We start from the raw sequence: 56,506 nt of genomic DNA on the forward strand, positions 1-56,506 counted from the left end.
CTGCGGCCGCATGCCGGGACGGGCTTCCCACAGGCCGGGCGAGGTCCCGAACGGTGGCCGATCATCCCACCATGCGGAGTGACCGCGGGGACAAAAGGCGCGAAAGGCACCTATTCGGCGCAGAATCGTGGGGACAAATCGGAAGTAGTTGATTTCGGGTTCGCCCGTGACGCGAACTCTCCAACCTCGACCGGGCTGGCGCAACGGCGGTGGCGGCCGGGTGACGGTGGCGGTGTCGGCGGGATGGCAACAACGGTGGTGGGATGACGGCGGCGGCGCTCGCGACGGCGTTGACCGCGCTGGGGGATTTGTGCGTTCTGTCAGGCTGTGTCTGCCGTGGAAGGTCGCGGGCGGGGGTTTGGGCTGGCAGTGGCGGGTATGGGATCGGGGTGGGGCAAACCGGGACGAGAGAATCCATTGACACCCGTCCATATCCGGCGTAGTTTCCGCTGAGGAAAGCGCATTCCTGGGGTTCGGTAAGTGGTCCCCGGCCGGTCGGCGCCGGTCGGGGACTTGCCGTATCTGGACTTGCTGAACCTGGGGCGATCTCTGGCACCAGCCCGTGCCGGAGGCGACTGCGCTTGTTCCCGATGGCCTCTCGTGTGCGGCCCGTCTGCAGAACGGGGCCCGGGGTCCACAAGTGATGGGAAAAGGTATTGATGAAGGCAGTTGGTGGAGTCGTGCTCGCCGCGGTCCTGGTGGGCGGGGCAATGGTCGGCATGGCGGCGGGGGCCTCGGCAGACGTGGCAGACGAAGCGGCGAACCTGGCCGCGGCCGGCTACTACGTGGCGCCGAACGGCAACGACAGCAACGCGGGCAGCCAGGCGGCGCCGTTCGCGACCATTCAGAAGGCGATCAGCGTCGTCGCGGCCGGTGACTCGATCACCGTGCGGGGTGGCACGTACGCGCTGACCTCGAACATCCAGATCACCAAGAGCGGCACCTCGTCGGCGCCGATCACGCTGGCCGCCGCCGCGGGGGAGCGGGTGGTCATCGACGGTGAGGCGCTCGGTTACACGCCGGGGGCCGTGGGGTCGACGATCCCGGCGGCGCAGCGCGGGGCGATCCACATGGAGGCCTCCTACTGGAGGATCAGCGGCCTGGAGATCGTGCACGGGCCGTACGGCGTCTACTGCGCGAACTGCAACAACAACACGTTCGAGCGGCTGGTCACGCACGACAACTACGAGACCGGCTTCCAGCTGCAGAACAGCTCGGCGAACAACCAGATCATCAACCTGGACAGCTACCACAACCGCGACCCGCGCAAGAACGGCGAGAGCGCCGACGGCCTCGGGATCAAGGAGGGTTCGGGCAGCGGCAACGTGGTGCGCGGGGCCCGGCTGTGGAACAACATCGACGACGGGTTCGACGCGTACGCGTTCACCTCGCCGATCACGATCGAGGGCAGCATCGCCTACGGCAACGGCTACAACCGGTGGAGCATCCCGAACTTCTCCGGCGACGGCCAGGGCTTCAAGATGGGCGGCAGCGGCGGCGACGGGCCGGCGGCCAACCACACCGTCACCAACAGCATGGCGTTCGCGAACGCCGCGCACGGGTTCACCGACAACGGCAACACCGGCACGATCACGTTCAGCCGCAACACCGCGTACCAGAATGTCAAGACTGGTTTTGACGTCGACGGCGGCTCCACGTCGCGCCTGACCGCCAACCTCGCGATCAGCAACGCCACCGCGGTCGCGCTCGGCTCGTCGACGGCGAGCGGCAACTCGTGGAACATCGGCGGCACCTGGACGCCGGCCAGCACCGACCAGGGCACGATCACCGGGGCGCGCAACGCGGACGGCTCGATCCGCACGTCCAACTTCCTGGTGCCCAGCAACGGCCAGGCCGTCGGCGCCAAGATCTAAGTGACGCGGAGTTCGTCCAACCCCAGGAGCCGGTTCAAAAGCCGGAGGCGGTACGCGAGGCTCAGCGTCGCGAACCACAGGACCAGGGCGAACAGCACCACCGCGAACACCGGCCGGGACGGTCCGGCCAGTCCGAAGTAGGTGTAGAGCGCCGGTACGAACAGGACCGCGCCGAACGCGGCGACCAGCCCGCCCACCAGCAGCGTGGGCCGGCGGTCGTCGGTCGGCGCGGTCCACGCCGCGAAGAACCGGTTCGGCGGCGCCAGGAACAGGATCAGCACGAACGAGGCCAGGCAGAAGAACGTCGACAGCCCGGTCTGCGCGCCGATCGTCGCGGCCGCCGTGGTGAAGTCGGTGCCGCTGGCGTACCGCAGCCCGGTGTAGGCCTCGAACTCGCGGATCACGTCGGCCGGCGTCCGCCCCGAACTGAAGCCGAAGACTACGGCCTCGTACAGCACGGTGTAGACAGCCGTGCCGAACGACGCGGTCAGCACCGCCGCCGGAACCACAAAACCGGCGAGGTTGGCGAGCAGGTTCGGGTCCGGTTCCGCGGGCCGGGCCCACAAGGTCAAAAAGAAGGTGGGTACGCCTACCGTCAGTAGCGTGAGCCCGACCTGGGTGGGCGCGTACGGGAAACCCAGCCCCAGCATGGTGACCGTGAGAATCACCAGCCCCTGCGACGCGACCCGGGCCAGGAACACGTAGAGCGACAGCCCGATCCCGTTGATGATCCGCCGCCCCTCCTGCCGGGCCGGCCGCAGCGCCGCGAACGAGTCCTCCACCAGCACGATGTCGGCCACGTCCCGGGTGACCGCGCTGCCGCTGCGCATCGCCACCCCGACCTGGGCGCCCTTGAGCGCGCGGGCGTCGTTCACCCCGTCACCGATCATCGCGACGTAGTGCCGTTGCCGCCGCAGCGACCGCACGATCCGCTCCTTGTGCTCCGGCGCCACCCGCCCGAACACCGTGGTCCGCCGCACGACCCGGTCCAACTCCTCGTCGTCGAGGCCGTCGAGGACCGCACCGCTCACCGGCTCCCCGGTGTCCAGCCCGGCGCGTGCGGCGATCGCGGCCACCGTGCGCGGGTCGTCGCCGGAGAGCACCTTCATCGCCACGCCGTCGGCCCGCAGCTGCCGGATCGTGTCGCCGACCGCCGGCCGCAGTTCGTCGGCGAGCGCGACCAGGGCCACGGCTTCCAGCGCCGGCAGGGTGGGTTGTCCGGCTTCGTCGCGCAGTCGCGCGCCGTCGTGCACGGGCTTCGCCAGCAGCAGTACGCGCAGACCGCGCTCGGCCTGCTTGGCGACGACATCCTCGTGGGCGTCGGCTCGGAGTGCGTCTGGCGCGCCGAGTATCCACGTACCCCCCTCGGTTCTGACCCCCGACCAGCGCAAGCTCGACGCGAACGGCACCTCCTCGCGGACCTGGAGCGGATCGGCCGGAAAGGCCGCCGCGAGCGCCTGCGTGGTCAGGTTGGGCGTGCTGACACTCCGGGCGAAGGCGCCGAGGATGCGCTCCACCCCGGGGTGGCCCAGCGGCACGACCTCCTCGACGGTGAGCCGGCCGGTGGTGAGCGTGCCGGTCTTGTCGGTGCAGACCACGTCGACGTTGCTCACCGATTCGACGGCGTTGACCTGCTGCACCAGGGCGCCCGAGCGGGCGATGGTGGCCGCGCCGGCCGTGTAGGCGACGGCAATCAAAAAGAAGAGGCCGTACGGGACCAGCCCGCTCAGCACGGCGGTCGTCTGCACCACCCGCAGCACGCTGAACCCCTCGAGGGCGGCCTGCGCGAGAATCGCCCCGCTCATCAGCACCGTGAGCGCCATGACGAGGCGTACCAGAAAATCGATCCGGCGCTGCAGCGGCGTCTTGTCGGTGCTGGCCCGCCGGGCCTCCGCGGTGAGCCGCCCCGCGTAGCTGTGCGCCCCCACGTCCCGCGCCAGTTGATGCCCCGCGCCTGCCACGCACAGCGACCCCGACCGCAGCTCGTCACCGGCGTCCTTGGCGACCGGATCGGACTCCCCGGTGAGCAGCGACTCGTCGGCTTCCAGATGCCCGTCCAGCAGCGGCCCGTCCACCACGATCTGATCACCGGCCCGCACGTGGATGACGTCCCCGCGAACCACCCGCTCCGGCGTCTCGTCCACTTCCCGCCCGTCCCGGACGACCAGCACCGAGGCCCGCTCGAGCAGCTGAAGCCCGTCCAGCTTCCGCTTGGCCCGGATCTCCTGAGCCGCGCTGAGCACCGCGTTGAACAGCCCCAGCCCGACACTGATCAGGGCGTCGCTGTACCGCCCCATGGCCAGCAGAGCCGCACCGATGACAAACAGAATAATGTTGAAGAACGAGAAGACGTTGGTCCGCAAAATCTCCGCATACCCACGGCTATGACCACCAACGGCCGCGTTCGTCTCCCCACGCAGCCGCCGCCGCTCCACCGCGGCCGCCGAAAGCCCCACCCCGGTCAGGCTCATCCGGTCCCCACCCCTCCAATCCAACGCTACATGCGCATAAGTCGGATTTGGCGGGGTTGCCCGCCTGCGGCCGCGGCGGCGCTGCCCCGGCAGCTGCCCCTGGTTGCTGCCTCTGGTTGCTGCCTCTGGTTGCTGCCTCTGGTTGCCGCCCCTGGTCGCCGCCTGTCGTGGCCCGGCGTGCCCTCGTTGCGCGGTCTTCTCTCGTTGCCTGATTCGCCCCGGTCACCATCCCTCAATGCCCGGACGGGCCAGCGACTGGTTGCCGTTGCCGGCCACCGGCCCCGCCGCCGTACCCGGTCCGGCTCGTCTCCCAACCTCATCTCCATGAGCGCCCGCGTGGGTTGAAACCTTTCATGCGGCGGCGTTCCGCGGCAATCTGGCGAGCGGCGGTGCGGCGGTGCGGCGGTGCGGCGTGGCATGGCGGTGCGGCGGTGCGGCGGTGCGGCGGTGCGGCGGTGCGGCGGTGCGGCGGTGCGGCGGTGCGGCGTGGCATGGCGGTGTGGCGGGGCGGGCGGTGTGGCGGTGCGGTGCGGTGTGGCGGTGCGGTGTGGCGGTGCGGTGCGGTGCGGTGTGGCGGGGCGGGGCGGTGCGGCGGGCGGCGCGATCTAGTGGAGTTGCTGTTCGCTCGAACAGGAACTCGACGAGTTCGAGGGCTGCGGGCGGCGTACCGCTTGATCTTTCCGTTTTGGTGCGCTGGGTGAGCTCTAAATCGACAACGCTGCGAGTCGATGCCTCGCCTCGGGGCCGGCGGTGCGTGCTGCGATGGCCCCGGCTGGACGGGTTGACGCAACCGAGTGGTTGCTATAGTGTTTGTTGCAACTGAGTGGTTGCTATATAGGAGGCGGACATGGCATTTCCCGATCGGATCGAGCGGACTCTGGAGTTGGGGCACTCGCCGGAGAAGGTGTGGGCGGCGTTGACCACGGCGGAAGGGCTGGGGACGTGGTTCGGGCACAAGGCCGAGGTTGACCTGCGGGTCGGTGGGACGGCGAAGCTCACCTGGGACAGCGGGGACACCGCGACGCTGACCATCGAGCGGGTCGAGCCGCCCCGGGTGTTCGGGTACACGTGGTCGATCTACGGGCTGCCGGCGGACGACCCGCGCCGGACCTATGTGGAGTTCACGCTGGAGCCGTCGGGTGGCGGCACTACGCTGACCATGGTCGAGACCGGGTTCGCGCAACTGCCGGACACCGGGGAGCACAAGAAGGCCTTCGCGGGCAACACCGAGGGCTGGACGAACGAGTTGGGTGAACTGGTCGCGTACCTCGATGGACAAGCAGCCTGATCTGGAAGCCGTGGCCCAGGAGGTCTTCGCGGCCCTGGCCGACCCGAGCCGGCGGAGCATCCTGGCCGCCCTCGTGGCCGGGGGGCCGGCCACCGCCACCGACCTGGCCACCCAGCTGCCGATCACGAGGCAGGCCATCGCCAAGCACCTCGGCCTGCTGGTCGATGCGGGCCTGGTGGTAGCCGAACCGGGCGAACGGCGCCGCATCCGCTACCGCCTCGACTCGGCCCCGATGAAGGTCGCCCAACAGTTCCTGGCGGCCATGGCCCGCGACTGGGACGGCCCACTCGCCGCCCTCCAAGATCGCCTGAAGTAACCGCCGAGCCCTACCTTGAGGGCCCCGCCCCGATCTCGTCTGCGCACTCCTCCGCCCGAAAAAGAGTGATATTTCGGGTGAGGGGAGGCTCGGGCCCCGGGGCTGAGGTCGCTAAGCGAGGGCTCGGTGGGTGAGGGGTCGCTGGTGAGGGGTCGCTGGGTAGGGCTTCGCTGGGCCCGGTTGGCGAGGGCCATTGGGCGGAGGGCCGGCGGGTGCGGGCGCGGCGGGTAGCAGGTGTGGCGGGCGCGGCGGGTAACAGGTGCGGCGGGTGCGGGCGCGGCGGGTGGCAGGTGGTGGCGGGTGCGGGCCGGCGGGCAGAGGTGGGCCGGGCGGCGTAAATCGATAGATTGGCGATGGAGATGGAGATGGCTGGATTGCCGGAAATTGTCGGTCGGGAGGAATGGCTTCGGGCTCGTAAGGAGCTGTTGCTTCAGGAGAAAGAAGTCACCCGGGCGCGGGACCGGGTCAATGCCGCGCGGCGGCGGTTGCCCATGGTGCGGATTGATAAGCCGTACGTTTTTGACGGGGTGGACGGTGGCCGGAGTCTGCTCGACCTCTTTGACGGGCGGGAGCAGCTCGTCGTGCACCATTTTATGTTCGGGCCGGACTGGGACAACGCCTGCCCCAGCTGTTCCTCGGCGGCGGACGGGATCGGGAACCTGCGGCAGCTGCGGGCTCGGAACACCTCGCTGGTGGCGGTCTCGCGCGCGCCCTATCCGAAGATCGCGGCCTACCGGGAGCGGATGGGGTGGCAGTTTCCCTGGTATTCGTCGTACCGGAGCGATTTCAACTATGACTTCCACGCGACGCTTGATGACCGGGTGGCTCCAATACTTCTGCAATTCCGGACTGCTGAGGAGCTGACCGCCAACGGGACGCCCTGGACCGGCGGGCCGTGGACGCCGGACATGAACGGGTCGGAGCTGCCGGGGATCAGCGCGTTCCTCCGGGTCGGCGACGAGGTTTTTCACACCTATTCCACGTACGGCCGCGGAATTGAGGAGTTCCACAACGCCTACCCGTACCTGGATCTCACCGCTCTGGGCCGGCAGGAGGTCTGGGAGGAGCCCAAAGGGCGGGCCGAGCCGCTCGGGCTCCAGGTGGGCGGGCCGGGAATGCGGCTACCGGACGAGTACGACGCCTGAGCGTTCGCCGGCGATTCAGCGGTGCGCGGCGGGGATTTATCCTGGTCGTTGCGGTGATGTGCCGGATGGGCGGTAAGTCACCCAGAGTTGGCTGCGGCGTCGACCGGGCGCGGGCCGGGCGTTTCCCGGGCCACCGAGCGTATCGGTCATGTTCAATCAGCTGGTCGTGGCCGTCCTGCTCGTCAGCTCGCTGGCGCCGGCCGACAACCCGGACCTGCCACTCGGCGACGCCGGGCTGGCGGAGTCGCGGAGCACCGAGACCCTGGCGCGCGGCGTCACCCTCACCCGGATCGTGCGGGGGACCGCGCCCTCGCCCGCCGATCAGATCAACACGACGACCCGGGGACCGTGGCGGATCGCGGTGCTCACCATCGACCCCCGCGCCGCCCGGGGGCGGCTGCGGGCCACGTACGGGCCGGACCTGGGCGGCACCGAGACGGTGAGCGCGCTGGTCCGCGACGCCGGCGCGCTGGCCGGAGTGAACGCCTCGTTCTTCACCTTCTCCGCCCGCGCGGTGCACCAGGGCACCCCGGTCGGGCTGGGCCTGTTCGGCGGGCAGCTGCTCAGCGAGCCCACCGACGAGACCGGCGAGGTCCACCTGCTGATCGACGCGGCCACCAACCGGGTGACGGTCGGACGGCTCGGCTGGAGCGGCGACGTGCGGCAGCCGGCCACCGGCACCACGCTGCCGGTCACCACGATCAACGAGCCGCCGCTGGTGCCGGGCGGCTGCACCGGGGTCGCCGACCAGGCCACCTGCCCCGACCCGGGTCAGGTCGCCCGGATCACGCCCGAGTTCGCGGACCGGACCCCGGCCGGCCACGGTGCCGAGGTGGTGCTGGACCGGCGCGGCTGTGTCGTGCGTACCGCCAAAACCAGAGGGACCACCCTCGCGGCCGGACAGATCTCCCTGCAGGCCACCGGGGCCGGGACGGCCACCCTGGTGGCGATGGCCACCGGCTGCCTCACGCTCACCTCGGCGCTGACCGACCGCAACGGCGAGCGGTTCCCGCTCCGGGCCGGCCTGTACGGGGTGAACGGCCGCTACACGCTGATGGCCGGCGGCGCGATCGTGGTGCCGCCGGGCGACGACGCCTTCTTCGGCCGCAACCCGCGCACCATCGCCGGCACCACCGGGGACGGGCGGATCGTGCTGGCCACCATCGACGGCCGGCGCACCACCAGCGTCGGCACCACCCTGGACGAGACCGCGGCGGTGGCCCGCGCGCTCGGCCTGCACGAGGCGGTCAACCTGGACGGCGGCGGCTCCACCGCGATGGCGGTCCGCGGCACCCTGGTCAACCAGCCGGCCGGCAGCACCGAGCGCCCGGTCGGCGACGCGATCATCTGGGGCGACTGACCCGGGCAGAATGGGGGCATGAGACTGTTCGTCGCCGCCTACCCACCGGCCGAGGCGTGCGACGACCTCGCCGCGCGACTCGCCGGCCTGCACGTGATGCGGGCCGGCGAGCGCGGCGTGAACACCCGGCCGGCGCGGCGCGAGACCTGGCACGTGACGCTCGCGTTCCTCGGCGACGTGCCCGACGAGAAGGCGCCCCGGGCCGTCACCGCCCTCGAGCGGGCCGCCGCAGGCCCGCCTCCCACGCTGCGGCTGGCCGGCGGCGGGCGCTTCGGGCGGGGCCGGTTCACCATCCTGTGGGTGGGGGTGGACGGCGACCGGGACGGACTGGTCCGGCTGTCCCGCTCGGTGCGGCGCGAGCTCAAGCGGGAGCGGCTGCCGTTCGACGACCGGCCGTTCAAGCCGCACCTGACGATCGCGCGGCCGGGTGACCGGATCGACCGGGCCGAGGTCGAGGCGGACCGCGCCGACCTGGCCGCGTACGCCGGTCCGGAATGGCCGGTGAGCACCGTCGAGCTGATCCGCAGCCACCTTGGTCCCAATCCGTGGTACGAGCGCGTGGCCGGATATTCGCTGGTCAATTGAGGTCCACACTGGATCGTAACAGATGTCAACGCCTATTAAGCCGGTAGGCGTTATAGCTTTAGTCCATGACATCAGTGCCCGTCAATCGCCGCACCCTGCTCTCCGGGTTACTCGGCGTCACCGCACTCGGCCTGACCGCCGCGTGTGGCAACGATGCCGCCGGCGCCGGGCTCGCCGCCGCGGCACCGCTGCCCACCACGGTCTCGCCCGACACCGAACTCGTGATCTCCATCCACCTCACCCACGTCTCCCTGAAAACGTCCGGTGAGCTGGGCAAACTGCCGTTCAAGGTGCGCGACTGGCCGAACATCTCGGCCGGCCCCGACGTCATCCAGGCGTTCCGCGCCCGCTCGGTCGACCTCGCGTCCAACGCCGGCATTCCGCCGATCCAGGCCCAGGCCATCGACGTCCCGGCCAAGATCGTCGCAGTCCAGACCAAGCAGAAACCCATTTACACGTACGCGACGGCGCCCGGGACGCCCGTGCGGGCCATCACGGATCTGCGGGGCAAGAAGATCGGCTTCTCCCAGGGGCAGGCGCAGGGGCTGGTCGTGCTGCGGACCCTCAAGGAACAGGGCCTCAAGCCGAGCGACGTGCAACTGGTCGCGCTGCCCAGCACCAAGTTCCTGGTGGCGCTGCAGAGCAAGCAGATCGACATCGCACCGCTCGGCGAGCCGAGCCTGACCAAATACCTGACCGAGTACGCCAAGGACGGCGCGATCGGGATCCCGATGACCGCGGTCGACTACCTCACGATCCTGTGGGCGCCCGGCGAGGTGCTGGCCGACGCCGCCAAGGTCGCGGCCATCCGCTCGTTCATCCCGTTCTGGGCGAAGTCCAAGGTCTGGCAGCACGAGAACCAGGAGAAGTGGATCGACGCGTACTACGTGCAGGACCAGAACGTGAGTGCCGCCGACGGCAAGCGGATCGTCGACGCCGAGGACCAGCCGATCTTCCCGGCGAGCTGGGACAAGGCGGTGGCCTGGCAGCAGGAATCCGCCGACCTGCTGGTCGAGGGCGGCTTCATCAAGCCGATCAAGGCCGAGGACCTGTTCGACCGCCGCTTCGAGAACATCGCGTCCGAGTCCGTGCCGGCCGCGTACCGGGAGTGACCGATGGCCATCAACACGCTTCCCGCGGCGCTGCGGCCGCGCACCCTCGCCCCGCCGGCGCCGCGGTCCCGCCGCCGGCTCGGCCCGGGAAAGCACATCCCGTACGGGCGGGCCATCGGTCCCGTCCTGATCATCGCCCTCTGGTCGGCCGCCTCGGCCACCGGCCTGCTGGACCCCCGGATGCTGTCCGCGCCGTGGACCGTGGTGAGCACGGCCGGCGACCTGATCGCCACCGGTGACCTGCAGCGCAACGTGCTGGCCTCGCTGGAGCGGGCGCTGATCGGCTTCGTGATCGGCGGCGTCATCGGCACCGCACTGGCCATCGCGGCCGGGGTGAGCCGGCTCGGCGAGGCGTTCATCGACGGCCCGGTGCAGATCAAGCGGGCCATCCCGACCATCGGCCTGATCCCGCTGCTGATCCTCTGGCTCGGCATCAACGAGACCTTCAAGATCGTGCTGATCGCCATCGCGGTCGCGGTCAACATGTACATCCAGGTGTTCGCCGGGCTGACCGGCATCGAACACCGCTACGTCGAACTCGCCGAGGTACAGGGCTACCGCCGCTGGGAGTTCCTGCGGCACGTGGTGTTCCCCGGTGCGCTGCCCGGCTTCTTCGTCGGCCTGCGCCTGTCGGTCACCGCGTCCTGGCTGATCCTGATCACGGTCGAACAGATCAACGCGCTGAGCGGCGTCGGCTACATGATGTCCCAGGCCCAGCTGTACGCGCAGACCGACGTGATCGTGGTCGGCCTGGTGGTCTACGGCATCTTCGGCTACTCCTCCGACCTGTTCATCCGCCGAGTCGAACGGAGGGTGCTGTCATGGCGCCGCACGCTGACCAGCTGACCGGCGAGGGCGTCCGGATCCGGAGCCTCACCCGCCGGTTCGGTACCCACCTCGTGCTCGACGGCGTCGACCTGGAGATCGCGTCCGGCGAGTTCGTGGCGCTGCTCGGGCGCAGCGGTTCGGGCAAGAGCACCCTGCTGCGGGCGCTGGCCGGGCTCGACCACGACGTGGCCGGCGACGGCGACCTGGTGATCCCGGAACGCGTCTCGGTCGTCTTCCAGGACTCCCGGCTGCTGCCCTGGCGTCGCGTACTCCCGAATGTGATCTTGGGTCTTCGGGCCGCCGACGCCCGGAACCGTGGCCTGCGCGCGCTCGCCGAGGTGGGCCTCGAGGGCCGGGACCGGGCGTGGCCCAACCAGCTGTCCGGCGGCGAGCAGCAACGCGTCGCGCTGGCCCGCTCCCTGGTCGGTGACCCGCAGCTGCTGCTGGCCGACGAGCCGTTCGGCGCGCTCGACGCGCTCACCCGGATCCGCATGCACGACCTGCTGCGCGACCTGTGCAAACGGCACCGGCCCGCGGTGCTGCTGGTGACCCACGACGTGGACGAGGCGGTCCAGCTCGCCGACCGGATCGTGGTGCTCGACAACGGGCGGATCGCGGTGGACGTACGCCCGCACCTGCCGGAACCACGCACCCACCGCGACCCGGCCTTTCAAGAAACCCGTGAACTGCTGCTCAAGGCGCTGGGAGTCGCATCATGACCAGGCAACTGCACCTCAACGCGTTCCTGATGACCGTCGGTCACCACGAGGCGGCGTGGCGGCTGCCGGAGAGCGACCCGTTCGCGCACATCGACGTGCGGCACTACCAGGAGCTGGCCCGGACGGCCGAACGCGGACGGCTCGACTCGCTGTTCCTGGCCGACAGCCCGGTGCTCTGGAACAGCATCGGGCGCCGTCCGGCGGGCGGCCTCGAACCGACCGTGCTGCTCACCGCGCTGGCCGGCGTCACCCGGCACATCGGGCTGATCGCGACCGCGTCGACCACGTACAACGAACCCTTCAACCTGGCCCGCCGGTTCGCCTCGCTCGACCACATCAGCGGCGGCCGGGCCGGCTGGAACGTGGTGACGACGGCCGGCCTGGACGCGGCCCGCAACTTCAACCTGGACGAGCTGCCCAGCCATCGGGACCGCTACGAGCGGGCCGCCGAGTTCATCGACGTGGCCCGCAAGCTCTGGGACAGCTGGGCGGACGACGCCCCGCTCGGCGACAAGGCGAACGGCCGCTGGGGCGACGATTCCAAGATCCACCCGGCCGGGCACGTGGGCCGCTTCTTCAAGGTGGCCGGCGCGCTGAACGTGCCGCGCTCGCCGCAGGGCCATCCGCTGCTGGTGCAGGCGGGTTCGTCGGCCGACGGCAAGGAACTGGCTGCGAAGTACGCCGACGCGGTGTTCACCGCCCAGCAGACCCTGGAGGAGGCGCAGGCGTTTTACGGCGACCTGAAGCGGCAGGCCCTGGCGGCCGGCCGCGACCCCGACCACATCAAGATCCTGCCCGGCATCGTGCCCGCGATCGGCGCCACCGAGCGGGAGGCGCTGGCCCTGGAGGAGGAGCTGGACCGCCTGATCAAACCGGAGTACGCGCTCAGGCAGCTCGCCGACACGTTGCGGGTGTCGCCGGCCGACCTCCAGCTGGACCGCCAGCTGCCCGCGGACCTGCCGGCCGAGGACGAGATCGAGGGCGCGAAGAGCCGCTACACGCTGATCGTCGAGCTGGCCCGGCGCGAGCAGCTCACCGTGCGCCAGCTGATCGGCCGGCTGGGCGGCGGCCGGGGGCACCGGACCTTCGCGGGTACGCCGGAACAGGTGGCCGACGCCTTGCAGCACTGGTTCGAGAACGGCGCCGCCGACGGCTTCAACATCATGGCGCCGGTGCTCCCGTCCGGGCTGACCGCCTTCGTCGACCACGTGGTGCCGATCCTGCAGAGCCGCGGCCTGTTCCGCACCGAGTACTCCGGAAACACCCTGCGCGAGCACTATGGACTCGCCCGCCCCGCCGTGATCCTCGAAGGAGCCTGACCTGTGGTCGACTACCGCCCGTTCGGACGCACCGGCGTCCAGATCAGCACCCTGACCCTGGGCGCGATGAACTTCGGCGCCCGCGCCAACGCCGACCACGAGGACGGGATCCGGATCATCCACCGGGCCCTGGACGAGGGCGTCAACGCCATCGACACGGCCGACGTCTATTCGCAGGGCGAGAGCGAGGAGATCGTCGGCAAGGCGCTGAAGGGCCGGCGCGACGACGTCTTCCTGGCCACGAAGGTGCACGGCCAGATCGGCGAGGGCCGCAACACGAGGGGGAACTCGCGCCGCTGGATCATCACCGAGGTCGAGAACAGCCTGCGCCGGCTGGGCACCGACTGGATCGACCTCTACCAGATCCACCGCCCCTCGCCGGACACCGACTTCGACGAGACCCTGGGCGCGCTCAGCGACCTGGTGCACAGCGGAAAGGTCCGCTACCTGGGCACCTCGACGTTCGAGCCGTCCGCCATCGTCGAGGGCCAGTGGATCGCCGAACGCCGCAACCGGGAGCGAGTGGTCAGCGAGCAGCCGCCGTACTCCATCCTGGCCCGGGGCATCGAACGGGAGGTGCTGCCGGTCGCCCAGCGGTACCACCTGGCGGTGCTGCCGTGGAGCCCGCTGGCCGGCGGTTACCTGTCGGGCCGGTATCGCCCGGGCCACACCGCGCCGTTGTCCGCCCGAGCCGAACGTTTCCCCGCGCGTTACGACCACACCCGTCCCGAGAACGCCCCGAAGCTGGCCGCCGTGGACCAGCTCACCCAGCTGGCCGCCGAGGCCGGGGTGTCGCTGATCCACTTGGCGTTGGCCTTCGTGCTCAACCATCCCGCGATCACGTCGGCCATCATCGGCCCGCGCACCCTGGAACACCTGGAATCCCAGCTGGGCGCCACCAAGGTCACCCTGACCCGGGACGTCCTCGACCGCATCGACGAGATCGTCCCGCCCGGCGTGAACCTGAACGGCGCCGACGGCGGCTACCAGCCACCTTCGATCACCGACAGCGCAACGCGGCGGCGCTGACTCCCGGCTTCTCCTCCCCTGGTGTCCACCAGGCGGGTGCCGTCTTCGGTACGGGCCCGGGGGTCGAGGGTCCGCCGGGCGTCGCGGCATGGTGGCCGGGTGGGGGCGTTGCCCATGCGTTCGCGGGCCTCGGCCGGGGCGGCGGCGGGATGGGCGCGGCCTGCCTGGGTGCGTGGTTGCGTGGTGGAATGGCAGGCGGACAGGGACAGAGTGACCGCCGCGACGGTCAGCGCGGCGGTCAGGTGTGGAACGCGCATGGTTCGTACCCCTTCTCCCCGGAATCGACACCGGTGATTCGATGCGAACCATGCGCGGGATTGGTGGGTGCTCAGATCAACGGCACCTCGGCGGACAGCGGGGACGTGGGCTGGGGGGAGCCACCGGGCGGCTCTACGGTCACGCCTACACCGGTGGACTGGGGGAGGCCGCGGACCAGCTTCATGGCGGCGGTCTGGCCGGGGGGCAGGGCGCCCTGGGAGGTCGCGCCGGCCGGGGTGATCGTCCAGAGTTGGTAGACCTTGTCGCCGGCGGGGGTGGACGCGGCGGCCAGCATGATGACGCCGGCGTTCTGGAGTTCGGAGGAGGCTACGGTGACGCGGCCGCCGCCGGTGACGTCGTCCTCGCGGAGCACCAGGTCGGGCGAGCCCAGCACGGCGCGGGTGAGGGCCTCGTCGGCGCGCGCGGCTGCCACGTTCGCCTGCTCCGTGCGTACCCGCTGATCTTGAATGACATAGACGGCCGTGGCGGCCCCCGAAGCAGCGAGCACGACGGCGGCCGCGGCGGAAACGAGGCGCAGACGGGACCGGCCGGGAGCGGGAACGGGCGAAGGGGCGGCCGGCGAAATGGGGGCTGTCTGGCGAGTTGTGGTGATCGCCGAGAGAACGTTGTCGCGCAGCCGGGGCGGCGGGACCGACCAGGCGCCGTCGGCCAGCCGGGCGGTGGTCTCCCGCAACTCGTCGACCTCGGTGCGGCAGGCCTCGCAGTCGCGCAGGTGGCGGTCGACGGCGGCGCGTTCGAGATCGGTCACGGCGTCGAGCACGTACGCCCCCACCATGGTGTGCACGTCGGCGGTCATGCCCGCACCTCCGCTCCCAGGCAGTCCCGCAACCGGATCAGACCATCCCGCATCCGCGTCTTGACGGTGGGCAGGGGCGCGCCGAGCAACTCGGCGACCTGCGGGTAGGTGTGACCCTGGTAGTAGGCGAGCGTGACGGCCTGGCGCTGCAACTCGGTGAGGTCGTGCAGGCAGCGGCGCACCTGCTGACGCTCGAGCCGGCCGGACACCTCGTCGGCGACCGAGTCGTACGGCGTATCCACGGAAGCGGTGCCCACGAAGACCATCCGGTCGTTGGCCGCCTGCTCGGACCGGACCCGGTCGACCGCCCGGCGGTGCGCGATCGTGCAGATCCACGAGAGCGCCGACCCACGCGCCTGATCGAACCGCGCGGCCGTCCGCCACACCTCGACCAGAACCTCCTGGGCGACCTCCTCGGCCTGCGCCGGATCGCGCAGCACCCGGCGGATCAGCCCGTAGACCCGCGGCACCACCTGGTCGTAGAGCTTCCCGAACGCCTGCTCGTCCCCGCGCGCCACCGCTCGCAGCAGCTCGCCCGGGTCATCCGGCGCCGCGGGAGCCGGCTCGGGCACCGCCGAGAGGTGCTCCGCCCGGCGGCTGGTGCCGCGCTCCACCATGGGTTCCGCCCTTCGCCATGCTGTTCCTGTTACGTGCGGTTCGGAGCTCAGCGCACGCCGGATGGGTGGATTTTCTGGTACGGGGGTGCGGGGCCGGGTCAGGTTGCTCGGTCAGGTGGCTCGGGCCAAGGAGACGGCGAACAGGTTGTCGGGGTCGGTCCACCAGTGGTCGAGGGTGAAGCCGGCCTCGGTGAGTTCGTATTCGACGCCGGCGCGGTGGAACTTGGCGGAGACCTCGGTTCTCAGTTCCTCGCCGGCGGCGAAATCGACGGTCAGGTTCAGGTCGGGGATGGTTACGCGCATGGGCCAGCGGGCCCGCAGGCGCATTTCGATCCAGTTCTGGTCGGGGTTCCAGAGGGCGACGTGGGCGAAGCCGTCCAGGTCGAAGTCGGCGTTCAGGCTCTGGTTGAGCACGCGCAGCACGTTGCGGTTGAAGTTGGCGGTCACGCCCTGGGCGTCGTCGTAGGCGGGGACCACCACTCGGGGGCTTTTCACCAGGTCGGTGCCCAGGAGCAGGTGTTCGCCGACGTCCAGCACCGCGCGTACATCGGCCAGGAAAGCGGCGCGCTCGGCGGGCACCAGGTTGCCGATGGTGCCGCCCAGGAAGGCGATCATCCGGTCGGTGCCGGACGGCAGGTGCTTCAGGTGGCGGGTCATGTCGCCGACGATGTTGTGGACGCGGAGGCCGGGGTAGTCGGTGGCTATTCTCGCGGCGGCGGCCTCCAGTGCGCTGGGGGAGACATCCATGGGCACGAACGCCGTGAGCGTGCCCGCGGTCGTGAGGGCGTCCAGCAGCAGGCGGGTCTTGGTCGAGTAGCCGGAGCCCAGTTCGAGCAGGGTGCGGGCACCGGTGTGCCGGGCTATGTCGGCGGCGCGGGCCTGGAGGATCTTTCGTTCGGTACGGGTCGGGTAGTACTCGGGCAGTTCGGTGATCTGCTCGAAGAGTTCGCTGCCGCGGGCGTCGTAGAACCACTTCGGCGGCAGCCACTTCGGGGTGGCGGTCAGGCCGGTCAGGACGTCGGCCCGGAGGGTGCGGGCCAGGTCGTCGGCGTCGAGATGGACTTCGAGCGCGGGCGCGTTCATAGAACTCCCAGGGTCGTGAGGGCGACGTCGCCGGCCGTGGCGGTGAGCAGGGTCCGGTCGGGGACCGCGCGCCAGCCGGGGTCGTCGTCGAGGGGCTCGGAACTGACCAGCACGGAGCCGGCGCCCGAGAAGACCGAAAGCGCATGCCCGGCGGTGGTCGCGACCAGCGAGACCCCGTCGGTGAGAAGCAGGTTGAGCCGCGAGCCGGGCGCGGCCCGCTCGACCTCGGCGACCGTGTCCCGGACCGCCTCGGCCGGCGCGGCGCCGGCCCGCAACCGGTCGCGGACCAGCAGCCAGAGCAGCGCCGAGTCGGTCGGCGCCGGCAGCGTGAGCAGATCGGTCACCGGCAGCGCGCCGGCCAGCTTGGCCACCGACCCGGGCCAGCCCGCGACGACGCCGTTGTGGCTGAACAGCCACGGCCCGTCCCCGAACGGCGCCGCCGCCGGCTCCGCCACGGGCATGCCGACCGTCGCGCTGCGCACCGCCGCCAGCACCGCCCCGGCCGTCACCGAAGCGGCCAGCCGGGGCAGGGTGGCGTCACTCCACAGCGGAGTGTCCCGCCGGTAGAGCACCGGAACCGGCCCGCCCGAAGGAGGCCCGCCCGAAGGAGGCCCGCCCGAAGGAGGCCCGCCCGGAGCAGTGGCGGCCGGAGCAGGGGCGGCCGGTGCTGGATACCAGCCCACGCCGAAGCCGTCGGCGTTGACGGTGCCGCCGCCGCGCATGTCGGTGGGGGACCAGGACTGGTGGGACAGGGCGTGCGGTGGGTCGAACAGCAGGTGGGACAGGGGGATCGGTGGGCCCAGGTAGGCCAGGTGGCGGCACATCAGGCCGTCCGGGCGCAGCGGAAACCGCTGAAGATCTGCCGGCGGATCGGGTAGTCCCAGTTGCGGAACGTGCCGCGGCAGGCCGCCTGGTCGGTGCCGAACGAGCCGCCGCGCAGCACCTTGTAGTCCGGGCCGAAGAAGACCTCGGAATACTCCCGGTAGGGGAACGCGGTGAAGCCGGGATAGGGGTGGAAGTCGGTCGACGTCCACTCCCAGGTGTCGCCGATCAGCTGGTGGACACCCAGCGGGGAGGCCCCGGCCGGGAAGGCGCCGGCGGCCGCGGGGCGCAGGTGGGCCTGGCCCAGGTTGGCGTGTGCGGCGGTGGGTGGGTCGTCGCCCCAGGGGAAGCGCCGGGACCGGCCGGTCGCCGGGTCCCAGCGGGCCGCCTTTTCCCACTCGGCCTCGGTGGGCAGCCGCTTGCCGGCCCACGCCGCGTAGGCCTCGGCCTCGTGGTAGCAGACGTGCACGACCGGTTCCTCGCCGGTGATCCGGGTGGTGCGGCCGAACTGCGTCGCCAGCCAGCCGTCGCCGTCGCGCTGCCAGTGCTGCGGTGCGGTCAGGCCGGCCGCCTGGCGGTGATCCCAGCCGGCCGTGCTCCACCAGTGCGGGTCGTCGTAGCCGCCGGCCTCGATGAAGGCCGCGTACTCGGCGTTGGTCACGGCGGCCCGGTCGATCCAGTACGCCGGGACGTCGGCCTGGTGGGCCGGCCGCTCGTTGTCGAGGGCCCACGCCTCGGTGCTCGTGCCCATCGTGAACGGGCCGGCCGGGATCAGGACCTCGCCGGTCACCGGTGCGGCGGGCGCGGGCGGCGGCGGCGCGTTGAGCACCGGCGCGCCGGCCCGCAGCTGGTGGGTGGCCAGCATGGTCTCGTCGTGCTGCTGCTCGTGTTGCACGATCATGCCGAACGCGAACGCCCGGTCGACCAGCGGCGAGCCCTCGAGCGGGGCGTGGTCGAGCACGTCGAGAACCTTGTCGCGGACCGTGGCGACGTACTTCCGGGCCTCGCCGGGCCCGAGCAGCGGCAGCGCGGGGCGGTTGCTCCGGGCGTGCTTGAACGCGTCGTACAGCTCGTCGATGTCGCGGCGTACCGGCTCGCGGCCGCCCACGTCGCGCACCAGCCAGAGCTCCTCCTGGTTGCCGACGTGGGCCAGATCCCACACCAGCGGGGACATCAGCGGCGAGTGCTGACGGGTGAGGTCGCCGTCGTCCACCGCCTCGGTGAGCAGTGTGGTGCGGTCGCGGGCCCGGCCCAGCTCGGCGGCGACCAGGTCGCGCAGCCGGTCGGTCTGATAGGTCATCTCGGCTCCTCGGCGGCTGAGGTGGCGGTGGCGTCGCGCAGGCGCCGGTGGACGGTCGCGATGACGTGCTCGCGGACGGCGCCGGGCAGCGCCGGGTCGAGGCGGCTCAGGGCCAGGTGGGCCAGGGCCTCGGCGGCCCGCCGCAGCGGGCGGTCGGCAAGACCCAGGCGGTACGCCTCGGGCCAGCGCCCGGCCACCGGGGCCGTCACCTCGAGGACCGCCTCGGCGGCCGGCTTGTCGGCGAGCAGCGCGGCGACCACGGCGACCGGCACGATCCAGTCGGCGCCGGGCTGGCAGTCGAGGTAGCGCACCTCGAGATACCCCCGTGGGCGGACCGGCGGGAACAGGGTGCTCAGGTGGTAGTCGACGTCGTCGGCGGTGGGGGCCGAGGGCAGCGCGCCGTGCACCCAGTCGCACAGGGTGAGCCCGGGCGGCGGATCCCAGCACTCGCCGTCGCGCCGCAGGCACAGCAGCGGCGCGGCCAGCGCGTACCGGGCCCAGGTCGCGGCCGGATCGCCGGGCGGGCCCACCGGCGGGTGGGTGAGCCGCCGGTCCATCGCCCACCAGGCGGCCATCCGGGCGGAGGCCAGTCCGGTGTCGCGGCCGGCGTGCCGGCGCGAGTTGGCGAAGAGGGCGATCAGCGGGGGACCGGCCTCGTGCACCGCCCGCCAGCGCAGCGGTATCTCGCCGGCCGGACCGGCGTCGAGGCAGACCTGCAGGCCCGCGGTGCTGCACATCATGGTGCGGCCGTCCCGGCCGCGCGCGTCGAACACCCGCTCCATGGCCGCGTAGCGCGGGGTGTGCAGCAGGCGGCGGGGTGGCCGGTGCGGATCGATGCCGTGTGCGCCGAGGGCGAGGCCGGCGGCCCCGAGGAGGGCGGTGAGATGGCCGAGGCCGGCGCTGACGGCCGTGTGCAACTCGGCGAGAGAGGCCGCGGGGGCCGAGGAGATTTCCAGTTGCCCGCCGGGCTCCATGGTGAGCCGGGCATCCCCGGGAAGGGGATCGGGCGGATCGTTGGTCGGATCGAGAACGGCCGGTGCGTGCCGGCCCAGTGCGTGCCGCACGGTGGCGGCGTCGAGCGGCGCGTCGGGCGCCGCGGCGTGGTGGAGGGTCCACTCCAGCTCGGCGCCGACGCGGGCGGGCGGGCCGGTCTTGAAGCAGATGGCGCGGATGTGCGCCTCCACGTCCTCCTGGGAGCGCAGCCTGCGGCTGGTGACCGCGGCGGCGTCATGGTCGAGCGTCGTCATCAGTCCCGACTCCAAAGTCGTCACGAAACGTAGGCTCCCGGTTACGAGATCGCACCTTACGGTGGGGGTGCGACAAAGTCGGGAATCGGCAGCCTGGGTCCCGGTCGGCAGGTGGCCCTTTTCCAGGAATTTCTCCGTAATAGTGAGCTGTGTCACTAAAAGTCGGGAAGGTCGAAGCGGGCGCCGAGGATCCCCGCATCTGCTAGAAAGAGTCGCGGGGGGCCGATGACCAGCGACGAGATCATCGCGCGCGCCGAGGTCGACGGCCTGCCGGCAGATCGCCTCGCCGCTCGTGCACTGGCCCACACCTTGATCGAGCTGACCCAGGTGGCGCCCCGCCCCGACCTGGTGCGGCGGCTCACCGCCGAGGCGCGCGACCGCGGCTGGCACGAGGTCCTCGTGCAGTTCGTGCACTGCCAGCTGATCACGTACAGCCTCGACGGCGCGGGCCAGGACGCGATCCGGCAGTGCTCGGACGTCATGCTGGCCGCCGCCGAGGCCTCGGCCGACGAGATCCAGATCGGGCTCGCGCTCGCCGCGCGGGCGCTGTTCCTGGTCGAGGCGCCCCGGCCGGAGGCGCTCACCCAGGACTTCGGCGAGCTGCTCGGGCGCGCGGTGGCGATGCTCGACGACACCATGGCGGCCGACGCCGCCGGGCTCGGCCCGCGGGCGATCGAGCTGCCCATGGCGTACGTGGAATGTGGTCAGGCTTTTCACCGCATGGCGCTCTGGGAGCTCGAGGAGGAGATGTACGCGAAGGCAGCCGCCGCCCAGGAGCTGCCGCTGCCCCCGCTGCTGCGCCCGCTCAAGGCGCTCACCGCCCGGGTCCTGGTGATCAACCGCCTGGAGGGCGCCACCGCGATGGCCTGCGCGCTGTTCGAGATCGGCGAGCGCGAGGCGGCCCGCTACGTGGCCACCGCCGCGGTCCGGCCCACCCCGGCCGAGCGCGCCGACCTGCCGCCCATCTGGGGCTGGGAGGTGAGCGCGCTGGAACACCTGCTGGACACGGTCGCCGGGGTGGCACCGGACGCCGAGCCGGACGGCCTGGTCGGGCGGCTGGCCAACAGCACCTGGCCGGGCTACAAGGCGTGCCTCTGCCTGGCCTCGGCGATCCGCGCGCACGACCGGGGTGACGTCGCCGCCGCGGCCCGGCACGCCGACGAGGCGGTCCGCCTGCTCGACGACTACAAGCCCAGCTTCACCACGCTGGCCATGCACCTGGCCGCGCAGGCGTCCGACGACCGGGCGGCGCTGCGCTACGGCCGGCACCTGGCCGCGCTGCGCTGGGAGACCCGGCTCTCGGTGCTCGGCTCGGCCCGCTCCCGGCTGGCCGCGGCCCGGGTGCTGCGCCAGGGCGAGCAGCTCAACCGCCAGGCCTACCTGGACGCGCTCACCGGCTGCGCCAACCGGCACGCCGAGACCCGGCACCTGGCCCGGCTGCGCCGCCGCGACCCGGCCGACCGGCTGGTGGTGGTGCTGGTTGACGTCGACCACTTCAAGTCGGTCAACGACACGTTCGGGCACGCCGCGGGCGACGAGGTGCTGCGCGAGATCGGCACCGTGCTCCAGGCCGAGGTGCGCGCCGGCGACCTGGCCGTGCGCCGCGGCGGCGACGAGTTCATGCTGCTGGTCGACCTGCCGCCGGACGCCACCGTGCCGCTGATCGCGCCGGGCCTGGTGGCCGCCGTGTCCCGGCACGACTGGTCGGCGGTCGCGCCCGGCCTGCGGGTGGGTGTCAGCGCCGGGCAGGCGGCCGGACCGGCCCGCGAGGTGGACGACCTGATCCACGCCGCCGACCAGAATCTGTACCGGGCCAAGCACGCCGGCCGGGGGCAGGCCGTGGGCGCCGCCTGAGCCGTCCGGTTCATCGTCCGGCCGCCCGTCCGACAACTCCCGTTTGCCTGGTGGGGCCGCATCTGTCGCTCGAAGCGGGCACATTTCCCCGAGTCCGCCACCCGCTAGGATCTGGGGCCATGCTGCGTCGTCGTTTTTGTGCCTGCACGTCCCGGTCCGGGCCCGAGGCGTGGTGACGCCCCGGCTCAGCATCGTCGTCCCGTTCTACAACGTCGAGCGTTATCTCGCCGACTGCCTCGACTCACTGGCCCGGCAGACGTTCGGCGACTTCGAGGTGGTCCTGGTCGACGACGGGTCCCGCGACGGCAGCGCCGAGGTGGCCCGGCAGTACTGCGAGCGGGACCGCCGGTTCCGGGTGGTCACCCAGGACAATCAGGGACTCGGCCCGGCCCGCAACACGGGTGTCCGGCACAGCCAGGCCGACTATCTGACCTTTGTGGACAGCGACGACCTGGTCCCGCGGCACGCGTACCGCATCATGGTGCGCTCGCTCGACGAGACCTGCTCCTGCATCGCGGCGGGCAATGCCCGCAGGTTCAACAACACGTCCGGGGTACGCCAGTCGTATGTGCACCGCCTGCCCTTCGCGGCGGACCGGCCGGCGACGCACATCTACGACCACCCGTCGCTGGCGCTGGACCGGATGGTGTGGAACAAGGTCTACCGGCGCACCTTCTGGGATCAGTTCGGGTACGAGTTCCCCGCGATCCGGTACGAGGACTACCCGGTCACCCTGCGCGCCCACCTCGACGCGGTCACGGTCGACTGCCTGGCCGCGCCGGTCTACTACTGGCGCGAGCGCGAGTCCGGCGAGTCGATCACCCAGCTGAAGTTCCAGTACGGCAACCTCGCCGACCGGGTGGTCTCCGCCGAGATGGTGTGCGACCTGCTCGACCAGCGCGCTCCGGAACTGCGCGGGGTGGTGCACCGGCACCTCGCCGAGATCGACCTGGCCACCGTGGTGCAGGCGTTCGCCACCGCCGGTGACGACGACCTGGAGCGGCTGGTTGCGCTGGGCCGGCGGCTCAGCGGCCGGCTCGACCCCGCGGTGGCGGCCGAGTCCGCCCCGCTGCAGCGCCTGGAGTACGAGGCGTTGCAGGCCGGGGACGCGGGCCTGCTGCGCCGGCTGGCCCGGTTCCGGGCCGGGGCCGGCCGCTCGGTCGTACCGGCCCGCCGGCATCCGCGGCTGCCGTGGCGGTTCGAGAGCCAGTACCCGGGCCTGCGCGAACACACCCGGCTGCCGCCGGCCGTCTATCGCCTGCCCCGCGCCGAACTGGACGTGCGCACCTCGGTGACCTACCAGAACTGGACCGCCGACGCGCTGGTCATCCGCGGCACCGCGCAGATCGCGCACCTGCCGGCCGGCGGCCGCGTGCGGGTCGCGCTGGTCTGCGGGCGCCGCTCGCACCGGCTGCCGGTGCGGCTGCTGGACGACGGGGCAGGGCCGGACGATCCGGTCGCGTTCGAGACCAGCGTGCCGCGCACCCTGCTGGCCGCGCTGCCGGCCTGGGCGAGCTACGCGTACCTGACCGTGGAGATGCGCGCCGGGCTGGTGAAGCGGCGCGCCGCGCTGGCGCCGGGCGGCCTGCAGTACCCGGTGGGCGACTGGGTGGGCGGCCGCTGGGTGCAGCCGGCCCGCACCCCGGACGGCCGGCTCACCCTGCAACTGCGCTCCGGCCCGGCCGAGCTGACCGGCGCCACGGTGGACGGCGACCACCTGGTGCTGACCGGGAAGATCCCGGCCCGGCTCGCGTCGCCCGCGCTGCGGCTGGCCCGCTCGGCCGGTGACGTGCACGTCCCGGTGCAGCGCCGGAAACCGGCCACCAGGATCCCGCGGCAGCGCAGCCTCACCACGATGGACGAGTTCACCGCCCGGGTGCCGCTGGACGACCTGATCGACCGGGACAACCCGGACGACCCGTTCCTGGAGCGGACGGTGCTGGTGCCCCGCGTGCACGACGGCGGCGACCAGATGCTGCTGCTGGTCACCGGGCTGCGGCAGGGCGTGCTGGCGCCGCGCGGCGACCGGGTGGTGAGCGTGAGCCGCTCCCCGGGCCAGTACCTCAACCTGGTCGAGGGCCCGGCCCGGGTCACCGCCGACCGGATCGCGCTGTCCGCGGACGGCGACCGGCTCACCGTGTCCGGGCCGTGCTGGGCCGGGGTGGACTACGGGCGGATCACCTGGCGCCGCTTCGAGCCGAACTCGGACGACGGTGTGGACGTGCCCTGCGAGCTCGCCGCCGACGGCGGGCGCTGGTCGGCGGCGGTTGACGTGGCCGGCCTCGGCGACCTGCCGAACTGGACGCTGTTCGCGGCGCCCGGCGGCCTCTCCCCGTACGCCGTGCAGTCCGATACCTTCCTGCTGAGCGCGCTGCCGCTGCGGGTGGGCCGGTTCGTGCTGCGCCCCCGATCCGGCATCCTGCACCTGGAAACGGACTGATCCGTATGCATCACCACAACCACTACTACGGCCAGACTCACATCCTGGCCCGCTGGTGCGGCCTGGACGACGAGTTCCCGCCCCGGATCCGCGGCTACCTCCAGCACGGCTGGAACGTGGGCTGCGGCTGGAACCCGGTGCACGAGTTCTTCGACGGCGCCTGGCGGTACGTGTGGAGCGACGCCAACCGCCGCCGCGGCCACTCCCTGGGCCGGCGCAACTACCACGTGGTCGGTGCGCCCTGGCTCTACCTCAAGGAGCTGGAACCGGATCTCGGCCGGGTGCCGGACGAGCAGCGTACGGGCACGCTCTGGTTCCTGTTCCACGGCTGGGAGGGCGGGGGCCTGGGCGGAAAGATCGACGGTGATCACGCCCGGCTGATCAGCGAGATCAAGGAGACCGAGACGGAACCGGTCACGGTCAGCCTCTACTACACCGAGTACGAGCGGCCGGAGATCCGCCGGGCCTATCAGGACGCCGGCTTCCAGGTGATCTGCTTCGGCAGGCGCGGCTGGAACTACGAGGGCACCGACCGCCGGTTCCTGCACAAGCAGCTCGAGGCGATGCGGAAGTACAAGCGGGTGGCGGCCAACCGGCTGTGCACCGCGATCTTCTACGGCGTCTCGGCCGGCTGCCGGCCGGCCGTCTACGGCGACCCGATGGCGCTCGAGGGCGACAACCCGCTGTTCGGCGGGCAGGCCCGGATAACCCGGCTCTGGCCGGACATGCTGGGCAAGGACATCGACCCGGCCACCGCCCGGCAGATCACCGACGACGAGCTCGGCGTGCCGTGGCTGCTGCCGCCCGCCGAGCTGCGGATGCTCCTCGATTGGAACCCCCGTGACTGACCGCCCTGTTGAAATTGTCCGCGGCGAGCTGCAGCCGTGGACCGACTACGGTGCGCATTCGCCGGCCGGCGGCGCGGCGCTGCTGGCCCTGCTCGGCGACCTGCTGCCGGAACGCTCGGCCCGCACGCTGGTGGCCGGGCCGCACGACCGCGCGGTGCTCGACCTGGCCGCGGCCCGCAGCGCGGCGCTGACCGTGCTGGTCCGCTCGGTCAGCGACGCCGCCGCACTGCGCGAGTGGCTGCCCGAACCGCACGTCACCGTGGTGGCGGGTGCGCTGGACGGCCTCACCGGGGTGCCGCCGTTCGACGTGGTGCTGGCCGCCGACGGCCTCGACCGGGTGCTCGGCGCCGACTCGCCCGCGCTGGACTGGCCGGGCCGGCTGGCCGAACTGGACCGGCTCGCGGCCCCGGACGCGCTGGTGGTGGTCGCGGTGGAGAACGAGTTCGCGCTCACCGGCCTGCTCGACCGGCGGCCGGCCGACGCCCGGCACGGCGACGAGGAGTGGCGCCCGCTGCACGACGACCCCGATCGGCCCACCTCGCCCGCGCAGGTCACGGCCGCATTGGGGGGAGAGGTACGCCTGTACGCCGCCTTCGCCGGGCACAGCCTGCTCGGCGCGGACGTGCTGGCGGAGTCCCGGCCCGGCCGGCTCGGCACCCGGCTGGCGATCGCCGGTCTGGACGCCACGGCCGCCCAGGTGCCGCTGCTCGCCCCGCTTGACGACGGCGCCGGCGCGGCGGCCCGGGCCGGGTTGCTGGCCGCGGTGGCCCCGGGCTGGCTCGCGGTCCGCGGCTCCGGCGGCGGCGCCACCCACGCCGGGTACGCGGCGGCCGGCGACGGCGTGCTCGCGGTCGACCTCGACGAGGACGACGGCTGGACGGTCAGCGTGCGGTCCGGCGCCACCGCGGCGTTCGACCCGGCCCTGGTGCCGCACCGGCTGCCGGACACCGCGTCGGTGGAGACCCAGCTGTTCCGGCTGGCCGCGGCCGAGGACGTGCCCGGCTTCCGGGCGCTCGCCGCCCGGGTCGGCGCCTGGGCCAACCCCGAGGGCGTGATCTGCCTCGACGACCTGCACCCGGACGGCGACGGGTTCAGCCGGGGCGTTCTGGGCCACCCGGCCGCCGCCGGGGAGGGCACCGCCGAACTGCTCGCCGGGGCCTGGCACCGGTTCCGCGACCGGCTGCTGCGCGCCCACCGCCGGCACCCGTGGCCGCCGTGGATGTCCGGCAGCGACGACCTGGTGTCGGCGTGGCTCGGGATGTCCGGCGTGGAGGCGTCCGCCGCGGTGCTCAAGGCCGGCCGGGAGATCGCCGACCGGGTCGCCGAGCCGCCGGTGGCCGAGCCGGACGTGCGGGCCGCGCTGGCCGGCGCCGCGGCCGCCGAGGTGCGGATCACCGAGCTGGCCGGGCAGGTCTTCGGCCTGGAGCGCACCATCCGGTTCCGCGACCAGAGCCTGCGCACCCGCGAGCAGCAGCTGCGGACGATGCGCGACGAGCTGCGCGGGCTGCGCGGCTCGCCGGCCGGCCGGCTGCACGCGCTGGCCCGCAAGGTGGCCAAGATCCGGCATCCGCGGCAGTTCGCCCGGGCGGTGAAGCGGCGCCTGCGCGGCGCCTGACCAACCGCAAAAGGGCATTGACCTGGATATTGCCCAAAACCTGGGAAGTTTGGCGGGGGAATCGAACGAAACGCTGTCGCGGCCCGTATTGAGGATCGGCAAAGCAGCCGGAGGAGGGAGCTGGAGTCGCGATGGCAGGAACCGGAATCGACACCTCGATGCTGCACAAGGGTGCGCACAGTGCGTCCTATTTCGACCTCGCACGTGCGGCGGGTGAGGGCGTCGAGATCGTCGACTTCTGCATTCCGTGCAACCCGTACTTCCCTACCCCGGAGATGTTTGACGAACTCTCAAGAGAACTTAAAAACATTCTGAAGTATTACCCGAGCGATTCGGCGAGCATCACCAAGAAACTCGCCAGTGTGCTCGGTCTGCACCCGCAGACGGTGGCCATGGCGAACGGGTCCACCGAGCTGATCACCTGGATCGACCACCTCCTGATCAAGGAGAGTGTGGCGGTGCCGATCCCGACCTTCGGGCGGTGGACCGACCAGCCGCTGGAGACCGGCAAGCGGGTCGACATGTTCCCGCTGCAGGAGCGCGACGGCTTCCGGCTGAACCTCGACGACTACGTCCGGTTCATCCGCGAGCGCGGCTCCCGGGTCGCGGTGGTGTGCAACGTCAACAACCCGGACGGCTGCTACCTGCCGCGCCGGGAGGTGATCCGGTTCATGGACATGCTCAGCGACCTCGACCTGGTGGTCGTCGACGAGTCGTTCATCGACTTCTCGGACGCCGAACAGTACCCGTCGGTCGGCCCGGACGCGGTGATCCGGCCGAACGCGGTGGTGCTGAAGAGCCTCGGCAAGAACTTCGGCCTGCACGGCATCCGGTTCGGCTACATGCTGGGCAACCCGGCCATCGCCGGGAAGATCGCCAAGGTCCTGCCGAAGTGGAACCTGAACTCGCTGGCCGAGAAGGTCGTCTTCATGATCCAGGAACACGAGGACGAGTACGAGGACAGCCTGCGCCTGCTCAGCCGGGACCGCCGGCAGATGGCCGCCGAGCTGTCCCGGGTACCCGGTCTCACGGTGTTCCCGTCGCAGGGGAACTTCTTTCTGGTCAAGCTGCCCACCGAGTGGTCGGGTACCGGATTGCGCGACTTCCTGGTCGGCAACCACGGCATCATGACCCGCGAGTGCGGCAACAAGCTCGGCATGACCAGCCAGTTCATGCGGCTCGTCGTCCGGCCGGCCCGCGACGTGGACCGGCTGATCGACGGAATGATGGATTACGCCCGGCAGTTCATGGGTGGCCGCTCGTCGCAGCAGCAGTACGACGAGGACCAGATGGACCCGCGGGCGGGCCGGTGGAGCAGCCAGATGGACGACGTCCCCAACAACCTGATCCAGTACCCGTCCCGCCGGACGGAGTACACGGCGCGCCGCGCCGCCAACGGTTAGGGAACGTCCCACCACGAAAGGTCGGTCGGTTGTTCGGTCTGCGTAGACGTGGGTGTTCGGTCGATCCGCCGTGGTTAACCAGTGCGGCAGCTCCGCGAAGCGGTGGCCGCAGGTCCGTGGGTCCCGGTCGTGGTGTCCGTCGTGGCCGGGCCCGGCGCGATCCGGCCGTTCCGGCCCAGCGAGGCGACAGTCGTGGCGTGTGGCGTGGCCACGGCCAGTACCAGGTGGCCCAGTCCCGGGCGGCCCAGCCCCGGGCTGCCTGTGGTGGTCGCGGCGGCGGGAGCCTGCGCCGGCGGTCGGACCTCGTTCCGGACCGGCCGGCGCAGCACGGGGGTAATCGCGGCCCGGCTCACCCACCGTCGCACCCGGGCGGTCCACGCCCGGGTGCACCGACGCCACCGGTAACCCGCGTGCGGCGTGCTGCTCTGGGCCGTCCAGGGCGCCCCGCCCGGCTGCCTCAGCGGTGCGGCGTTCTCCTCGCACACCCGGCTCGGCCCGCGGCCGGCATGGGCGATCGCCCCGGCCATCACCGGCCCGGCCGGGCCCCTCCAGAACCGGTCCGGCCGCGAGGTCCGGACCGCCAGTCCACTGAAAACTTCGGCCACCCTGGTGTCCGCCTGACCGGGGATGGCGATAGCGTGTCTGCCGTGCGCGAGACGACGCGGGTGGCGATAATCGGGGCCGGTCCGGCCGGCATCACTCTGGCAAACCTGCTTCAGCGGAACGGTATCGAGACCGTCGTGCTGGAGGTGCGCGGTCGCTCCTATGTGGAGGAGAGGCAGCGCGCCGGCGTGCTCGACCACTACGGCGGGCGGATCTTCGAGGAGGCCGGGCTGGCCGGTGAGGTGCTCGCCGGCGTACCCGACCAGACGCTGCTGGAGATCCGCACGGACGGCGAGCCGCGGTTCCTGGACCTGCGGGCGCTCTCCGGCGGCCGGTCCAGCCGGATGGTCCCGCAGCAGCTGCTGGTGCGCCGGCTGCTGGCCACCTACCTGGCCGGCGGTGGCGACCTGCGGTTCGAGGCGCTCGACGTGGCGCTGCACGACCTGGACGGCGACACGCCCCGGGTCACCTACCGCGACCCGGACGGCACCGAGCACGAGATCGCCTGCGCCTACGTGGCGGGTTGCGACGGCTTCCACGGGGTGAGCCGCCGCAGCATCCCCGAGGAGGCGCTCGCCACGTACACCTTCGACCACGGCATCGGGTGGTACACGGTGCTGGCCGACTCGCCGGCCCCGAGCTACCCGCTGTTCGCGGTGAGCGAGCACGGCCTCGCCGCCCACTTCCCCCGCGGCCCGCGCGCCAGCCGCTTCTACCTGCAGTACCGCGCGGGCGACGACCCCCGCAAGTGGCCCGACGAGGACACCTGGCAGCAGCTGCGGCTGCGGCTCGGCTCGCCCGACCTGGCCGGGACGATCACCGACCGCGAGATCGTCGAGATGCGCAGTTTCGTGGTCGAGCCGATGGAGTTCGGCCGGCTGTTCCTGGTCGGCGACGCGGCGCACATCATCACCCCGCTCGGCGCCAAGGGCATGAACCTGGCGGTCAGCGACGCGCACATGCTGGCCGAGGCGCTGATCGGGGCCGAGCGCGGCGGTGACCGGTCGGCGCTGGCCGGATACTCGGCCGCCTGCCTGCGGCGCACCTGGGACTACCAGGAATTCTCCCGCTGGTTCAGCGAGATGCTGCACGACGCCGGCGACGACACCGACGCCGGGCCGTTCCGCCGCCGGCTCGCCCGGGCCCGGATGGACCGGCTGTTCTCCTCGCCGCCGGCCGCGGCCGCGTTCGCCGACATGATGGCCGGCACCACCTACTGATCGGGCCGCCAGATCTGCGCCCGCCAGTTCTGGAACGGGCGGTCGTCGCCGCGCTGCACCACCGGGAACACGCTGGAGACCTGCTGCCAGGAGGGCTGGGCGCGCTGCTGCCGGGCGGACAGCGCCCGCACCACCGCGTGCAGCAGGTCGAGCAGCGCCCGGTGCAGCTGCGGCTCGGCCACGACGCCGTGCACGTCGACCACCGCGGGGTCGAGCGGGATGCGGATGCAGGCCGGGTGCAGCAGCGTGGCGCCGGCGTGCGCCAGCACCGTCTCGAGGCCGGTCACGGCGCCCTCGTCCTGACCGGGCCGGGCCACCGACAGCCAGGCCACCGGCTTGCCGCTCAGGTCGCCGCCGTCGACCAGCCAGTCCAGCAGGTTCTTGAGGCTGCCCGGGATCGACCCGGCGAACTCGGGCGTGCAGAACAGCGCGGCGTCCGCGGCGGCCAGTTCCTGCCGCAGGCGGGCCACCTGGTCCGGCGGGGAGTAGTCGCCGGGTATGAACACCGGCAGGTCGCGCAGCCCGGGGTAGAGCGCCGCGGTGATCTCCGGCGGCGCGTACCTGGCCACCGTCCGCAGCGCCGCGGTGTGCAGGGACGCCTCCCTCGGGTGCCCCGAGATCAGCAGGATGCGCGCCATGTCCGTACTCCTCAGTCCGGTCGCCCACGGCCGACGTTGCACAGCGACACCGGAAGAAACGGGAAAACCACGTGAGCGTAGCCGGGTGATCGGGGTCACTCCGCGGCGCCGCCGGGTGCAAGATTGACCCCGACGGTTGTCGAGAGGAGTGGAAGATGAGCCGGGTACGGCTACTGGTCGGCACACGCAAGGGCGCGTTCACCCTGACCTCGGACGCCTCCCGCAAGGACTGGGCGGTGAGCGGGCCGCATTTCGGCGGCTGGGAGATCTATCACGTGGCCGGCTCGCCGGCTGACCCGGACCGGTTGTGGGCGTCGCAGACGTCCGGCTGGTTCGGCCAGATCATCCAACGCTCCGACGACGGCGGCCAGAACTGGCTGCCGGTCGGCAACGATTTCACGTACGCCGGTGAGGTGGGTGACCACCTCTGGTACGACGGCACCCCGCGCCCGTGGGAGTTCAAGCGCATCTGGCACCTGGAGCCCTCCCGCACCGACCCGGACACGGTCTACGCGGGTGCCGAGGACGCCGCGCTCTACCGTTCCACCGACGGCGGCCAGCAGTGGGAGGAACTCACCGCGCTGCGCACCCACCCGACCGGACCGACCTGGCAGCCCGGCGCCGGCGGAATGTGCCTGCACACGATCATCCTGGACCCGGTGAACCCGGACCGGATCTTCGTGGCCATCTCGGCGGCCGGGGCGTTCCGCACCGACGACGGCGGCAAGACCTGGCTGCCGATCAACAAGGGCCTGCGCTCCGGCGGCATCCCGGACGAGGACGCCGAGGTCGGCCACTGCGTGCACCGGCTGGCCATGCACCCGTCCCGGCCGGACGTGCTGTTCATGCAGAAGCACTGGGACGTGCTGCGCACCGACGACGCCGGCGGCCAGTGGCGGGAGATCAGCGGCAACCTGCCCACCGACTTCGGCTTCCCGATCGCGGTGCACGCGCACGAGCCGGAGACGGTGTACGTGATCCCGATCAAGAGCGACTCGGAGCACTACGTGCCGGACGGCCGGCTGCGGGTGTACCGCAGCCGCAGCGGCGGCGACGAGTGGGAGCCGCTCACCACGGGCCTGCCGCAGGAGCACTGCTACGTCAACGTCCTGCGCGACGCCATGGCGGTCGACACGCTCGACGACTGCGGCATCTACTTCGGCACCACCGGCGGCCAGGTGTACGGGTCGGCCGACGGCGGCGACACCTGGCAGCCGATCGTGCGCGACCTGCCCGCCGTGCTCTCGGTGGAAGTGCAGGTGCTGCCGTGATCCGGGTGGTGCTGCCGCCGCACCTGCGCACCCTCGCGCAGGTCAGCGGCGAGGTGCGGGTCGAGGTGGACGGCCCGGTCACCCAGCGCCAGGTGCTCGACGCGGTCGAGCGGAGCTTCCCGGTGCTGGTCGGCACCATGCGCGACCGGGCCACCGGCAAGCGGCGCGCCCTGGTCCGCTTCTTCGCCTGCGAGGAAGACCTGTCCAACGAGCCGCCGGACGCGCCGCTGCCCGACCGGGTGGCCAGCGGCGACGAGCCCTACCTCGTGGTCGGCGCGATGGCCGGCGGCTAGGGCCGGCCCTCGGTCACCTCTCGTTCAGGTCGGTCAGCGGGGTCGGCTTTTTGATGTTCGGAGGTGCGTTCCACTTCTGCAGCTCGGAACTGTTGCAGACGGCCACCTTGACCTTGCTGGTGCCGTCGCTGTGCGTGTCCCTCGGCGTCACCCTCTGGCTGGTCGGCGTGAGGCAGAAGCCGGCTTCGTCCTCGATCCGGTAGCTGCTCGCGTAGATGCCGGTGTCGTGGTAGACGGTCCACTGCACGTCGTCCGCGGTCCGCGCGGCCGCGGACGTGCAGTTGACCACCGTGGTGTACGCGGTGGACGCGGCGCTCAGCGGCGACCGCAGGCAGAACGTCGTGTTCGGCGGCGTCTGCCCGGAACCGGTGGTGACCAGGATCGGACCCTTCTTGAAGGTCTCCGGCAGCGACGGCACCGGGTGCACCCACCGCTGGTTCCAGTCCACCACGCCGCCCGGGTCCTGCTTGCAGAACCACGCGATCATGTAGCCGGAGGTCACCGACTGGTTGGTCACGTCCAGGCAGCGGCTGAACTGCTCGTAGTTGACCAGCTGGGCGGTGCTGTCGCCGGCCATGCCGGCACCGACGCCGGTGCTGGAGCGCCAGATGTTGCGGTTGCTCGTGGTGGTGCAGTTGCCGATCACCAGCAGGCTGTTCGCGGTGTTCGGGTTGTCCAGCGACAGGCAGTTGCTGCTCTCCACCACCGGCGTGCCGTTGTTGTCCCGGGTGGACTTGAACCGGCTGCTGCCGTCCAGGCTCCACTGGAAGCGCGACGTCCGGTTCTGCGGGCAGAAGTCGAACTGGAGGTAGTTGTTGTTGCCGGCGTTGTGCGCCGGCAGGACGTCCAGGCACATCCCGTACGGCGCGGCCAGCGACTCCGAGTAGATCAGCTTGAGGTACAGGTCGGCGGTGTAGCCGAACTGCTGGGTGCTGCCGCCGCTGCAGTTCTTCATGCGGACCCGTTGGCCCCTGGCCGGTGTCTTGGCGGTGGTGTCCGCGTCGATGCACTGTTGGGAACTCAGGGTGGTGGCGTCGATCCGGATGTTGCCGCCCGGGATGTTGGTGTTGCTGGTGCTGAAGACGTACGTGGCGGTCAGCGTCCGGCACGGGCGGTTGTCCTGGGTGAGCGGCCGGGACGGGCACCTGCCGGCGTTCTTGTCGCCGTACCCGATCGACGTCACCAGCGCGGTGGTCGGCACGTTGTTGACCGGGCAGTCCGGCAACTTCACGCCGTCCTGGTCGCGGTATTCGACGGTCACGTGGTAGAGCAGCTGCTCGGTGGCGCCGGGCACCTCCTGGTCGCCGCGCAGCACGCACGGCGGCAGGCTCTCCAGCAGGCCCTCGAGCTTCTCGTTGGCGGCGGCGCGCACCCGGGCCATCATCACGTCCATGCCGGTCTGCGCGGCGTTCAGCGCGGTGTTGCGGGCGTCCAGGAACTTGGTCGCGTCGAACTGGCGGACCACGACCGGGGTCAGGGTGGCGGACATGGCCAGGCCGACCGTGACCACCATGAGCGCCATCGGCAGCGAGCCGCGCTCGTCCCGGCGCAGGCTGGTGAACCATTTCATGGGTTCGGCCTTCCCTGGCTGCAGTCGTTGAGGAGCGGTGTGGCCCGGTTGTTGTTCTGGGCCGTGAACATGACGTCCATCGGCAGGGTGGTGGTGCCGACCGTGCCGTTGAACCGCATCCGGATCTGGGTGTGCTCGGGTTCGAAGCCGGCGCCCATGCCGGGTACCGGGCCGGGGCTGGCCGAGGCGCGCACGTCGGGGTCGGCCGCGTACACCGTGAACGGCGCGGTCGACGGGATCGGGCTGAGATTGCTGGCGATCGTGGTGGGCGTGCCGGGCGTGGTGCCGGGCAGGGTCCAGCTCGCCAGGGTCAGCCGGTAGTTGGGCCGCTGCGCGGTGCTCCCCGGCAACGGCTCCAGCACCAGCTGGCGGCAGCCGGCGGTCAGGGCGTACTCCAGGTACCACTTGTCGTTGACCTGGCCGGGCTCGTTGACCCAGAACGCGTACCGCAGCTCCTTGTCCAGCCGCTGGAAGCTGTTGCCGAGCTGGCTGCGTACGGCCGCACTGTTGTCGATCTTGTTGGTGGCCTGGTAGATCTGCAGGAATGCGCCCGTGACCACGGCCATGACGACCGAGAAGATCGTCAGCGTGACCACGACCTCCATCAGCGTGAAGCCCTCGTCGTCGCGGGGGCGCCGGCCGGCCGTCACGTGATCGTCCAGAGGAAGGTGAGGTTGCTGGTCTGCGGCGGCAACAGGCTCACTGCCAGCACCGTGACCTTGTAGACCCCGGCCGTGGTCGGCGTGCCGCTGATGGAGCCGGTCAGCGGGTTGAAGGTCAGGCCCGGCGGCAGGCCGGTCGCGGTGATCGTGGGGCTGAGCCCGAGCAGCGCGCCGTTGGTCTGGAAGGTCGCGGTGGTCGGCGCGCCGCGGACGGAGGTGCGGTCGGCGGCGGTCAGCGCCGGCGAGGTGAAGATCAGCCCGGTGGTGTTGATCACGATGGCGAAGCTGGTCGAGGCGGTGCGGCCCAGGCCGTCGGTGACGGTCACGGTCGGCAGGTAGCGGCCCGAGATGGTGGCCAGGCCGGACATCGCGCCGGTACCCGCGTTGAGCACGATGCCGGCCGGCAGGCCGGTGGCCGAGTACGTGTAGGTCCCGTTGCCGCCGCTGGCGCTCGCAGTGGCCGAGAAGGCGGTGACCATGGTGACCGTCTGGTTGGCGATCGGCGCCAGCGTCAGGGCCGGGTACACGGTGTACGTGTAGGTCCGGCTGGCGGTGCTCACGGTGCTGACGCTCGGCGTCGGGTTCGCGTCGGTGGACGTGACGGTCACCGAGTACGTGCCCACGGTGGTGGCGGTGCCGGTGATCGCGCCGGTGTCGGCGTTCAGGTTCAGGCCCGGCGGCAGCCCGGTCGCGGTGTAGGTGAACGGCGACACGCCGCCGGTGGTGGTCAGCTGCTGGCTCACCGCCTCGCCGACCAGGCTGGCCGCGCTGGCGGGCGCGGTCAGCGCGGGCGGGTTGACCACCGTGAAGTACAGCGTCTCGGTGTCGCTGCGGCCCTGTTTGTCGCTGACCGTGACCTGGCTGGCCATGTTGGTGACGTTCCCGGTGGGCGTGCCGCTGATGATGCCGGTGGTGCCCGCGATGCTCAGGCCCGGCGGCAGCGGGGTGGCGGCCCAGGTGTTGGGCAGGGTGCCGCCGGTGGCCTTCAGCTCGTACGTGTTGGACACGCCGCGGTAGAAGGTCACCTCCCTGGTGGTGATCAGCGGCGCCGGCCGGTGGAAGTCGAAGGTCGGCTCGGGGTCGCGGGCCACCAGCGTCGAGGTGACGAACGAGCACTGGCAGTCCCGGCGGCCCGGCCAGGTCACCGCGACCACCACCCGGAAGAAGCGCAGCGTCTGCAGGACGTCCTTGGGCGGCGCCACGGTGGCCGGGTTGACGCAGTTGGTGGTGCCGGCGTCGGACCGGGTCACGTAGACCACGCAGCCGCCGACATAGATGGTCCGGCTGTAGGAGATGCCCTCGACGGTCACCGTCCGAGAGGTGGTCGGCAGGGGCGCCTCGTCACCCAGCGTTGAGGCCGCATCCTTGATCGTCTCGTCCCAGACCAGCTGGGTGTTGTTCAGGTAACCCGCCTTGATCGCCACCGGCGCGGCGTTCCACTGCGTGGTGCTCTTGTCCCGGCCCCGCTTGGCCAGCAGCGAGCTGCCCTTGAGCGCGCGGACCTGCTCGATCGCGGTGTTGGCGACGGCGACCGCGGCCTGCTGCGAGCGCTGGTCCGAGACACCCTGGAGGCTCCTGGTGAAGAAGGGGCCCATGGCCGCCATCGTGGTGGCGACCACGGCCAGCGCCATGATCGTCTCGATGAGGCTCATGCCCTCGTCCCCGCCGGCGTCCTTAACCACCCAGCGCCTCCCGACCTGAAGATCCACCTGCTGGTCAGATCGGCACCGCCCGGGGGGATTTGAGAACTTCGGGTTCAGTCCCGTCGCCGGGCGGTTGCATCGGCCTTGGACCGGTACATCGCGGCGTCCGCCTCGCGCAGCAGGTGGTCCGGGTCGGCGGTGCCCTCGCCGGAGACCGCGACGCCGATGCTCAGGCCCACCGAGACGCGCCGGCCGTCGAGGACGAACGGCGAGGTCAGCGCGGCCGTGACGCTGTCGCAGACGGCCCGCTCGCCGCCCGGCGCCAGCACCCCGTCGATCAGGATGACGAACTCGTCGCCGCCGAGCCGGGCCACCGTGTCGGTCCGGCGCAGCAGCCCGGTGAGCCGCCGGGCCACCTCGACCAGCAACTGGTCGCCGGCGGCGTGCCCGAGCCTGTCGTTGACCGCTTTGAAGCCGTCCAGGTCGAGCAGCAGCACCGCGTACCGGTAGCCGGGCTGCCGGACCGCCCGCATGCCGGCCTGCTCCAGCCGGTCCTCCAGCAGCACCCGGTTGGGCAGCCCGGTGAGGTGGTCGTGCAGGGCCGCGTTGCGCAGGCTCTCCTCCTGCTCGCGCAGCGCCGTCATCATCACGTCGTAGTCGAGGGCCGCGGCCAGCAGCGCGCCGGAGTGGTTCATCATCTCCCGGCCGGGCGGGGTGGTGGACTGGATCGGTCCCACCGCGGCCAGCACGCCCCAGTCCCGGTGGCGGCTGCGCACCGGCACCAGGAACACGATGTCGCCGGCCGGGCCGTCGGCGCGGGCGAACAGCTGCTCCGGCGGGAACTCGCTGACCGGCAGCGGGGCCGGGACCGGCGGCGGGGCCGGGACCGGCGGCGGCAGCGGGGCGTCGAGCCGGAATCCGCCGGCGAGGTCCAGCTTCGCGTCCGGCTCGTCGTCCTGCCACAGGCCCAGGCAGCCGGCCACCGCCGGGGTGCGGCCCAGCCAGTGCAGCGCGCGCGGATCGCCGTCGTGCGTGCCGAGCAGCCCGATGCTCAGCTCGTACTGGATGTTGAGGGTGCCCTGGAGCAGCTGCACCTGGCCGAACAGCGTCCGGGCCTGCGGCTCGGAGACCGGCAGCCCCGCGCCGGGGCAGCCGCAGGAGTCGCGCCGCACGAACGCGGTCGGCACCTTGCGCAGCCGGGCCCGGTCGTCGGGTGCGGCCACCAGGCCGTACGCGGCGGCGCCCAGCTCATCCAGCGGCTGCCGCACGGTGGACAGGCTGGGGATCAGGAAGGTGGCGTCCGGGATGTCGTCGAAGCCGACCACCGCGAGGTCGTCCGGCAGCCGGTGGCCGGCCGCGGTCAGGTGCTCGATCAGGCCGAGGGCGTTGCGGTCGGTGCCGATCACGACCGCGGTCGCCGGCATCCCGGCCCGCAGCAGTTCGGCGGCCACCCCGGCGCCGCCGGTCTCGTGGTTGTCGGCCGCGTTGAACAGCAGGTCCGGTGGCGGTGCGAGACCGTGCGAGAGCATCCCCTCGCGGTAGCCCTGGTGGCGTTCCTGGAGGTCGTAGTGGGCCAGGTGACCGGCGAACGCGATCCGGCTGTGGCCGTGACCGATCAGGTGCGCGACCGCCTCGCGGACCCCGGTGCGGTTGTCGGCCAGCACCGCCGAGCAGCCCGCGGTGGTGGCGTCCTGGGCCACGAACGCCACCGGCAGGCCGGCGGCGCGGGCCATGGTCGCGTACGAGATGTCGACCGCACCCGGCAACACGACGAGCCCGGCCAGGTGCCGCCAGGCCACCGGGCGGCGGAAGTCCGGCACGCCGGCCCGGTCGGCACTGTACGAGCCCGGGTCGAGCGTCTGGATCCCGATGATCCGGTCGCCGCCGGCTACCGCGGCCGCGTTGATCCCCGCGATGATCGCGCCGTAGTAGTCGCCGCCCACGAAGGGCGCCAGAACCCCGAAGGTGCGACCGGTCACTCCGCCATCGTCCACCGGATCGGGAGCCGGGACGGCCGGAACCGGGCATCGCGCCGCGATCGGGCAGAATCACCGCGTGACACGAGCACAGGGTGATGCCGCACCGCCGGACACGTCGGTGTCCCTCGACTATTTCACCGGTCTGTACCTGGCCAAGGACGATCCGTGGGATCTCGCCACGAAGTGGCACGACCAGCGCAAGTACGCGGTCACCATGGCCAGCCTGCCGAGGCCGCGCTACCGGCGCTGTTACGAGCCGGGCTGCTCGGTGGGTCTGCTGACCCGGCAGCTGGCCGTGCGCTGCGACGAGGTCCTGGCCGTCGACTGCGTGCCCGAGGCGGTGCGCACCGCGGCCGAGTACCTCGCCGACCTCCCGAACGTGCGGGTGGCAGAGGCGATGCTGCCGGCGAGCCTGCCGGACGGCACGTTCGACCTGATCGTGATCGGTGACCTCCTCTACTACCTGTCCGCGGACGACCTCACCGCGCTGCTCGGCGGGCTGGTGGACCGCCTCGAGCCGGGGGGCGAGATCGTCGCGGTGCACTTCCGCGACCGGGCCGTCGGCGGCAACTACGACGGCTTCAACGTGCACGGCGCGCTGGCCGGGGTGGGCGGGCTCGAGCCGGTGGTGCGGCACGAGGACGACTGGTTCGTGCTGGACGTGCTGAGACGGGCCTGAGCCCGAAGTTGCAGCGGTCGCCATCTTTAACTCTGCGTACCGGACCGGCTACCGTGGCCGTTGCGCGTTGAACTGGGCGATCGCGCCGTTGCATGCACTGACAGTGAGATAACTCCGGTCGGGGGAGTCGGTGGCGCCGACCCGGCCGGTGCCGTCAAGGTGGGACAATGCATTACCTGACCCACGCGACGAGTGATGCCGACGAGGCACGAGCAGTGATCGGCAAGTACTTCTACGCCGGCGAGATCGACCTGCTGTCGCCGCGGCCGGGCTGGCAGGCCCGGTTCGACATCACCCCGCCCGGGCCGGTGACCATCGGCGACCTGGGCTTCGGCACCGACGTGCGGATGACGTTCGGCGAACTCGGCGCGTACCACGTCGACGTGCCGCTCGGCGGCAGCATGGTGTGGCATCAGGGCAGAGCCGAACCGCGCCGGGCCACCCCCGCCGTGGCCGCAGTCTTCCAGCCGGTCGGCGACACCGTCCTCGACCACTGGCACGGCGGCTGCCGCATCCTGGCGGTCAAGTTCGACCGGGTCGCGCTGGAGAACACCCTGGCCGGGCTGCTCGACGCGCCGGTGACCGGGCCGATCCGGTTCGGCACCGACCTCGACCTCACCGCGGGCGCCGGGACCGGCTGGCGCAGCCTGCTCGCCGTGGTGTCCGAGGACGCCGGCCAGCCCGAGGGCCTGCTGCGGCACCCGGTGGTCGGCACCCGGCTCCAGGAGAGCCTGATGGCCGGCCTGCTGCTGGCGACGGATCACCAGTACCGCGAGCAACTGGCCCGGCAGCGGGCCGCGCCCGCCGCACCGGGTTCGGTGCGGCGGGCGGTCGAGGCGATGCGCGCCGACCCGGCCCAGCCGTACACGGTCGGCAGTCTCGCCGAGATCGCCGGCGTCGGCGCGCGCTCGCTGCAACTCAGCTTTCAGCGGTTCGTGGGCACGCCGCCGATGAGTTACCTGCGGCAGTTGCGCCTCGCGTGTGCCCACGACGACCTGCGGCGCTGCGAGCCGGGTACCGTCACGGTGTCCGAGATCGCCTACCGCAACGGCTTTCCGCACCTGGGGCGTTTCGCCGCCGTCTACCGCGACCGGTACGGCGTCTCCCCGCGCGACACATTGCGCGAGTGACGCCGCCGGCTCAGGACTGGCTCACGGCGGACTGGGCCAGGGCGGGCTGATCCACCGCGGTGCCCTTGGCGATCTCGATGCGGCGCGGCTTGACCGACTCGGCGACCGGGATGCTGAGGGTCAGCACGCCCTCCTCCCAGGTGGCCGCGATGTTGTCGAGGTCGAGACCGTCGCCCAGGGTGATCCGGCGCTCGAACGTGCCGGTCGGCCGTTCCCGGCGGACCCACTGCACGTCGTCGTCGGTGCGCGCGGACCGTTCGGCGCGGATCGTCAGCACCCGCCGGTCGACGTCCACCTGAACCGAGCCGGGGTCGGCCCCGGCCAGGTCGCAGTGCAGCACGAAGTGGTCACCGGACCGGTACAGGTCCATCGGCATCGCCATGGTGGCGCCGCCGGAAACCGCGGTTCCGATGCCGGACAGCTGCCCGGCGAGACGGTCGAACTCGCGGAAAGGATCGAAAGTCAGCACCACGAACACCTCCTCGAAAGCGTCCACCGGCCGGTCCGGCGGACACGTGGCGCTCGGCTAAAGATCGGTTCTGCCGAGGGCGCTGCGTGGTCTCCCGAGGTGCATCACCCTGAGTGACCAGCAGCGACAAGATATTTTTTAGCACTCCTGGCGGGGGAGTGCCAAGCCGATTTCAAGATTTTTTGGGAAGTGGGCAACGTGATCCACACCTCCCTTCAGCCGGGCCGCCGCATGCCGATATGACGACGTGCCCCGAGAACAACTGTGGCGTGGATGGGTGGCTGCCGGCGCGGCGGCGATCGCCGGCTTCCTGCTGCTCCCCGCGGAGGGGAGCGCGGCGGCCAGCGTGACCCTCATCGTGATCGGCCTGATCGCGGCTCTGGCGCTGATCTTCGCGGTGCGCCTGCACCGGCCCGAGCGGCCGGCCATGTGGTACCTGTTCGCCGGCGGCATGATCATGAACGTGCTCGGCGACACGACCTTCGAGTACTACAAGATCATCCTGGAGCAGGAGCCGTACCCGTCCTTCGCGGACGCGTTCTACCTGGCCTCGTACCCGATGTACGCCACCGGCCTGGTGCTGCTGCTGTTCCGGCGGCGGCTGCGCGAGCTCTCCACCCTGATCGACGCCGCCATCATCGCCACCGGGCTCGGCCTGGTCTTCTGGATCTTCATCCTGCGCCCGACCGCCGCCGAGGAGGCCACCTCCGCGTTCGAGAGCTGGGTGAGCACCACCTACCCGGCGGTCGACGTGCTGCTGCTCGTGCTGCTGGCGCGGCTGTTCGCCGATTCGGGCGCGCGCAGCGTGAGCATCCGCCTGATCGGCGCCGCGGTCCTCCTCACCCTCGTCGCGGACACCTCGTTCTCGCTGGCCAGCCTGTACGAGCTGGGCTACGAGCACCCGATCAACGGCGTCTTCCTGCTGTCCTACGTAGCCTGGGTGGCCGCCGCGCTGCACCCGAGCATGGCCGCACCCCCGTCGGCCGTCGTCCCCGCTCCGTCCGGGGGCACGCACCGGCGTACCTGGCTGGGTGTTTTCGGCCTTTGCTCGTTGCTGGCACCCACCCTGCTGTTCGTGCCCGGCGTCGGCGACGACCGCACCGACCGGGCGGCCGTGGCGATCGCCTCGATCGTGCTGTTCGTGCTGGTCATCGCGCGTCTGGCCGGCTACATGAGCAAGGTACGCCACCAGTCCGCGGAACTGGAGCGGCTGGCGCTGGCCGACGACCTCACCGGCCTGGCCAACCGCCGCCGGTTCGAGTCGGCGCTGCGGGACGTGCTCGCCGCGGGCAGCCTGCCGCAGGTGGCGCTGCTCGGCGTCAACGGGTTCAAGAACGTGAACGACGAACTCGGCCGCCCGGTCGGCGACCGCGTGCTGGCCGCCCTGGCCGGCCGGATCGCGAACGCCGCGCCGCACGCGCTGGTGGCCCGGCTCGGCGGTGACGAGTTCGCCGTGCTGCTGACCGGCGCCAGCGCCCACGACGCCCGCGAGCTGGCCGACACCCTGGTGGCCGGCCTGCACCTGCCGGTGCTGGCCGGCGACCGGGAACTGCTGGTCGGCGCGAGCATCGGCCTGGCCGGCGGCGCCGTCGACCCGGCCGAACTGGTGCGCCAGGCCGAGACTGCCATGCACGCCGCCAAGCGCACCGGCGCGGCCGCGGTGCGCTGGAGCCCCGCGCTGGATGAGCGCGCCACCGACGCGGCCCGGCTCGGCGCGGAACTGCGGGCGGCGTTGGACGCCAGCCAGTTCCGGGTGGTCTACCAGCCGATCGTGGAGCTGCCGCTGGGCCGGGTGAAGGCGGTCGAGGCCCTGGTGCGCTGGGAACACCCGTACCGCGGCCTGGTCAGTCCGGCCGCGTTCATCCCGGTGGCCGAGCAGAACGGCCTGATCGTCGAACTCGGCGACTGGATCATGCGGACCGCCTGCCGGCGACTGGCCCGGTGGCGTGCCGAGCTGGGCCCGGCCGCACCCGAGCGGGTGAGCGTCAACGTCTCGGCCAAGCAGCTGGCCCGGCCCGGCTACGCCGCGACGGTGGCCGCGATCCTGGCCGATACCGGCCTGCCCGCCGGCTGCCTCGCGGTCGAGATCACCGAGACCGCGGTCTTCGAGGGCGGCCCGGCCGTGGTGGCGCTGCACGAGTTGCGCGAACTCGGCGTACGCATTGCTCTTGATGATTTTGGCACCGGGCACTCGTCGCTGGGCCTGCTGCAGACCGTGCCGGTGCACACCCTGAAGGTCGACAAGTCCTTCGTCGACAACATCACGGCCTCCGGGCGGCACGCGGTGATCGCCGAGGCGCTGATCCGGATCAGCAGCGGTCTCGGGCTGTCCGCGGTCGCCGAGGGCGTCGAGACGGCCGAGCAGGCGGCGGCGCTGTCCCGCCTCGGCTACCGCTACCTGCAGGGCTACCACTTCGGGCGGCCGGTGGCCGACCCCGACTTCGAGCTGGTACGGGCGCTGGCCGCGGCCTAGCTTTCCTAGTTTCGGCCTTAGCTTTCGGCCGGCCGGGTCGGCGGCCAGACCAGCACGTCGTCGGGGATGGAAGGGCTGTGCAGCGCCCTCCGGTCGCGTCCGGGCAGCGTCCTGGCGGCGCCGACCACCGCGCGGGCCAGCTCGATGGCGCCGTGCGCCTGAAAGTGCGTGTTGTCGGCGACGCCGGCCGGGTAGTTGGACGAGACCCCGGCGTCGAGGTGCAGGAAGTAGCCCTTGGTGCCGTCCGGGCCGAGCTCACCCCAGAGCGCAAAGGAAAGAGCGGTCAAATCCACCAAGGGGGTACGCGTCTCCGCGGCGAGGGCGCGCACGGCGTCCGGGTATTCCCCATGCGACAGGTACGCCACACCGTCCGCGGTGAAGCGCCGCCGCTCGACCGGCGTGACCAGAATCGGGTGGGCGTGCGCGGCCCGGGCGCCGTCGAGGTAGAGCCGCAGATACTCCTGGAAGGTGCTCCACGGCAGGGTGCCGCGGGCCGGGTCGTCGACTTTCTCGTCGTTGTGCCCGAACGAGACGAGCAACACGTCACCCGGCCGGATCGCGGCGAGGATCTGATCGAGGCGGCCGAGGTCGGCGAAGCTCTTGGAACTGGCGCCGGAGAGAGCCGCGTTGACGACGTCGATCTCGGGCCGGAGGAAGGCGTGCAGGGCCTGCCCCCAGCCGGCGCGCGGCACGTCAGCGGTGGCGTAGGTCGCGGCGGTCGAGTCGCCCGCCACGAAGACGGTCCGGCGGCGGGGGCGGCCGGCGCCTGCGGCTGAGGTCGTGGCTTGCGCTGCGGTCCCGGCCTGGGCGGCGGTCTCGGCTTGCGCTGCGGCCGCGGCTTGGGCTGCGGCTTGGGCTGCGGTTCCACCGGCCGTTGCGGCACCGGCCAGGCCGGCGGCGCCCGCGAGGGCGGCACGCAGCAGCGTTCTCCGATCAAGAGCCATGCCCGCCATCTAATCAGTGATCATCGATGGTAGGCAAGCGCTTACCTGAGAGTGCGTGACCCACGCCAAGACCTCGCGCGACCAGCTCCAGCAGCCCAGCGCGCCCCTGCGCCGGCGTTCCTGGATCTTGTGGATTTCGCCCGAGGCTTCAGCAGCCGGTGTGCCCCTGCGCCGGCCGGCGTGCCTGGATCTCGTGGACTTCGCACCGCCGGGCGGCAGCAAGTCGACACGTCTGCGCCGATTTGTCGCGTCCCAGATCTTGTGGGCTTTGGGTCATGGCGGGACCGCAAGTCAGCAAGATCGGCCGCGATGGCGCCGCGCTTGCCGAGCTCGACCGCCTCTTTATGACGGTTTGTCCCAGGTGCGCCGCGCCCGAGCCAACCAACCCAGCCTCCTAGGATGCCCTGCGCGGTGTGAGCCGGTCGGGCGGGGCTGGCTGGTGAGTGCCCGCCGACAGGGGAGTGCTGTCGGCGGGGCGGGGGGACGTTTTGATCACCGGCGGAGCGGCCGGGGTGAGGGGGAGGTGTGGAGTGGGCAATGGTGCGGTTACGGCTCGGGAAGCCCTGGTCAGGGGCTAGAGCGTACGGACCTGGCCGCCCAGTTGCTGGGCCACTTCCAGGTCGTTGCCCTCGAGCCAGGTCTCGGCGACGCGGCCGTCGGCAAGTCGGAAAATGATTATTCCGGTCTCCTGTACCGGTTGGTCGTAGGCGGGCAGGTTGAGGTAGCCGCCGCGGTAGGTCGAGCGGACCATGTAACGCACCACGATGCGGTCGTCGGTGACGATGACGTCCTCGAGGACCGGGGTCTGTTCGGAGAAGGCGGTGGGGTACCAGCGCAGCCACTCCAGGAACATGGCACGGTCGCCGGCACCGCCGGGGCCGTGGCATACGAAATCGTCGGTGGCCAATTCAGATAGTCGGTCCGCATCGCCTGTCCGGCACATGTCGAACCACGCTTGCGCGATCTCTCGTGGGCGCATGCATGACTTTCTATGTCGATGGGTCGGTTCGTGGCAACTGTCAATCAAGGTCTCAGTCGCGCATTGGCACACGATGCGGGTGGAAGGCTTGGAGAAGTGCGGGGATGCGGGCGTTTATGATGTCTTCCGTGCGATGGCGATGTCGCCATATGTGACGCCTCTTCGTGTTCTTGTTGCGTGACCGTTCACTTCGATCTGCGTGACGGTCCGGTGCCGGACGGCGGCGCCCGTCCGGCACACCGCGAGGTTCGACACCGGCGGCGCCCACCGGGCTACCGGCGTGCCACCGGCCGGGGAGTGAATCCGCAGCGACCGTTTTCGATCATGGGCGCCGGAGGGGAAGCGACAGCGGGGAGTGCGGTCCGGCCGCAGGATCGAGCGGCAGCCCGGGCGCCGGTCGCGAGGTTGTCGAATGGGGGTTGCCCGACGGCAGCGGATCGACACGATCGAGCGGCAGAGCCGCACCCGTCGTGCCCGCCCGCCGGGGCGGCGCGGTTGCGGCGCCGTGGGCGAGACCCTACTGCGGCCAGGCCGCGGCCAGCACCCGCTGGGCGCCCTCGATCGTCTCGTCGATCGGTGCGGCGTCGGGGTACCAGCGGGCCTCGTGTTCCAGGACCACCGGGCCGTCGAAGCCCGCCTCCCGCGCCCTGGTCAGCACCTCCGGCAGCGGGACCGCGCCGCTGCCGGGCACCAGCGGGTGCAACCGGGTCGGTGCCGCCACGTCCTTGATCTGCACCTCGGCCAGCCACGGGCTCAGCGCGGCCGCGGTGACCGCCGGGGCCTCGCCGGCCCGCCACGGGTGCAGCGCGTCCCAGATCGCGCCTACCGCGGGGCCGGCCTGGGCCATCTCCAGCAGGCGGCGGAGGTCGTCGCCGCGGAGGAAGGCGTCGTGGGTTTCGACCAGGAGGCGGACGCCGCTGCCGTTGGTTCGGGCCGCGATGCGGGACAGGGTTTCGGCGGCTCGCTGCAGGTGCGTGGAGGGGTGGTCGCCGCCGCCGGGCATCAGGCGCAGGGCAGGCGCGCCCAGGTCGTGTGCCAGGTCCAGGTGGGCGGCGAAATCGGTCGCGCCGCCGGCCAGGTTCACGTACGTGGCGAGGCCGATCAGCGCCAGGCCCTCGTCGCCCAGGCGGCGGCGGATGTCGCGGCGGGCGGCGGTGTCGATTCCCACGTGGACCGGCTCGTCGGAGGCGCAGCGCAACTGCACGGCCTCGACGCCGTGCCGCCGCAGCAGTGCGCCCACCTGGTCGATGGGACGGCCGGGGTAGCCCAGCGTGGAGACCGCGAAGAGCATGAAGACCGGTGTCCTTCCCGCCAGGCAAGCGCTTTCCCCCGGCGGTTCGACCCTAGGGGGACGGGCGGAACCGGTGCAAGTGGCTCAGTCCTTCGGCAGGAAGTTGCCGTACAGGTGGATGCGCTTGCGTTCGACCGAGGTGGCGTAGGACTCGTACGTGTCCTCGGCGGCGTCGCGCGCCGGGCCGCCGTAGCGCGCGTCGAAGACGTACGTGCCCGCGGTTATGGTCTTGCCCGCACCCAGCAGATAGCGGTAGATCAGAGCGTCCGCCCGCTTCTCGACCGTGACCGTCACACCGGGGACGTCGGAGGTGCCCGCGCCCGGGGTGATGCCGGGCGTCAGCGGCACCCGGATCATCAGATCGAACTCGGTCAGATCGGCGCCTGCGGTGATTACCACCTGGCTGTGCCCGGTGCCGGCGATCGAGGACGTCGACGACATGCTGCCCTTGACCACCTGGGTGTCGCCGGGGTGGCCGCGCACGGGGCTGGCGGCGGGCGTGGGCGGCGTCGGCGGTGCGACCGCGGTGGACGCCGAGGGCAGGCCGCTGCTCGGCGTGCGGCTGGCCGGCTGGCGGCTGGGCGCGCTGCTGGCGGCCTCCGGCGAGGAGCTGACCGGGGCGCTCGGAGCCGGGGCGGCCGTCGTCGTCGCGGCGGGTCGCGGCGCCGCCGGTTCGGGGGTGAGCGGCGTGTCGCCGGCCAGCGCCCACTGGGCGACGCCGCCGATGCCGAGCACGCCGGTCACCGCGAGTGCCGAGCCGGCCAGGCGCAGGGCCTGGCGGCGTGGGCGGTGGTGGCCGGACCGGTTCGCCGCGATCCGGTTGAGCATCGCGGTGCGGTCGGGCTGGCGCGAGTCGAGTGCGTGCCGCAGTTCGCCGCGCAGGAAGTCCTCCTGGTGGTCGATCACCGGGCCACCTCCCATCCGCCGAACTGGTCGGGCAGGCGTACGTCCTGCAACAGTTCGGCCAGTTGCTTGGCACCCCGCGACGTCTGGCTCTTCACCGTGCCGACCGAGATGCCGAGGATGTCGGCCACCTCGCTCTCCGGCAGGTCGAACGCGTACCGCAGCACCACGCAGGCCCGGCGCCGGTAGGGCAGCAGGCGCAGCGCGGACCGCACGTCGACCACGGCCGGCACGTCGGGGCTCGGACTGCTGCGTTCGCCGCCCAGTGCCAGCCCGAGCATCTGCAGGCCACGCCAGGCGCGGCCCTGCCGGCGGAGCCAGTTGCGGGTGAGATTGGCGACGATGCCACGGGCGTACGCGGCCGGATCGCCGGCGGCGCAGACCCGGTCCCAATGCCGCCAGACCTCGGTGAGCGCGTCCGCGGCCAGGTCGTCGGCGGCCGAGGCGTCACCGCTGAGCAGGTACGCGAGGCCGGAGAGCTGGACGTGGTGCTGCTCGAAGAAGGCGTGGAAGGCTTCGTCGCGCACGGGTCCAGCCTTCCCGGGAGTAGCCACAAGATCGGCTCATCACGATAGAAGCCCTCGTCAGGCCGGTGCAAGTGGCCGCACGTCGAGCAGCCCAGCGGCGACCGCCGAGGCCGGCCCCCGATAGGCCTGTTCGAGCTCGCGGAACACCTTCTGCGCGCGCACCGCGGGCCAGTCGGCGGGCAGGTGCTCGACCGGCAGGCGCGGGTCGCGGCGGATCGCGTCCAGCCACTCGGCGATCAGCCCGAGGCGCGCCGCGAAGGGGTCGGCCGCCTCCGGCCGGCCGTCCCAGCGGTCCAGGAACTCGCGGTAGCGGGCGCCGAGTTCATGCAGGTCGTACGCGTCGCGGACCATGGCGGCGATGTCGGTGAGCTCGTCGGCGCGCGCGTGGAACACCCGGGCGTGCGCGCCCAGGCCCAGGTCGGCGACGATGCCCTGCGCGGCGACCGCACCCGGCGCGATCCACAGTCCACCCTGCAACGGGCCGAATCCGGCCCAGGCCAGCCGGGAGCGCAGGTCGTGGCGTTCGCGCTGCATCGACTCGGGCAGCGAGAAGCAGAGCAGCGTCCAGGTGCCGTCCCAGCGGTCGTTGACGGCGCCGTCGTGCCAGATGCGGGCGCGGCCGTCGAGCAGGATGGCGGTGGCCCGGCCGGTGAGCCCGAAGTACATGCGGCGGCCCTCGCGCTGGCGGCGCAGCAGGTCGCGGCCCGCCATCCGGCTCAGCGTGGAACGGGTGGCATGCTCGGAGACGCCCAGCCGGCCGAGGGCGTCGATGACGCTGCCGGAGAACACGCAGACGTCGCGTTCCAGGGCCACGTCGCCGAACAGCATGAGCATCAGCGTCTGGGGCCGGGCCGCCGAGTCGATCGCCATGGCCACAATGTTAGGCACAATATTGACGGCCGTGAACTCCGCGCCTAACTTCGGTGGGGTGGACGCCATCAATCTCACCGGTACGGTGGCCGTTGTCACCGGCAGCGGGCGAGGGCTCGGACTCGCGTACGGGAAAGCCTTGGGAAAAGCCGGCGCCTCGGTGGTGGTCAACGACGTCGACCCGGCGGCGGTGGACGAGGCGGTCGGTGCGATCCGCGCGGCCGGTGGGCAGGCGGTCGGCGTGGCCGCGGCGGTGGGCAGCAGCGAGACGGCGGAACTGCTGGTCGACACCGCGGTGCGGTCCTTCGGGCGGCTCGACGTCATGGTCACCAATGCCGGCATCCTGCGCGACCGGGTGCTGTGGAAGATGACCGACGACGACTTCGACGACGTCGTCCGCGTGCATCTGCGGGGGACGTTCACCTGCGCCCGCGCCGCCGCCATCCGGATGCGGGAACAGGGCGAGGGCGGCCGGCTCGTGCTGGTCGGCTCGCCGGCCGGGCAGCGCGGCAACTTCGGGCAGACCAACTACGCCGCCGCGAAGGCCGGCATCGCCGCGATGGCGCGTACCTGGGCACTCGAACTGGCCCGCGCGGACATCATGGTCAACGCCGTGGTGCCGGTGGCGGCGACCGCGATGACGCGTACCATCGCCGCTTTTGCCCCGGCCATCGAGGAGTCCGAACGCACCGGCGACCCGCTGCCCGACTGGCTGCGGCGGGACGAGGGCCTGGGCACGGCCGACGACGCGGCCGGACTGATCGTCTTCCTGGCGTCGCCGGTCGCGCGGGGCATCACCGGGCAGGCCATCGGGGTGGGCGGCGACCGGCTCACGCTGTGGGCGCACCCCCGGGAGAAGGTGGTGGCGTTCGCCAGCGGCGGGTGGAGCGCCGAGGCGATCGCGGAGCAGTGGGCCGGCGGGGTCGGTGCCGATCCGGAGACGTACGGGATCCCGGCGGGTTAAGTGGATATCGAGGCGCTCGTCGCGATCGACGTGCACACCCATGCCGAGGTGGGTGCGGACGGGCACACGTCGCTGAGCCCGGAACTGCTGGCGGCGTCGGAGAAGTACTTCAAGGCGGCCGGGCACCGGCAGCCGACCGTGCCGGAGATGGCGGCGTACTACCGCGAGCGGCGGATGGCGGCGGTGGTCTTCACGGTCGACGCCGAGCACGTCACCGGCCATCCGCGGATCCCGAACGAGGAGGTCGCCGCGAGCTGCGCCGAGCACGCCGACGTGCTGATCCCGTTCGCCAGCATCGATCCGCACCGGGGCCGGGCCGGGGTGCGCGAGGCGCGTGTACTGGTACGCGAGTACGGCGTACGCGGCTTCAAGTTCCACCCGAGCCTGCAGGGTTTCGCGCCGGACGACCGGCTGGCGTACCCGCTCTACGAAGCGATCGAGGAACTCGGCGTGCCCGCGCTGTTCCATACCGGTCAGACCGGGATCGGCGCCGGGCTGCCCGGCGGCGGCGGCATCCGGCTGCGCTACTCCAACCCGATGCTGGTCGACGACGTGGCGGTGGACTTCCCGGCACTGCGGATCATCCTGGCCCACCCGTCGTTCCCATGGCAGGACGAGGCGCTCGCGGTCGCCACCCACAAGCCCCACGTGTACATCGATCTGTCCGGCTGGTCGCCGAAATACTTCCCCGCCCCATTGATCCGGTACGCGAACACCCTGCTGCAGGACAAGGTGCTGTTCGGGTCGGACTACCCCGTCCTCACCCCCGATCGCTGGCTGGCCGATTTCGACAAGCTCGACATCAAGCCCGAGGTCAAACCCAAAATTCTCAAGACGAACGCGGCCCGCCTGCTGGGCCTGATCGGGAAGGAGAACCCCGCATGATCACCGTCACCGGCCTCGACGGCCTGAAGTCGCTGACCGGCCGGGACCTCGGCCACAGCTCCTGGCTCGAGATCACCCAGGACCGGGTCAACACGTTCGCCGACGCGACCGGCGACCACCAGTGGATCCACGTCGACGTGGAGCGAGCCGCGCAGGGCCCGTTCGGCGCCCCGATCGCCCACGGTTACCTCACGTTGTCGCTGGTCATTCCGCTGTTCTCGGAGCTGCTCACGGTCGAGGGCGTCAAGATGGGCGTGAACTACGGCCTGGAGAGGGTGCGCTTCCCCAGCCCCGTCAAGGTCGGTGCCAAGATCCGCCTGGCCGCCACGGTCGTGTCCGTCGAGGACGTGCCCGGCAACGGCGTGCAGACCACCCTCGACTTCACGGTCCAGATCGACGGCGCCGACAAACCGGCCTGCGTGGCCCGCCCGATCTACCGCCACTATGCCTGACGGACGAGGTGCAGCCACCGCACCAGATCCGCCGGCGCCAGCTCCGCCACGATCCGCTCATACCGGGCGTAATCCGTCGCCCCCAGCAGCTCCCGCCCCGCCCGTGACCGGCCCTCGCGGAAGAACGCCCGGTTGTCCCGCAGCACCCCCTCCTGGTTGGGGGTCAGCTCGTCGGCCCGCCGCCGCATCTCGGTGAAAGTCGCCGCCCTGATCAGTTCCGGCCACCGCGACGACGGCACCGAGATGCCCAGCCACTCCGCCAGCGAGCGCATCGTGCCCGCCAGGTCGGTCAGCATGTCGTCGTAGTGGACCAGGCGGACGTTCGGGAGGTGGCGGCGCTGCCAGGCGTCGGTCAGGTGCATCAGGACGCCCGGCAGCGAGTCCAGGGACTCGTGCGGATCGCGCGTGTCGTCGACCCAGCCGGCCAGCCACTCCGCCACCGGGGGCCGCGGGCGCGACGGCGACGCGACCGCGGCGGAACCGGTGAGAGCGCGCAGCCGGTCGCGGTCGATGTTGTCGATCTGGTGGTAGAGCGACACCGCCATGTCCAGCGGGTGCCTCGCCACCACCACGTACGACACCTCGGGCACGATCGGTACGCCGTCGAGCGGGGTGTGGGTCTTGATGAAGCGCCGGTGCTGTTGCGCCGCCAGCCGGGCGAACATCTGATCCTGCGGAACGACCAGCCAGTCGAGCCAGGGCGACAGCTCGGTCAGGCGGGCCGGCAACTGCGGGGTCTGGAAGACGAGCAGCGCGCAGATCATCTGCATCCAGGTGGTGCCGCTCTTGGACCGGGTGCTGATCACGACGTCGCCGGGGCGGAGCCGGAAGTCCCGCCAGCGGATGCTGTCCTCGTCCTCGGAGCGGTAGCGGCGCATTCGGCCGAGCCTAGACCTCCAGGCGCTGTTCGATCATCCGCAACTGGTGCCGGGCCAGGGCCAGGTTCGCCCGGTCCCGGTGCAGTGCCAGGTAGATGAACAGCCCGTGGCCGGCCGGACCGGCGACCGGGCGGATCAGGTGGTACTGGCTGCCGAGCGTGACCAGGATGTCCTCGATCTTCTCGCGCAGGCCCAGCAGGTCCATGGTGCGCAGCTTGGCCCGCAGCACCTCGGTGTTGGCGGCCGCGGCCACGGTGATGTCGAAGCCGTGCCCGCCGCCCACGGTCCCCAGCGCCATGCCGCTGGTGTGGTCGACGACCGCGGCCGCGATCGCGCCGTCCACCTGAAGTGCGTCCTTGAGTGCCACATCCATCTCAGCCATGCATCGAGGATGTTCCGTGCGGGCCGCACCGGATCGGACCGGCTGTCCGACGTGGCCATCATCGATCGGGAAAGGCTGAGGGCAGTACGAGGTCAATTGCCGAAGTTCGCAAGTCTGCAAAGGCGGAAACGTGACAGCAGTCCCGCTCTATCAGGCGAAGGCCGAGATGTTCCGGTTGCTCGGCCATCCGATCCGGATCCGGGTGCTGGAACTGCTCCAGGCCGGCCCGCGCCCGGTGCGCGAGCTGCTCGTCGAGATCGACGTCGAACCGTCGAACCTGTCCCAACAGCTCGCGCAACTGCGGCGGGCCGGCGTGGTGCGGTCCTACCGGGAGAACGGCCTGGTCGTGTACGCGCTGAGCACACCCGCGGTGGCCGACCTGCTGGCGGCCGGCCGGCGGATCCTGCGCGAGGTGGTGTCGCAGTTGCACCCGGCCGAGCCGCTCACTCAGGCCCCGGCCGCGTCCAACCGGGCCAGCTGATCCTCGCCGAGCTTCACGTCCAGCGCCGGGATCAGGTTTTCGAACTGCTCCCGGGTCCGCGGCCCGATCAGCGGCAGCACCCGCGGCGACGTCTGGTGCAGCAGCCAGGCCAGCACAAGCTGGTTGGGCGTGACGCCGGCCTCGGCCGCGACGGCGGTGACCGCCGCGATCCGGGCGTCGGTGTCGGCCCCCGCGTACGACTCCATCATCCAGTGCTCGGCCCGCCGCCGCGCGTCGTCGTAGACGCCCTTGAGGATCGGCGAGTAGGCCACCAGCGTCTGGTCGTCGTTGTCCCGCAGGTAGTCGAGCTGCTCCGGCCCCACGATCGACGCGTGGTCCAGCCCGCCCCGGGGCCGCAGGTAGCTGTGCTGCTGCTGCACCGCCACCGGCACCGGCCACCCGTTGCGCTCGCACAGCCCGCGGATCCGCTCCAGCCGCCAGGTCCGCACGTTCGACCACCCGAGGTAGCGCACCTTGCCGGCCTGCACGAATCCGGCCAGCGTCTCGAGCGTCTCCGCCAGCGGCGTGCTCCGGTCGTCGACGTGGATGTAGTACAGGTCGATGTGGTCGGTGCCGAGCCGCCGCAGACTGCCGTCCAGCGCGGCCCGCAGCGTCGCGGCCCCCGCGCCCGCGAACGTCCGCCGCGCCAGCTCCCAGTCCGGCGTCCCGTCCGCCGCCCACAGCTCGGGGGAGTGCACCGGCAGCGCACTGCCCTTGGTCGCCAGGAACACCCGCTCCCGCCTACCTCGCAGCCACCGCCCGAGCAACTCCTCGCTCTCGCCGCCCCGGCTGCCCGGCCGCGCCCACCACTCGTAACAGTCGGCGGTGTCGATGAACGACCCGCCGATCTCCAGATACCGATCCAGGATTCCGGCGGACTCCCGCTCGCCGGTGGCGTTGCCCATCTGCATCGCCCCGAGCGCGAGCTGCGACACCTGCTGGCCGGTCCGGCCCAATTCGATCGTCTGCATGGTTCCGGACGCTATGACCTGGAGCGCACTCCAGGTCAACGCCACAATGCGGAGGTACGCGACGGCCCCAGTCCCGTGGCGCACGGCCGGCTGGGTGCCACGCACGCTCCGCGCCCAGCCGCCGGGCTGTCCCGACCCCTCCGCCGCTGCCGAACCCCGGACGAGAATAAGCGCAATCATTCATATTACTAAGATGCGAAATATCCGGACTAGTAGTGTGGTGGCGGCAGTCGTGCTGGCCGTTGCTACGTCGTCGTTGCCGGCCGCGGCCCGCACTACCGGGAGCGCGCCCGTCCTGATCGCCGGGCCGTCGTCGGCAGCCGGAGGCCAGCCGGTCCCGGCCGTTGGACCGTCGTCACCCGGGCGCCGGCCGCCGACTGCCGTGGCTCCGACTGCCGTGGCTCCGCCGCCCACCGCCGCCCGCCTCCGGGCCGCGCTGCTCACTGCCGCCGACCTGCCCGGCTACGGCTTCGACGATCCGATCGAGCACTCGTACGGTGTCGGCGACTTCGCCGACATCTGCGCCACCCTGCGCGGCAAGCCCGCGGCCGGGGCGAAGGTGCCCACCGCCCAAGTGGCTTTGCTCCGCAGCAAGACCGGCTGGCCCATCGTCGAGATTCTGGCTGCAACGGGTTCCAATAAGGCCCTGACCATGGTGGCCGGGATCGCGGAGGCACCGCGGAAATGTCCGGCCATGGCCCTCGGCGAGCTCGGGAATCCGTCGGTGACCCGGGTCGAGGTCCGGACCCTGGAGGTGCCGCGGGTCGGCGACGCCGCAGCCGGCCTGCGGGCGACGTACGACGGCGCGGGCGGCGCCACCGAACTCGTCGCGTTCGCGCACGGGGATGTCTTCGCCGTCATCGCGGGGATGAGCAACCTCGAACCGGCGGAGAGGACCCGGATCGTCGAGAAGGCCGCGAGCAAGCTGAAGCCGGCCCGGTAAAAGACGGCCGGCCGGAGCGCCGCGTGGGCTGCTCCGGCCGGCCGGGGTGGATCAGGAAGCGGTGCAGCTCAGCTGCGGAGTGCTGGCCGCGCCCGTTCCGATGAAACCGAAGGTGGTGCGCCCGCCCGCGGTCAGCGAACCGTTCCAGGCCGCGTTGCTGGCCGTCGCGGTGCTGCCGCTGGTGGTCACGTTCGCGCCCCAGGACTGGGACACGCCCTGACCGGAGGCCAGCGGCCAGCTGACCGTCCAGCCGTTCACCGGCGCGGTGCCGGCGGTGATCGTGACCTCGCCCTGGAAGCCACCCTGCCAGGTGCCGGTGACCGCGAGCGTGGCCGAGCACGGCGCACCCGAGGGCGGCGCGGTGGTCGGCGGCGCGGTCGTCGGAGCCGTGGTCGGTGCGGTGGTGGGGGCCGTGGTCGGAGCGGTGGTCGGCGGCGTGGTCGGGGCCGTCGTGGGCGGTGTGGTCGGCGCCGTGGTCGGGTTCGGGGTCGGCGTGTCGCCGCCCGTCACCGCCACCTCGGCGTCGGTGAACCGCTGGTAGGCCGGGTTGATGTCGGTCTCGCCGGCCCGGCCGTCGCAGTTGCGGTTCGTGGTGAACAGCAGGTACGTGCCGGACGAGCAGGCGATGCCCATCTCGGCGTCGCCGCCGACCACCACGTTGCCGGACAGGTTGGCGCCGCCCTGGATCAGGGCGTTGTCCTTGACGACCGCGTTACCGCGGACCGTGGCGCCGGAGTTCACCCAGGCCAGGCCCTCGATGCGGGCGTTCTCGCTGACCGTGCTGTTGCCGTAGACGGCCGCGCGCGGGCCGACGTACGCCGACGCGGACACGTTGGCGCTGTTGGACACCCAGCCGCCGCCGTTGGAGTGCCAGCGGCCGCCGACCGGAGTGGGCTTGACGTAGCCGGGCTCGTACCCGGACGGGACGCCGCCGCTGATGCCGAACTCGTACGGGTACCGGTAGTTCTTGGTGTACCCGTCGAGGAACCCGTACTTGTGCACGTTCGTCGACGGTGCGCCCACCACGACCAGGTAGACCTCTTCACCGGCCTGGGTCTGGAACGAGATCTGCGAGTCGGCCGAGGTGTAGACCGGGCCGTACCGAGGGGTGCCGTTGCGCACGCCCACGAAGCCGTAGCTCCAGCCGGAACCCGCGGCGCTGTTCACGTGGCCCTTGAAGTGCAGCCGGATCGTGCCGCCCGAGGTGCTCGGGACCAGCTTGATCTTGTTGTAGCCGTAGTCGGACGGGGCCAGGGCGTCCGGCACCGCGTAGTGGCCGGCGGCCTGGTTCACGGCGTCGACCGCGATGCCGTTGTACGCCCGGATGAACTGCCCGCCGTACATGTTGTTGATGAACGGCATGAAGCTCGACCGGTTGCTGTAGTCGTACGTGACCTGCTTCTGGGCGTATTCGGCCATCTGCTGGTTGAACTGCTCCTGGGAGAGCCCGGCCAGCCGCTTGTACGTCTCCAGCGGGTGCTCGGTGTTGCGGGCCTCGTTCCACATCCGGTTGAAGATGCCGATGCCGCCGTTCTTGTCCACCAGGTACTGGATCAGCATCCAGGCGCCGTAGTGGTGCCGGCTCGACGAGTACGCCAGGTTCTCCGTGCGCAGGAACCGGGTCAGGTCACCGGCGCCGCCGTTCGGGTAGACCTGCATCGACATGAACTCGGCGCTGGCCTCCCAGAAGGTGCCGGCCGACGCGTGCGTGAAGCCCAGACCGGACTTGCCGAGCCAGGCCAGGTTCTGGAACACGTGCCCCAACTCGTGCGCGAGACCCCAGGAGCCGGGCGCGGCCGCGGCGGGCGCGATGTTGATCACGCCGATCCGGCCCTCGGCGCTGCCGCCGGTGGCCCAGGCGTTGAGCGCCTCGCGGTTCCAGGTCTGGGTGACGATGACGACGATCTTGTGCTGGGCGAGCGCGCCGGCCTCGGGCGTGAACTTCATCGTGTTCACGTAGTACGAGTACAGCGTCTCCAACTGGGACAGGATGTTGTCCGGGTTGAAGTTGTACGGCGACGGCGCGGACGTGGGGGTCGTGCCGGACTTCTCACCC

52 protein-coding genes (1 of these 52 cut by a window edge) are annotated in these 56,506 nt (G+C 71.6%); 28 read left to right on the forward strand and 24 right to left on the reverse strand.

All coding sequences use genetic code 11. The features are described from left to right. The first annotated feature begins 659 nt into the window (after positions 1–659). The gene (locus tag Ari01nite_RS30230) at positions 660–1,874 is read left to right on the forward strand and encodes a right-handed parallel beta-helix repeat-containing protein (protein WP_239163153.1); all 1,215 of its coding nucleotides are present in this window, start codon (positions 660–662) and stop codon (positions 1,872–1,874) included. On the opposite strand, the gene Ari01nite_RS30235 is transcribed toward Ari01nite_RS30230, so the two are convergent. Next, the gene (locus Ari01nite_RS30235) at positions 1,871–4,345 is read right to left on the reverse strand and encodes an HAD-IC family P-type ATPase (protein WP_239163154.1); all 2,475 of its coding nucleotides are present in this window, start codon (positions 4,343–4,345) and stop codon (positions 1,871–1,873) included. The genes Ari01nite_RS30230 and Ari01nite_RS30235 overlap by 4 nt on opposite strands. Positions 4,346–5,192: 847 nt before the next feature. Between Ari01nite_RS30235 and Ari01nite_RS30240 the strand changes: the two genes are divergently transcribed. The 10 genes from Ari01nite_RS30240 to Ari01nite_RS30285 all read left to right on the forward strand — a co-directional run bounded on the left by Ari01nite_RS30240 (position 5,193) and on the right by Ari01nite_RS30285 (position 14,046). Next, positions 5,193–5,633, forward strand: coding sequence for an SRPBCC domain-containing protein (locus Ari01nite_RS30240; protein WP_203785623.1), 441 nt, complete (start codon positions 5,193–5,195; stop codon positions 5,631–5,633). Next, positions 5,617–5,949, forward strand: coding sequence for an ArsR/SmtB family transcription factor (locus Ari01nite_RS30245; protein ID WP_203785624.1), 333 nt, complete (start codon positions 5,617–5,619; stop codon positions 5,947–5,949). Before Ari01nite_RS30240 ends, Ari01nite_RS30245 begins: the two co-directional genes overlap by 17 nt. Before the next feature lie 353 nt (positions 5,950–6,302). Beyond that, entirely contained in the window at positions 6,303–7,094 is a 792-nt protein-coding gene (locus Ari01nite_RS30250) for a DUF899 domain-containing protein (RefSeq protein WP_239163155.1), read from the forward strand. Between the two features lie 148 nt (positions 7,095–7,242). Then, entirely contained in the window at positions 7,243–8,454 is a 1,212-nt protein-coding gene (locus tag Ari01nite_RS30255) for a phosphodiester glycosidase family protein (RefSeq protein ID WP_203785625.1), read from the forward strand. A gap of 18 nt (positions 8,455–8,472) precedes the next feature. Next, positions 8,473–9,039 carry an RNA 2',3'-cyclic phosphodiesterase gene (gene thpR, locus Ari01nite_RS30260; protein WP_203785626.1) on the forward strand — a complete coding sequence of 189 codons (567 nt, stop codon included), beginning with the start codon at positions 8,473–8,475 and terminating at the stop codon, positions 9,037–9,039. A 65-nt stretch (positions 9,040–9,104) separates the two neighbouring features. Next, positions 9,105–10,151, forward strand: a complete 1,047-nt coding sequence (locus Ari01nite_RS30265) for an ABC transporter substrate-binding protein (RefSeq protein WP_203785627.1) — start codon at positions 9,105–9,107, stop codon at positions 10,149–10,151. A 3-nt stretch (positions 10,152–10,154) separates the two neighbouring features. Beyond that, positions 10,155–10,997, forward strand: a complete 843-nt coding sequence (locus Ari01nite_RS30270; RefSeq protein ID WP_203785628.1) for an ABC transporter permease — start codon at positions 10,155–10,157, stop codon at positions 10,995–10,997. Continuing rightward, positions 10,973–11,698: an ABC transporter ATP-binding protein gene (locus Ari01nite_RS30275; RefSeq protein WP_203785629.1), complete on the forward strand. Its 726-nt coding sequence runs from the start codon at positions 10,973–10,975 to the stop codon at positions 11,696–11,698. The genes Ari01nite_RS30270 and Ari01nite_RS30275 overlap by 25 nt, the downstream gene beginning before the upstream one ends. Beyond that, positions 11,695–13,017 (forward strand): LLM class flavin-dependent oxidoreductase, encoded by a 1,323-nt coding sequence (locus Ari01nite_RS30280; RefSeq protein WP_203785630.1) that lies wholly within the window; start codon positions 11,695–11,697, stop codon positions 13,015–13,017. Before Ari01nite_RS30275 ends, Ari01nite_RS30280 begins: the two co-directional genes overlap by 4 nt. A 3-nt stretch (positions 13,018–13,020) precedes the next feature. After that, complete coding sequence (locus Ari01nite_RS30285; RefSeq protein ID WP_239163156.1) at positions 13,021–14,046, forward strand: aldo/keto reductase; 1,026 nt, start codon at positions 13,021–13,023, stop codon at positions 14,044–14,046. Here the strand turns inward: Ari01nite_RS30285 and Ari01nite_RS30290 are convergent. From Ari01nite_RS30290 to egtA, 7 genes are all read right to left on the reverse strand, one after another. Further along, entirely contained in the window at positions 14,001–14,303 is a 303-nt protein-coding gene (locus Ari01nite_RS30290; RefSeq protein ID WP_203785631.1) for a hypothetical protein, read from the reverse strand. The two genes, Ari01nite_RS30285 and Ari01nite_RS30290, sit on opposite strands and share 46 nt — an antisense overlap. A gap of 71 nt (positions 14,304–14,374) precedes the next feature. Next, entirely contained in the window at positions 14,375–15,121 is a 747-nt protein-coding gene (locus Ari01nite_RS30295; protein ID WP_203785632.1) for an anti-sigma factor, read from the reverse strand. Then, positions 15,118–15,738, reverse strand: coding sequence for an ECF RNA polymerase sigma factor SigK (gene sigK / locus Ari01nite_RS30300; RefSeq protein WP_203785633.1), 621 nt, complete (start codon positions 15,736–15,738; stop codon positions 15,118–15,120). The genes Ari01nite_RS30295 and sigK overlap by 4 nt, the downstream gene beginning before the upstream one ends. A 111-nt stretch (positions 15,739–15,849) precedes the next feature. Further along, positions 15,850–16,821: an L-histidine N(alpha)-methyltransferase gene (gene egtD, locus Ari01nite_RS30305; protein ID WP_203785634.1), complete on the reverse strand. Its 972-nt coding sequence runs from the start codon at positions 16,819–16,821 to the stop codon at positions 15,850–15,852. Further along, positions 16,818–17,645, reverse strand: a complete 828-nt coding sequence (locus Ari01nite_RS30310; RefSeq protein ID WP_203785635.1) for a class II glutamine amidotransferase domain-containing protein — start codon at positions 17,643–17,645, stop codon at positions 16,818–16,820. The genes egtD and Ari01nite_RS30310 overlap by 4 nt, the downstream gene beginning before the upstream one ends. After that, the gene (gene egtB, locus Ari01nite_RS30315) at positions 17,645–18,943 is read right to left on the reverse strand and encodes an ergothioneine biosynthesis protein EgtB (RefSeq protein ID WP_203785636.1); all 1,299 of its coding nucleotides are present in this window, start codon (positions 18,941–18,943) and stop codon (positions 17,645–17,647) included. Before egtB ends, Ari01nite_RS30310 begins: the two co-directional genes overlap by 1 nt. After that, complete coding sequence (gene egtA / locus Ari01nite_RS30320) at positions 18,940–20,190, reverse strand: ergothioneine biosynthesis glutamate--cysteine ligase EgtA (RefSeq protein WP_203785684.1); 1,251 nt, start codon at positions 20,188–20,190, stop codon at positions 18,940–18,942. The genes egtB and egtA overlap by 4 nt, the downstream gene beginning before the upstream one ends. Positions 20,191–20,415: 225 nt before the next feature. Between egtA and Ari01nite_RS30325 the strand changes: the two genes are divergently transcribed. From Ari01nite_RS30325 to Ari01nite_RS30350, 7 genes are all read left to right on the forward strand, one after another. Then, positions 20,416–22,044 carry a GGDEF domain-containing protein gene (locus tag Ari01nite_RS30325; RefSeq protein WP_203785637.1) on the forward strand — a complete coding sequence of 543 codons (1,629 nt, stop codon included), beginning with the start codon at positions 20,416–20,418 and terminating at the stop codon, positions 22,042–22,044. 172 nt (positions 22,045–22,216) lie between these two features. Next, positions 22,217–24,484 (forward strand): glycosyltransferase family 2 protein, encoded by a 2,268-nt coding sequence (locus Ari01nite_RS30330; protein WP_203785638.1) that lies wholly within the window; start codon positions 22,217–22,219, stop codon positions 24,482–24,484. Positions 24,485–24,489: 5 nt separating this feature from the next. Further along, on the forward strand, positions 24,490–25,332 hold the full coding sequence (locus Ari01nite_RS30335; protein ID WP_203785639.1) for a hypothetical protein: 843 nt from the start codon (positions 24,490–24,492) through the stop codon (positions 25,330–25,332). Beyond that, positions 25,325–26,947 (forward strand): hypothetical protein, encoded by a 1,623-nt coding sequence (locus tag Ari01nite_RS30340; RefSeq protein ID WP_203785640.1) that lies wholly within the window; start codon positions 25,325–25,327, stop codon positions 26,945–26,947. The genes Ari01nite_RS30335 and Ari01nite_RS30340 overlap by 8 nt, the downstream gene beginning before the upstream one ends. Before the next feature lie 131 nt (positions 26,948–27,078). Then, positions 27,079–28,350 (forward strand): pyridoxal phosphate-dependent aminotransferase, encoded by a 1,272-nt coding sequence (locus Ari01nite_RS30345; RefSeq protein ID WP_203785641.1) that lies wholly within the window; start codon positions 27,079–27,081, stop codon positions 28,348–28,350. A 417-nt stretch (positions 28,351–28,767) separates the two neighbouring features. Then, complete coding sequence (locus tag Ari01nite_RS50175; RefSeq protein ID WP_239163158.1) at positions 28,768–28,971, forward strand: hypothetical protein; 204 nt, start codon at positions 28,768–28,770, stop codon at positions 28,969–28,971. Positions 28,972–28,997: 26 nt separating this feature from the next. Next, the gene (locus Ari01nite_RS30350; protein WP_239163159.1) at positions 28,998–30,173 is read left to right on the forward strand and encodes a 4-hydroxybenzoate 3-monooxygenase; all 1,176 of its coding nucleotides are present in this window, start codon (positions 28,998–29,000) and stop codon (positions 30,171–30,173) included. Here Ari01nite_RS30350 and Ari01nite_RS30355 read toward each other — a convergent pair. Continuing rightward, on the reverse strand, positions 30,167–30,811 hold the full coding sequence (locus Ari01nite_RS30355; RefSeq protein WP_203785643.1) for an NADPH-dependent FMN reductase: 645 nt from the start codon (positions 30,809–30,811) through the stop codon (positions 30,167–30,169). The two genes, Ari01nite_RS30350 and Ari01nite_RS30355, sit on opposite strands and share 7 nt — an antisense overlap. 155 nt (positions 30,812–30,966) lie before the next feature. On the opposite strand from Ari01nite_RS30355, the gene Ari01nite_RS30360 reads away from it, so the two are divergent. Continuing rightward, complete coding sequence (locus tag Ari01nite_RS30360; RefSeq protein WP_203785644.1) at positions 30,967–32,082, forward strand: WD40/YVTN/BNR-like repeat-containing protein; 1,116 nt, start codon at positions 30,967–30,969, stop codon at positions 32,080–32,082. Beyond that, on the forward strand, positions 32,079–32,375 hold the full coding sequence (locus tag Ari01nite_RS30365) for a MoaD/ThiS family protein (protein ID WP_203785645.1): 297 nt from the start codon (positions 32,079–32,081) through the stop codon (positions 32,373–32,375). The genes Ari01nite_RS30360 and Ari01nite_RS30365 overlap by 4 nt, the downstream gene beginning before the upstream one ends. 13 nt (positions 32,376–32,388) lie before the next feature. Here Ari01nite_RS30365 and Ari01nite_RS30370 read toward each other — a convergent pair whose 3' ends face one another. The 4 genes from Ari01nite_RS30370 to Ari01nite_RS30395 all read right to left on the reverse strand — a co-directional run bounded on the left by Ari01nite_RS30370 (position 32,389) and on the right by Ari01nite_RS30395 (position 38,229). Next, positions 32,389–33,945, reverse strand: a complete 1,557-nt coding sequence (locus Ari01nite_RS30370; RefSeq protein WP_203785646.1) for a ricin-type beta-trefoil lectin domain protein — start codon at positions 33,943–33,945, stop codon at positions 32,389–32,391. Then, a complete protein-coding gene (locus Ari01nite_RS30375) occupies positions 33,942–34,595 on the reverse strand; it encodes a PulJ/GspJ family protein (RefSeq protein WP_203785647.1) in 654 nt (217 codons plus the stop codon). Before Ari01nite_RS30375 ends, Ari01nite_RS30370 begins: the two co-directional genes overlap by 4 nt. After that, entirely contained in the window at positions 34,592–36,289 is a 1,698-nt protein-coding gene (locus Ari01nite_RS50180; protein WP_239163160.1) for an Ig domain-containing protein, read from the reverse strand. The genes Ari01nite_RS30375 and Ari01nite_RS50180 overlap by 4 nt, the downstream gene beginning before the upstream one ends. A 74-nt stretch (positions 36,290–36,363) precedes the next feature. Further along, complete coding sequence (locus Ari01nite_RS30395) at positions 36,364–38,229, reverse strand: substrate-binding and GGDEF domain-containing protein (RefSeq protein WP_203785648.1); 1,866 nt, start codon at positions 38,227–38,229, stop codon at positions 36,364–36,366. Between the two features lie 76 nt (positions 38,230–38,305). Between Ari01nite_RS30395 and Ari01nite_RS30400 the strand changes: the two genes are divergently transcribed. After that, positions 38,306–38,908 (forward strand): class I SAM-dependent methyltransferase, encoded by a 603-nt coding sequence (locus Ari01nite_RS30400; protein WP_203785649.1) that lies wholly within the window; start codon positions 38,306–38,308, stop codon positions 38,906–38,908. 167 nt (positions 38,909–39,075) lie between these two features. Beyond that, positions 39,076–40,038, forward strand: coding sequence for an AraC family transcriptional regulator (locus Ari01nite_RS30405; protein ID WP_239163161.1), 963 nt, complete (start codon positions 39,076–39,078; stop codon positions 40,036–40,038). A gap of 10 nt (positions 40,039–40,048) precedes the next feature. Here Ari01nite_RS30405 and Ari01nite_RS30410 read toward each other — a convergent pair whose 3' ends face one another. Further along, positions 40,049–40,510, reverse strand: coding sequence for an Hsp20/alpha crystallin family protein (locus tag Ari01nite_RS30410; protein ID WP_203785687.1), 462 nt, complete (start codon positions 40,508–40,510; stop codon positions 40,049–40,051). A 274-nt stretch (positions 40,511–40,784) separates the two neighbouring features. Here Ari01nite_RS30410 and Ari01nite_RS30415 point away from each other — a divergent pair, with 274 nt between their 5' ends. Beyond that, entirely contained in the window at positions 40,785–42,980 is a 2,196-nt protein-coding gene (locus Ari01nite_RS30415) for a putative bifunctional diguanylate cyclase/phosphodiesterase (protein WP_239163162.1), read from the forward strand. A gap of 17 nt (positions 42,981–42,997) precedes the next feature. On the opposite strand, the gene Ari01nite_RS30420 is transcribed toward Ari01nite_RS30415, so the two are convergent. The 6 genes from Ari01nite_RS30420 to Ari01nite_RS30445 all read right to left on the reverse strand — a co-directional run bounded on the left by Ari01nite_RS30420 (position 42,998) and on the right by Ari01nite_RS30445 (position 48,494). Then, entirely contained in the window at positions 42,998–43,924 is a 927-nt protein-coding gene (locus tag Ari01nite_RS30420) for a rhamnogalacturonan acetylesterase (RefSeq protein WP_203785651.1), read from the reverse strand. 574 nt (positions 43,925–44,498) lie between these two features. Beyond that, entirely contained in the window at positions 44,499–44,903 is a 405-nt protein-coding gene (locus tag Ari01nite_RS30425; protein WP_203785652.1) for an ester cyclase, read from the reverse strand. Positions 44,904–45,420: 517 nt separating this feature from the next. Beyond that, the gene (locus Ari01nite_RS30430; protein WP_203785653.1) at positions 45,421–46,194 is read right to left on the reverse strand and encodes a sugar phosphate isomerase/epimerase family protein; all 774 of its coding nucleotides are present in this window, start codon (positions 46,192–46,194) and stop codon (positions 45,421–45,423) included. An 84-nt stretch (positions 46,195–46,278) separates the two neighbouring features. Then, positions 46,279–47,100: a hypothetical protein gene (locus tag Ari01nite_RS30435; RefSeq protein WP_203785654.1), complete on the reverse strand. Its 822-nt coding sequence runs from the start codon at positions 47,098–47,100 to the stop codon at positions 46,279–46,281. Then, positions 47,097–47,624, reverse strand: coding sequence for a SigE family RNA polymerase sigma factor (locus tag Ari01nite_RS30440; RefSeq protein WP_203785655.1), 528 nt, complete (start codon positions 47,622–47,624; stop codon positions 47,097–47,099). The genes Ari01nite_RS30435 and Ari01nite_RS30440 overlap by 4 nt, the downstream gene beginning before the upstream one ends. 57 nt (positions 47,625–47,681) lie before the next feature. Beyond that, positions 47,682–48,494, reverse strand: coding sequence for a PaaX family transcriptional regulator (locus Ari01nite_RS30445; RefSeq protein ID WP_203785656.1), 813 nt, complete (start codon positions 48,492–48,494; stop codon positions 47,682–47,684). A 31-nt stretch (positions 48,495–48,525) separates the two neighbouring features. Between Ari01nite_RS30445 and Ari01nite_RS30450 the strand changes: the two genes are divergently transcribed. Genes Ari01nite_RS30450 through Ari01nite_RS30460 form a run of 3 tightly spaced genes read left to right on the forward strand, consistent with a single transcriptional unit; the run spans position 48,526 to position 50,795 of the window. Next, on the forward strand, positions 48,526–49,458 hold the full coding sequence (locus Ari01nite_RS30450) for an SDR family NAD(P)-dependent oxidoreductase (RefSeq protein ID WP_438872248.1): 933 nt from the start codon (positions 48,526–48,528) through the stop codon (positions 49,456–49,458). Then, positions 49,459–50,343 (forward strand): amidohydrolase family protein, encoded by an 885-nt coding sequence (locus Ari01nite_RS30455; protein ID WP_203785657.1) that lies wholly within the window; start codon positions 49,459–49,461, stop codon positions 50,341–50,343. It begins immediately after the preceding gene. Then, on the forward strand, positions 50,340–50,795 hold the full coding sequence (locus Ari01nite_RS30460; RefSeq protein ID WP_203785658.1) for a MaoC family dehydratase: 456 nt from the start codon (positions 50,340–50,342) through the stop codon (positions 50,793–50,795). The genes Ari01nite_RS30455 and Ari01nite_RS30460 overlap by 4 nt, the downstream gene beginning before the upstream one ends. On the opposite strand, the gene Ari01nite_RS30465 is transcribed toward Ari01nite_RS30460, so the two are convergent. After that, positions 50,786–51,673, reverse strand: coding sequence for a sulfotransferase domain-containing protein (locus Ari01nite_RS30465; RefSeq protein WP_203785659.1), 888 nt, complete (start codon positions 51,671–51,673; stop codon positions 50,786–50,788). The genes Ari01nite_RS30460 and Ari01nite_RS30465 overlap by 10 nt on opposite strands. Positions 51,674–51,683: 10 nt before the next feature. After that, on the reverse strand, positions 51,684–52,055 hold the full coding sequence (locus Ari01nite_RS30470; protein WP_203785660.1) for a hypothetical protein: 372 nt from the start codon (positions 52,053–52,055) through the stop codon (positions 51,684–51,686). Positions 52,056–52,221: 166 nt separating this feature from the next. Between Ari01nite_RS30470 and Ari01nite_RS30475 the strand changes: the two genes are divergently transcribed. Further along, positions 52,222–52,536 (forward strand): ArsR/SmtB family transcription factor, encoded by a 315-nt coding sequence (locus tag Ari01nite_RS30475; RefSeq protein WP_203785689.1) that lies wholly within the window; start codon positions 52,222–52,224, stop codon positions 52,534–52,536. On the opposite strand, the gene Ari01nite_RS30480 is transcribed toward Ari01nite_RS30475, so the two are convergent. Then, positions 52,503–53,507, reverse strand: coding sequence for an aldo/keto reductase (locus Ari01nite_RS30480; RefSeq protein WP_203785661.1), 1,005 nt, complete (start codon positions 53,505–53,507; stop codon positions 52,503–52,505). The genes Ari01nite_RS30475 and Ari01nite_RS30480 overlap by 34 nt on opposite strands. A 382-nt stretch (positions 53,508–53,889) precedes the next feature. Between Ari01nite_RS30480 and Ari01nite_RS30485 the strand changes: the two genes are divergently transcribed. Further along, a complete protein-coding gene (locus tag Ari01nite_RS30485; protein WP_203785662.1) occupies positions 53,890–54,450 on the forward strand; it encodes a hypothetical protein in 561 nt (186 codons plus the stop codon). 51 nt (positions 54,451–54,501) lie between these two features. On the opposite strand, the gene Ari01nite_RS50185 is transcribed toward Ari01nite_RS30485, so the two are convergent. Beyond that, positions 54,502–56,506, reverse strand: the 3' portion of a protein-coding gene (locus Ari01nite_RS50185) for a DUF6055 domain-containing protein (RefSeq protein WP_239163163.1). Its footprint extends 200 nt past the window's final position; 2,005 of the gene's 2,205 nt are visible here — the last part of the coding sequence; its start codon lies beyond the right edge, outside the window; the stop codon is at positions 54,502–54,504.

It is taken from the genome of Paractinoplanes rishiriensis (assembly GCF_016862375.1).
Taxonomy (GTDB): Bacteria; Actinomycetota; Actinomycetes; order Mycobacteriales; family Micromonosporaceae; genus Actinoplanes; species Actinoplanes rishiriensis.

Bases quoted from the DNA above. Each gene is read 5' to 3' on its own strand.
- Ari01nite_RS30470 (WP_203785660.1), bottom strand. From the start codon at position 52,055: ATGGCTGAGATGGATGTGGCACTCAAGGACGCACTTCAGGTGGACGGC.
- Ari01nite_RS30370 (WP_203785646.1), bottom strand. From the start codon at position 33,945: ATGAAATGGTTCACCAGCCTGCGCCGGGACGAGCGCGGCTCGCTGCCG.
- Ari01nite_RS30255 (WP_203785625.1), top strand. From the start codon at position 7,243: ATGTTCAATCAGCTGGTCGTGGCCGTCCTGCTCGTCAGCTCGCTGGCG.
- egtB (WP_203785636.1), bottom strand. From the start codon at position 18,943: ATGACCTATCAGACCGACCGGCTGCGCGACCTGGTCGCCGCCGAGCTG.
- sigK (WP_203785633.1), bottom strand. From the start codon at position 15,738: ATGGTGGAGCGCGGCACCAGCCGCCGGGCGGAGCACCTCTCGGCGGTG.
- thpR (WP_203785626.1), top strand. From the start codon at position 8,473: ATGAGACTGTTCGTCGCCGCCTACCCACCGGCCGAGGCGTGCGACGAC.
- Ari01nite_RS30475 (WP_203785689.1), top strand. From the start codon at position 52,222: ATGTTCCGGTTGCTCGGCCATCCGATCCGGATCCGGGTGCTGGAACTG.
- Ari01nite_RS30265 (WP_203785627.1), top strand. From the start codon at position 9,105: ATGACATCAGTGCCCGTCAATCGCCGCACCCTGCTCTCCGGGTTACTC.
- Ari01nite_RS30465 (WP_203785659.1), bottom strand. From the start codon at position 51,673: ATGCGCCGCTACCGCTCCGAGGACGAGGACAGCATCCGCTGGCGGGAC.
- Ari01nite_RS30290 (WP_203785631.1), bottom strand. From the start codon at position 14,303: ATGCGCGTTCCACACCTGACCGCCGCGCTGACCGTCGCGGCGGTCACT.
- Ari01nite_RS30445 (WP_203785656.1), bottom strand. From the start codon at position 48,494: ATGGCGATCGACTCGGCGGCCCGGCCCCAGACGCTGATGCTCATGCTG.
- Ari01nite_RS30355 (WP_203785643.1), bottom strand. From the start codon at position 30,811: ATGGCGCGCATCCTGCTGATCTCGGGGCACCCGAGGGAGGCGTCCCTG.
- Ari01nite_RS30230 (WP_239163153.1), top strand. From the start codon at position 660: ATGAAGGCAGTTGGTGGAGTCGTGCTCGCCGCGGTCCTGGTGGGCGGG.
- Ari01nite_RS30245 (WP_203785624.1), top strand. From the start codon at position 5,617: ATGGACAAGCAGCCTGATCTGGAAGCCGTGGCCCAGGAGGTCTTCGCG.
- Ari01nite_RS30310 (WP_203785635.1), bottom strand. From the start codon at position 17,645: ATGTGCCGCCACCTGGCCTACCTGGGCCCACCGATCCCCCTGTCCCAC.
- Ari01nite_RS30275 (WP_203785629.1), top strand. From the start codon at position 10,973: ATGGCGCCGCACGCTGACCAGCTGACCGGCGAGGGCGTCCGGATCCGG.
- Ari01nite_RS30295 (WP_203785632.1), bottom strand. From the start codon at position 15,121: ATGACCGCCGACGTGCACACCATGGTGGGGGCGTACGTGCTCGACGCC.
- Ari01nite_RS30240 (WP_203785623.1), top strand. From the start codon at position 5,193: ATGGCATTTCCCGATCGGATCGAGCGGACTCTGGAGTTGGGGCACTCG.
- Ari01nite_RS30235 (WP_239163154.1), bottom strand. From the start codon at position 4,345: ATGAGCCTGACCGGGGTGGGGCTTTCGGCGGCCGCGGTGGAGCGGCGG.
- Ari01nite_RS30345 (WP_203785641.1), top strand. From the start codon at position 27,079: ATGGCAGGAACCGGAATCGACACCTCGATGCTGCACAAGGGTGCGCAC.
- Ari01nite_RS30425 (WP_203785652.1), bottom strand. From the start codon at position 44,903: ATGCGCCCACGAGAGATCGCGCAAGCGTGGTTCGACATGTGCCGGACA.
- egtD (WP_203785634.1), bottom strand. From the start codon at position 16,821: ATGAACGCGCCCGCGCTCGAAGTCCATCTCGACGCCGACGACCTGGCC.
- egtA (WP_203785684.1), bottom strand. From the start codon at position 20,190: ATGACGACGCTCGACCATGACGCCGCCGCGGTCACCAGCCGCAGGCTG.
- Ari01nite_RS30420 (WP_203785651.1), bottom strand. From the start codon at position 43,924: ATGGCTCTTGATCGGAGAACGCTGCTGCGTGCCGCCCTCGCGGGCGCC.
- Ari01nite_RS30360 (WP_203785644.1), top strand. From the start codon at position 30,967: ATGAGCCGGGTACGGCTACTGGTCGGCACACGCAAGGGCGCGTTCACC.
- Ari01nite_RS30480 (WP_203785661.1), bottom strand. From the start codon at position 53,507: ATGCAGACGATCGAATTGGGCCGGACCGGCCAGCAGGTGTCGCAGCTC.
- Ari01nite_RS30250 (WP_239163155.1), top strand. From the start codon at position 6,303: ATGGAGATGGAGATGGCTGGATTGCCGGAAATTGTCGGTCGGGAGGAA.
- Ari01nite_RS30335 (WP_203785639.1), top strand. From the start codon at position 24,490: ATGCATCACCACAACCACTACTACGGCCAGACTCACATCCTGGCCCGC.
- Ari01nite_RS30270 (WP_203785628.1), top strand. From the start codon at position 10,155: ATGGCCATCAACACGCTTCCCGCGGCGCTGCGGCCGCGCACCCTCGCC.
- Ari01nite_RS30430 (WP_203785653.1), bottom strand. From the start codon at position 46,194: ATGCTCTTCGCGGTCTCCACGCTGGGCTACCCCGGCCGTCCCATCGAC.
- Ari01nite_RS30280 (WP_203785630.1), top strand. From the start codon at position 11,695: ATGACCAGGCAACTGCACCTCAACGCGTTCCTGATGACCGTCGGTCAC.
- Ari01nite_RS30460 (WP_203785658.1), top strand. From the start codon at position 50,340: ATGATCACCGTCACCGGCCTCGACGGCCTGAAGTCGCTGACCGGCCGG.
- Ari01nite_RS30325 (WP_203785637.1), top strand. From the start codon at position 20,416: ATGACCAGCGACGAGATCATCGCGCGCGCCGAGGTCGACGGCCTGCCG.
- Ari01nite_RS30405 (WP_239163161.1), top strand. From the start codon at position 39,076: ATGCATTACCTGACCCACGCGACGAGTGATGCCGACGAGGCACGAGCA.